This is a genomic window from Streptomyces sp. NPDC050619, from assembly GCF_040654815.1.
Lineage (GTDB): Bacteria > Actinomycetota > Actinomycetes > Streptomycetales > Streptomycetaceae > Streptomyces.
In genome coordinates this window covers 1-54,748 of the sequence record NZ_JBFAIR010000055.1, presented here as the reverse complement: position 1 = coordinate 54,748, position 54,748 = coordinate 1, and the positions used below count along the sequence as shown (strand labels likewise).

At 70.4% G+C, this 54,748-nt stretch carries 35 protein-coding genes and 2 pseudogenes; 26 read left to right on the top strand and 11 right to left on the bottom strand.

Features of this window, described 5'->3' with window-relative positions:
* The first annotated feature begins 268 nt into the window (after positions 1-268).
* From AB0I77_RS48845 to AB0I77_RS48815, 7 genes are all read left to right on the top strand, one after another.
* Entirely contained in the window at positions 269-1,327 is a 1,059-nt protein-coding gene (locus tag AB0I77_RS48845) for an iron ABC transporter permease (RefSeq protein ID WP_363289448.1), read from the top strand.
* Positions 1,324-2,406 (top strand): iron chelate uptake ABC transporter family permease subunit, encoded by a 1,083-nt coding sequence (locus AB0I77_RS48840; RefSeq protein ID WP_363289447.1) that lies wholly within the window; start codon positions 1,324-1,326, stop codon positions 2,404-2,406. The genes AB0I77_RS48845 and AB0I77_RS48840 overlap by 4 nt, the downstream gene beginning before the upstream one ends.
* A gap of 38 nt (positions 2,407-2,444) precedes the next feature.
* Positions 2,445-3,284, top strand: a complete 840-nt coding sequence (locus tag AB0I77_RS48835; RefSeq protein WP_363289446.1) for an ABC transporter ATP-binding protein — start codon at positions 2,445-2,447, stop codon at positions 3,282-3,284.
* Between the two features lie 111 nt (positions 3,285-3,395).
* Positions 3,396-4,448, top strand: a complete 1,053-nt coding sequence (locus tag AB0I77_RS48830) for an iron-siderophore ABC transporter substrate-binding protein (protein WP_363289445.1) — start codon at positions 3,396-3,398, stop codon at positions 4,446-4,448.
* 2 nt (positions 4,449-4,450) lie between these two features.
* Positions 4,451-6,238 carry an ABC transporter ATP-binding protein gene (locus tag AB0I77_RS48825; RefSeq protein ID WP_363289444.1) on the top strand — a complete coding sequence of 596 codons (1,788 nt, stop codon included), beginning with the start codon at positions 4,451-4,453 and terminating at the stop codon, positions 6,236-6,238.
* Between the two features lie 56 nt (positions 6,239-6,294).
* On the top strand, positions 6,295-17,286 hold the full coding sequence (locus AB0I77_RS48820) for an amino acid adenylation domain-containing protein (RefSeq protein WP_363289443.1): 10,992 nt from the start codon (positions 6,295-6,297) through the stop codon (positions 17,284-17,286).
* Positions 17,273-18,973 carry an ABC transporter ATP-binding protein gene (locus AB0I77_RS48815; protein ID WP_363289442.1) on the top strand — a complete coding sequence of 567 codons (1,701 nt, stop codon included), beginning with the start codon at positions 17,273-17,275 and terminating at the stop codon, positions 18,971-18,973. Before AB0I77_RS48820 ends, AB0I77_RS48815 begins: the two co-directional genes overlap by 14 nt.
* 80 nt (positions 18,974-19,053) lie before the next feature.
* Here the strand turns inward: AB0I77_RS48815 and AB0I77_RS48810 are convergent, their stop codons facing one another.
* Positions 19,054-20,151 (bottom strand): alpha/beta hydrolase-fold protein, encoded by a 1,098-nt coding sequence (locus AB0I77_RS48810; protein WP_363289441.1) that lies wholly within the window; start codon positions 20,149-20,151, stop codon positions 19,054-19,056.
* 89 nt (positions 20,152-20,240) lie between these two features.
* On the opposite strand from AB0I77_RS48810, the gene AB0I77_RS48805 reads away from it, so the two are divergent.
* Positions 20,241-20,453: an MbtH family protein gene (locus tag AB0I77_RS48805; protein ID WP_363289440.1), complete on the top strand. Its 213-nt coding sequence runs from the start codon at positions 20,241-20,243 to the stop codon at positions 20,451-20,453.
* A gap of 77 nt (positions 20,454-20,530) precedes the next feature.
* Here AB0I77_RS48805 and AB0I77_RS48800 read toward each other — a convergent pair whose 3' ends face one another.
* Positions 20,531-20,977, bottom strand: coding sequence for a DUF1772 domain-containing protein (locus AB0I77_RS48800; RefSeq protein WP_363289439.1), 447 nt, complete (start codon positions 20,975-20,977; stop codon positions 20,531-20,533).
* 91 nt (positions 20,978-21,068) lie between these two features.
* Between AB0I77_RS48800 and AB0I77_RS48795 the strand changes: the two genes are divergently transcribed.
* Both AB0I77_RS48795 and AB0I77_RS48790 read left to right on the top strand, forming a co-directional pair.
* Positions 21,069-21,647, top strand: a complete 579-nt coding sequence (locus AB0I77_RS48795; protein ID WP_363289438.1) for a TetR/AcrR family transcriptional regulator — start codon at positions 21,069-21,071, stop codon at positions 21,645-21,647.
* Positions 21,648-21,934: 287 nt separating this feature from the next.
* On the top strand, positions 21,935-23,224 hold the full coding sequence (locus tag AB0I77_RS48790) for a hypothetical protein (RefSeq protein ID WP_363289437.1): 1,290 nt from the start codon (positions 21,935-21,937) through the stop codon (positions 23,222-23,224).
* A gap of 33 nt (positions 23,225-23,257) precedes the next feature.
* Here AB0I77_RS48790 and AB0I77_RS48785 read toward each other — a convergent pair whose 3' ends face one another.
* Genes AB0I77_RS48785 through AB0I77_RS48775 form a run of 3 tightly spaced genes read right to left on the bottom strand, consistent with a single transcriptional unit; the run spans position 23,258 to position 26,120 of the window.
* Positions 23,258-23,959: an HAD family hydrolase gene (locus AB0I77_RS48785; protein WP_363289436.1), complete on the bottom strand. Its 702-nt coding sequence runs from the start codon at positions 23,957-23,959 to the stop codon at positions 23,258-23,260.
* On the bottom strand, positions 23,959-25,038 hold the full coding sequence (locus tag AB0I77_RS48780; RefSeq protein WP_363289435.1) for a polyprenyl synthetase family protein: 1,080 nt from the start codon (positions 25,036-25,038) through the stop codon (positions 23,959-23,961). Before AB0I77_RS48780 ends, AB0I77_RS48785 begins: the two co-directional genes overlap by 1 nt.
* The gene (locus AB0I77_RS48775) at positions 25,035-26,120 is read right to left on the bottom strand and encodes a polyprenyl synthetase family protein (RefSeq protein ID WP_363289434.1); all 1,086 of its coding nucleotides are present in this window, start codon (positions 26,118-26,120) and stop codon (positions 25,035-25,037) included. The genes AB0I77_RS48780 and AB0I77_RS48775 overlap by 4 nt, the downstream gene beginning before the upstream one ends.
* 228 nt (positions 26,121-26,348) lie before the next feature.
* Here AB0I77_RS48775 and AB0I77_RS48770 point away from each other — a divergent pair, with 228 nt between their 5' ends.
* Together AB0I77_RS48770 and AB0I77_RS48765 are read left to right on the top strand one after the other, a co-directional pair.
* A complete protein-coding gene (locus tag AB0I77_RS48770) occupies positions 26,349-27,185 on the top strand; it encodes a DUF2182 domain-containing protein (protein ID WP_363289433.1) in 837 nt (278 codons plus the stop codon).
* A 199-nt stretch (positions 27,186-27,384) separates the two neighbouring features.
* Positions 27,385-28,170 (top strand): sulfite exporter TauE/SafE family protein, encoded by a 786-nt coding sequence (locus tag AB0I77_RS48765; RefSeq protein WP_363289432.1) that lies wholly within the window; start codon positions 27,385-27,387, stop codon positions 28,168-28,170.
* 414 nt (positions 28,171-28,584) lie between these two features.
* On the opposite strand, the gene AB0I77_RS48760 is transcribed toward AB0I77_RS48765, so the two are convergent.
* The 4 genes and pseudogenes from AB0I77_RS48760 to AB0I77_RS48745 form a co-directional block, all read right to left on the bottom strand.
* Positions 28,585-31,230, bottom strand: coding sequence for a glycosyl hydrolase (locus tag AB0I77_RS48760; protein WP_363289431.1), 2,646 nt, complete (start codon positions 31,228-31,230; stop codon positions 28,585-28,587).
* A 525-nt stretch (positions 31,231-31,755) separates the two neighbouring features.
* Positions 31,756-31,879: pseudogene (locus tag AB0I77_RS48755) on the bottom strand (arsenic transporter); the annotation flags it as partial.
* A 62-nt stretch (positions 31,880-31,941) separates the two neighbouring features.
* Positions 31,942-32,745, bottom strand: coding sequence for a DUF2993 domain-containing protein (locus AB0I77_RS48750; RefSeq protein WP_363289449.1), 804 nt, complete (start codon positions 32,743-32,745; stop codon positions 31,942-31,944).
* A 38-nt stretch (positions 32,746-32,783) separates the two neighbouring features.
* A pseudogene (locus tag AB0I77_RS48745) lies at positions 32,784-32,967 on the bottom strand (peptidoglycan-binding protein); the annotation flags it as partial.
* A gap of 343 nt (positions 32,968-33,310) precedes the next feature.
* Between AB0I77_RS48745 and AB0I77_RS48740 the strand changes: the two are divergent.
* Entirely contained in the window at positions 33,311-34,969 is a 1,659-nt protein-coding gene (locus AB0I77_RS48740) for a penicillin-binding transpeptidase domain-containing protein (RefSeq protein ID WP_363289430.1), read from the top strand.
* A gap of 405 nt (positions 34,970-35,374) precedes the next feature.
* On the opposite strand, the gene AB0I77_RS48735 is transcribed toward AB0I77_RS48740, so the two are convergent.
* Together AB0I77_RS48735 and AB0I77_RS48730 are read right to left on the bottom strand one after the other, a co-directional pair.
* Complete coding sequence (locus AB0I77_RS48735) at positions 35,375-37,621, bottom strand: peroxidase family protein (protein ID WP_363289429.1); 2,247 nt, start codon at positions 37,619-37,621, stop codon at positions 35,375-35,377.
* A gap of 106 nt (positions 37,622-37,727) precedes the next feature.
* On the bottom strand, positions 37,728-37,991 hold the full coding sequence (locus tag AB0I77_RS48730) for a hypothetical protein (protein WP_363289428.1): 264 nt from the start codon (positions 37,989-37,991) through the stop codon (positions 37,728-37,730).
* Between the two features lie 155 nt (positions 37,992-38,146).
* Between AB0I77_RS48730 and AB0I77_RS48725 the strand changes: the two genes are divergently transcribed.
* The 13 genes from AB0I77_RS48725 to AB0I77_RS48665 all read left to right on the top strand — a co-directional run.
* Positions 38,147-38,842, top strand: coding sequence for an LmbU family transcriptional regulator (locus AB0I77_RS48725; RefSeq protein WP_363289427.1), 696 nt, complete (start codon positions 38,147-38,149; stop codon positions 38,840-38,842).
* A gap of 514 nt (positions 38,843-39,356) precedes the next feature.
* Entirely contained in the window at positions 39,357-40,367 is a 1,011-nt protein-coding gene (locus tag AB0I77_RS48720; RefSeq protein ID WP_363289426.1) for a ParB N-terminal domain-containing protein, read from the top strand.
* A 222-nt stretch (positions 40,368-40,589) separates the two neighbouring features.
* Positions 40,590-41,915 (top strand): PLP-dependent aminotransferase family protein, encoded by a 1,326-nt coding sequence (locus AB0I77_RS48715; RefSeq protein ID WP_363289425.1) that lies wholly within the window; start codon positions 40,590-40,592, stop codon positions 41,913-41,915.
* Positions 41,916-41,979: 64 nt separating this feature from the next.
* Positions 41,980-43,140: a 3,5-dihydroxyphenylacetyl-CoA synthase DpgA gene (gene dpgA, locus AB0I77_RS48710; protein WP_363289424.1), complete on the top strand. Its 1,161-nt coding sequence runs from the start codon at positions 41,980-41,982 to the stop codon at positions 43,138-43,140.
* A 14-nt stretch (positions 43,141-43,154) separates the two neighbouring features.
* Positions 43,155-43,820, top strand: coding sequence for an enoyl-CoA-hydratase DpgB (gene dpgB / locus AB0I77_RS48705; RefSeq protein WP_363289423.1), 666 nt, complete (start codon positions 43,155-43,157; stop codon positions 43,818-43,820).
* Positions 43,817-45,097: a (3,5-dihydroxyphenyl)acetyl-CoA 1,2-dioxygenase DpgC gene (dpgC, locus tag AB0I77_RS48700; protein ID WP_363289422.1), complete on the top strand. Its 1,281-nt coding sequence runs from the start codon at positions 43,817-43,819 to the stop codon at positions 45,095-45,097. The genes dpgB and dpgC overlap by 4 nt, the downstream gene beginning before the upstream one ends.
* The gene (dpgD, locus tag AB0I77_RS48695) at positions 45,094-45,897 is read left to right on the top strand and encodes an enoyl-CoA-hydratase DpgD (RefSeq protein WP_363289421.1); all 804 of its coding nucleotides are present in this window, start codon (positions 45,094-45,096) and stop codon (positions 45,895-45,897) included. Before dpgC ends, dpgD begins: the two co-directional genes overlap by 4 nt.
* A 25-nt stretch (positions 45,898-45,922) precedes the next feature.
* Entirely contained in the window at positions 45,923-46,726 is an 804-nt protein-coding gene (locus tag AB0I77_RS48690) for an alpha/beta hydrolase (protein ID WP_363289420.1), read from the top strand.
* Between the two features lie 60 nt (positions 46,727-46,786).
* Complete coding sequence (locus tag AB0I77_RS48685) at positions 46,787-47,440, top strand: response regulator transcription factor (RefSeq protein WP_363289419.1); 654 nt, start codon at positions 46,787-46,789, stop codon at positions 47,438-47,440.
* A 6-nt stretch (positions 47,441-47,446) separates the two neighbouring features.
* The gene (locus AB0I77_RS48680; RefSeq protein WP_363289418.1) at positions 47,447-48,727 is read left to right on the top strand and encodes an ATP-binding protein; all 1,281 of its coding nucleotides are present in this window, start codon (positions 47,447-47,449) and stop codon (positions 48,725-48,727) included.
* Between the two features lie 415 nt (positions 48,728-49,142).
* Entirely contained in the window at positions 49,143-49,388 is a 246-nt protein-coding gene (locus tag AB0I77_RS48675; protein WP_363289417.1) for an MbtH family protein, read from the top strand.
* A 78-nt stretch (positions 49,389-49,466) separates the two neighbouring features.
* Positions 49,467-51,590 carry an ABC transporter ATP-binding protein gene (locus AB0I77_RS48670; protein ID WP_363289416.1) on the top strand — a complete coding sequence of 708 codons (2,124 nt, stop codon included), beginning with the start codon at positions 49,467-49,469 and terminating at the stop codon, positions 51,588-51,590.
* A gap of 43 nt (positions 51,591-51,633) precedes the next feature.
* On the top strand, positions 51,634-54,748 hold a 3,115-nt coding region (locus tag AB0I77_RS48665), incomplete at its 3' end, for an amino acid adenylation domain-containing protein (RefSeq protein ID WP_363289415.1).

Below are 54,748 nucleotides of genomic sequence, written 5' to 3'. Positions count from 1 at the left end.
GTCCAGCTGCAAGGCGGAGGAGGGAGTCGACGCGATGGGGGTCCCCCCGCTCGAGCGAAGCCGAGAGTGGGGGAGTCGGCGAGTGACGACAACGCCGCAGATGGACGCACCAGACCCCGCGTCTGCGGCATGATCCGCCGGACAGCCCCTAGCCCGTCACCGGTCCAGCCCCCGATCACACCGCCCCGCCCCGCCTGGTCGCATCGCACCCGGCAGGCGGGGCACCACTGTGCAACCCCGTGAAATCAAAGGGATAACGTACGTCGACATGGCCACAACCGCAGTGGAGCGCCCCGCGCCCAGGGGCACAACTAAGGCCCGTCGGCGGCGGGTTGTGGGTTTGGGCATGCTTGTGGTGATCCTTGTGGTCACGGGGGCGGTGTCGTTGGCCGTCGGGGCGCGCGCGTTGAGTCCCGCCGAGGTGTGGCACGGCTTGTTCGCGGCGCCGGACTCCGATCAGCGGCTCACCGAGATCAGGCTCATCGTGCAGACCGTGCGGGTACCCCGGACGGTGCTCGCGATCGTGGCCGGCATCGCGCTGGGGGTCGGCGGGTCGTTGATCCAGGGGTACACACGCAACCCGATCGCGGACACGGGCTTGCTGGGGGTGAACGCCGGTGCCTCGTTCGCCGTGGTGTCGGTGATCGCCGTGTTCGGGTTCGCCAACCCGTTCCAGTACGTCTGGTTCGCCTTCTTGGGAGCGGCGGTCGCCGGTGTCGTCGTGTTCGGGCTCGCGAGCATCGGCCGCGGGGCGGGCAACCCGTTGACGCTCGCACTGGCCGGGCAGGGGATCACGGTGTTCCTCGCGGCGATGACCACGGCGGTCGCGCTGTCGGACCAGGAGTCGCTGAACGCGCTGCGGTTCTGGAACGCGGGCTCCGTGGCCGGCGTCGGATTCGACGTCATCTGGCCGGTGACCGCGTTCATCGCGGTCGGGCTGGTGCTGGCCCTGACCACGCTGCCCACCATCAACCTGCTCAACCTGGGTGACGACGTGGCGCGGGGACTGGGAGCGAACATCGCGCTGAGCCGGACCGTCGGCATCGCCGCCATCACCCTGCTCGCGGGCGCGGCGACGGCGGCCTGCGGCCCCATCGCGTTCCTCGGGCTCATGGTGGCCCACGTGGCCCGGTATCTGACCGGTCCCGACTATCGCTGGCTGGTGCCGTACGCGGGTCTGCTCGGCGCCATCGTTTTGCTGGTCTGCGACATCGTGGGGCGACTGGTGGTGCGGCCGGGCGAGTTGGACGCGGGTGTCGTCGTCGCCCTCCTCGGTGCCCCGTTCTTCGCGGTTCTGGTGTGGCGCGGAAAGTTCAAGAACGCATGAACGGGACAGATGTGAAGCCGGACGGGACAGACGTGAAGCCATCGGTGGCCCCGGGCGTGCGGCTCGGCCACATGTCGTTCGTATGGCGGCCCTGGATCGTGTCCGTCACGCTGCTGCTGGCGGCGGCGACCTTCCTCGTGTTCTGCGTGTCCATCAGCATCGGGGACTTCTCCATCGGCCTGCCCCAGGTCATCGCCACGATCTTCGGCGGCGGTGAGCGGGTCGACGAGTTCGTGATCATGGACCTGCGGATGCCGCGCGCCCTGGCCGGGCTCGTCGTGGGAATCGCGCTCGGGGTGTCCGGGGCGATCACGCAGTCCATCGCGCGCAATCCGCTGGCCAGCCCGGACATCCTGGGGATCACCGGGGGCGCCAGCGCGGTCTCGGTGTTCCTGGTGACGGTGTCGGGTGGCGCCTCCGCGGCGATCGTCGACGCTGTCGGCCTGTCCGCGGCGGCGCTCGCCGGCGGTCTCGGCACAGGTCTGCTGGTGTACTTCCTGGCGTGGCGGCGCGGGATCGACGGCTTCCGCCTCATCCTCATCGGCATCTCCGTGAGCGCCGTGATGGAGGCGATCACGACCTGGCTGCTGGTCACGGCCGACATCAGGGACGTGGCCCGGGCCCAGGCGTGGCTGGTCGGCTCGCTGGACAACCGGTCGTGGGACGAGGTCTGGGTGGCGTTCTGGGGCACGCTCGCCCTCCTGGTCGTCGTGGCGTGTGTCGCCTTCCAGTTCAAGCCGCTGCACTTCGGCGACGAGGTCGCCGCGGGCCTGGGCGTCCGGTACTCGATGGTGCGGGCCGTCCTGCTGCTGTGCGCGGTCCTGCTGGCCGCCGTGGCGGTGAGCGCGGCGGGCCCGGTCCCGTTCGTCGCGCTGGTGGCGCCGCAGGTGGCGATGCGACTGGCGAGGTGCCCGACGCCGCCGATGGTGGCCTCCGGCCTGGTGGGAGCGTTGCTGCTGATCGGCGCGGACCTGGTCGCGCGCACGGCACTGCCGATCGGTCTCCCGGTCGGCGTGGTCACCGCCGCGATCGGCGGCCCCTTCCTTGTCTATCTGTTGGTGCGGGCGAACCTCAGATAGCTGGTACAAAGTTAGGCAAGCCTAAACGAGGGGGCCTTGTGGTCGCTCAGTCCATCACCGGGATCGAGTCCGGGGTCGATAAGACCTCACGGCTGGCAGCCAGGGGTGTCACGGTCGGGTACGGCGCCCGGAACGTCATCGACGGCCTCGACGTGGCGATACCCCCAGGCGTGATCACCACGATCATCGGCCCCAACGGCTGCGGAAAGTCGACCCTGTTGCGGACCCTGTCCCGGCTGCTGAAGCCGGCTCGGGGGACGGTCGTCCTTGACGGCGACGACATCGTCAAGCTCCGGACCAGGGACGTGGCGAAGAAGCTCGGCCTGCTGCCCCAGGCGCCGGTCGCGCCCGAGGGGCTGACGGTGTCCGACCTGGTCGCCAGGGGCCGCCATCCGCACCAGAGCTGGCTGCGGCAGTGGTCCTCGGACGACGCCGCCGTCGTGGAGCGCGCGCTGGCCATGACCGGGGTGTCCGACCTGGCCGACCGTCCGGTCGACTCGCTGTCCGGCGGGCAACGTCAGCGCGTCTGGATCTCGATGACCCTGGCTCAGGGCACCGACCTGCTGCTCCTGGACGAGCCGACCACCTACCTGGACCTGGCGCACGCGATCGACGTGCTCGACCTGGTGGACGACCTGCACGAGTCGGGGTGCACCGTGGTGATGGTGCTGCACGATCTCAATCTGGCCACGCGCTACAGCGACAACCTCATCGTGATGAGGGAGGGGTCGATCCTGGCGCAGGGGCATCCGCGTGACGTGATCACCGCCGAGTTGCTCCACGAGGCGTTCGGACTGCGCGCGAAAGTGATCGACGACCCGGTGGGCGACCGGCCGCTCATCGTGCCGATCGGCCGTACGCACGTCCAACTTGGCTAGGTCGTCATAAAGTTGTGATGGTTAGGCTAGGCTAACCTCACTTACGCGCGATAAGGTTTGCCTGCCCTTGAGACGGGGGCGCAGGGACAGCGCGAAAGTAAGGGATGTCGGATGCTCCTCCATCGAATGACGCTCAAGAGATCTCGGCGGCGGTTGGCGGCGATCTTGTCCGCCGCGGCTCTCGGCGTCGGTCTCCTTGCGGGATGCGGTTCCGACGACTCGGCGGACGAGTCGAGCGACACGGCTCCGGCCGCCGCCGCGGGCGCGTTCCCGGTCACCGTGGAGCACGCCTTCGGCTCCACGGAGGTCACCAAGGCCCCCAAGCGGGTCGTCTCCGTCGGCTACACCGACGACCAGACCATCCTGGCCTTCGGCATCAAGCCGGTCGGCATGGTCGACCAGTACCCGAACCCGGCGGGCCAGAGCCCCGACGTCAACACCCAGTGGCCCTGGGTGAAGGACAAGTGGGGCGACACCAAGCCCGAGGTCATCATGAGCAACGGGGACTCCGGTCCCAACTACGAGAAGATCGCCGCCCTGCGGCCGGACCTGATCATCGCGGTCTACTCCGAGATCGACCAGGCCGCCTACGACAAGCTCTCCCAGATCGCCCCGACGGTGGGCCGTACCAAGGCCGAGAAGGAGCCGTTCAGCGCGCCCTGGCAGGACAACGCGCTGCACATCGCCAAGGCGCTCGGCAAGGCCGAGGAGGGCGAGAAGATGGTGCAGGGCATCCAGGACCAGATGGACGCGGCCAAGAAGGCGCACCCCGAGTTCGCGGACCAGACCGCCGTCGCGTTGTCCTGGTACGAGGACTCCGTGGCGCCGTTCACCTCCACCGACGTGCGCGGACGGCTGTTGACGGGCATCGGCTTCAAGTACCAGACCGAGATCGACAAGGTCGCGGACGGCAGCTTCTACACCAAGCTCTCCCCGGAGCGCGTCGACCTGGTCGACGTCGACCACATCTTCGTCATCAACGACAAGGCGGACACGGCGGCGTTGAAGAAGTTCAAGCTGTTCGCCAACCTGGACGCCGTGAAGAACGGCAAGGTGTCGTACCTGCTGGACAGCGAGGGCCCGGCGGTCGGCGCGGCCATCTCCCAGGGCACCCTGCTGTCGATGCCGTACGCGATCGACGAGCTCGTCAAGTCGGCCGGCTAGGTGTGAGCACCACCGACACACGCGTCGCCCCGTCGACTCTGCGCACGGCGACCGGACGCGAGGCCACCCGATGGGTCGCGGCACACAGCCGCGAGGTGCCATGGCTGACGGTCGCCACCGTGCTCACCACGGTGGCCGGGGCGGCGCTCCAGGTGCTCCCGGTGCTGCTGCTCGGCCGGGTGGTCGACGGGGTGGTCGAGGGTGAATCGCGCTCGGTCCTGGTCACGGTCGGGGCGTGGATGGTGGCCGCCGCACTGCTCGGCGCGGCGGCCACCGCGGTGTCGACCTACCTGATCGGGCGGCTGGGCGCGGATCTGCTCGCGCGGCTGCGGGAAGGCGCCGTCCGGGCAGTGCTGGGCATGCCCAGCGCACGGATCGAGCAGGTCGGCCGCGGAGATGTGCTGTCCAGGGTCGGTGACGACGTGGCCGTGCTCTCCAACGGCATCCGCACGGCCGTCCCCACGGTGTTCTCGGCGGGAGTGCTGGTCACCATCGCCACGGCCGGCATGTTCGGCCTCGACTGGCGGCTCGGCCTGGCGGGCGCCGGCGCGCTGCCGGCGTACGCGCTGGCCCTGCGCTGGTATCTGCCCCGGTCGGCCCCGCTCTACCGGAAGCAGCGGGCGGCCCAGGCCGACCGGGCGCAGGCGTTGATCAGCGGTCTCAACGGGATCGACACGGTCCGGGCGTACCGCCTCGAGGGAGCCTTCCGCGAGAAGGTCACCCATGAGTCCTGGCGGGTGCGCGACCTGGGCATCGAGGTGTTCCGGTTCTTCGGCCGGTTCGTCGGCAGGGAGAACCGCGCCGAGTTCATCGGGCTCGTCCTGATCATCGTGGTGGGGTACGCCCTGCTGGAGGCCGATGCCGCCAGCCTGGGCGAGGTGTCGGCGGCCCCGCTGATGTTCCACCGGCTGTTCACCCCGCTGGGCCTCATCATGTTCACCTTCGACGAGGCGCAGAAGTCGGGTGCGAGCCTGACCCGCCTGGTCGGGGTGCTGGGGGAGGACGCGGAGGACCGGCTGGTGGGAGACGAGGCCGTCGCGCCGGCGGACGTCGCGCCGTACGCGGTGACGGTGCGGGGGCTGACCTTCAGCTATCCCGGCACCGAGGAGCCGGTCCTGAGGGATGTCGACCTGACGATCCCGGCGGGCGGTTCGCTCGCGCTGGTCGGGGCGACGGGCGCCGGCAAGACGACCCTGGCCGCGCTGATCGCGGGCATCGGGACCCCGCAGTCCGGATCGGTGCGGGTCGGATCGACCGACCTCGCCGGTCTGGACGAGGCCGGGGCGCGGGCCTTGGTGAGCATCCTGACGCAGGAGACGCACGTGTTCTCCGGTGCGCTCGCCGACGACCTGCGGCTGGCCGCGCCGGAAGCGACCGAGCCCGAGCTGATGGACGCGCTGCGCACGGTCGGCGCCGACGCCTGGGTCGAGGCACTGCCCGAGGGCCTGAACACCCTGGTCGGCGAGGGCGGCGAGCGCCTGGACGTCACCAAGGTCGCCCAGATCGCCCTGGCCCGGCTGGTGCTCGGCCGGGCGCCGGTGGTCGTCCTCGACGAGTCGACCGCGGAGGCGGGCAGCGAGGGCGCCGCCGCGCTGGAGCGGGCCGTGCTGGCCGCGTGCGCGGGCCGGACCACGTTGTTCGTGGCGCACCGGCTGACCCAGGCGATGGCGGCGGACCGGATCGCCGTGCTGGACGCGGGACGCGTGGTGGAGCAGGGCACGCACGAGGAGTTGGTGGCTCTGGGCGGCCGGTACGCGCGGCTGTGGCGGGCGTGGCGAGAAGGTAGTTAGGTAACCCTAAGTTAGGCTGGGCTAACTTCGTACCTGGAAAGGGCGTTGAGTCTTCGATGTTGGATCCGAGCGCTCGTCTCGTACTGCTTTCTCCCGCGCGACTGGCCGACGTGCGCCGGCGAACCGGCGACTATTCCGACCGGACCATCACCGAAGCGTGTGCCATCGGGCTCTCGTACTGGGCGACGGGCCGGAGCCCCGAGGGCATCGACCTCACCCCCGGCACGCTGTTCGCTGATGTCCTCGGGTGGGTCGACAACGGCGGGGCCGGACCCGGCGATCGGGAGGTCGGCGCGGATGGCGGGGGTGGTGCGGCCGGTGGGGATGGTGCGGCCGGCTGGAGCATCGCCGTCCCGGAAGGCGTCGCGCCGGCCGACGCGCAGCTCGCGCTGGACGACCTGGCCGACTTCCCGGACCGGCCCCTCGGCACCATCGGCCCGTCCGGCGTGGCGGCCAGGCTCGAGGCCCTGGCCGAGTGGAACGACACCGACGCCGACCGCCTCCGCCCGACCATCGTGGAGATGTTCCGCGAACAGGCGCGGACCAGGCCGGACGCCGTCGCCGTCGTCGACGAGACCCGATCACTGACCTACCGTCAGGCAGCGGAGCTCTCCAGCCAGTTGGCCCACCACCTGATCGAACGCGGGCTCACCGCCGAACAGGTCGTCGGCATCTCCCTGGGCCGCTGTGCCGACATGGTGATCGGGCTGCTCGGCGTGCTCCAGGCGGGGTGCGCGTTCGTGCCGCTCGATCCGCAGTGGCCCGCCGCGCGCCGAGCCGTCGTGATCGACGACGCCCGGGTCGTGGTGCAGCTCAACGACTCGGGCGAGCACGACCCGGGTGAACCGGAAGCGGTGGCCGTCGACCTCGGCGACTGGCGGTTCGGTTCCTACCCGGCGCAGGGGACAGGGGTCACCGTCCCCGGCAACGCCCTGGCCTACGTCATCTTCACGTCGGGCTCGACCGGGCGGCCCAAGGGCGCGATGATCCGCCACGAGGCGATCAGCGAGCGCCTGCTGTGGCAGGTCGACGAGATCCTGGGCTTCGGCCACGACGACGCCTCGCTGTTCAAGGCGCCGCTGTCCTTCGACATCTCCATCAACGAGATCTTCCTGCCGCTGGTGTGCGGCGGCAGGCTGGTGGTCCTGCGGCCCGGCGGCGAACGCGACCCGCACCACCTGCTGAGCGTGATCGCCGAACACCGCGTCACCTTCACCTACCTGGTGTCGTCCATGCTGGACGTACTGCTGGACATCGCCGGCGACTCCGGGCAGTTGGACAGCCTGCGGCACGTGTGGTGCGGCGGCGAGGTGCTGACCCCGGAGCTGTACGAGCGGTTCCGCACCCGGCTCGACATCCCCATGTACCACGGCTACGGCCCGGCCGAGACGACGATCGGTGTCTCGCACGTCATCTACCGGGGCGCGGCGGAACGCCTGTCGACGTCGATCGGCAAGGCCAACCCCAACACCCAGCTGTACGTGCTGGACGACGAGTTGCGCCCGGTCCCGGTCGGAGTCGGCGGCGAGCTGTACGTGGGCGGGTTCCTCCTGGGGCGCGGGTACGTCAACGCGCCCGGCCTCACGGCGTCCCGATTCGTGGCGAACCCCTTCGCCGCGGACGGCTCCCGGCTGTACCGGACCGGTGACCTCGCCCGGTTCGCCCCGGACGGGTCGTTGGACTTCCTCGGCCGGGCCGACAACCAGATCAAGATCCGCGGTATGCGGCTGGAGATCGAGGACGTCGAGGTCGGTCTCGCCGAGCACCCCGGGGTACGGCACACCTGCGTCGTAGCGAAGAAGAACACGGCGGGCGGCACTTACCTGGTGGGGTACGTCATCCCGGCCGCCGGGAGCGAGGACCTGCGGGCGGACGAGGTCAAGGCGTGGGCGGCGGCGCACATGGTGGAGTACATGGTGCCCGCCCACCTCGTCGTGCTGAAGGAGTTCCCGCTCACCGCGAACGGCAAGCTCGACCGGAACGCCCTGCCGGAGCCCGCGATCGGGACGGGCTCGCTCATACCGCCCACCACCGAGAACGAGCGCGCGGTGTGCTCGGCGGTCGCCGCGGTGCTGCGGCTGGACGTGGACGAGGTCGGTGTCGACCAGGACTTCTTCCAGCTCGGCGGAGACAGCATTCTGGCGATCTCGCTGCTGAGCGCGCTGCGCGAGGCGGGTCTCTACGTCACGGCACGGCAGATCTTCGCCCACAGCACCGTGGGGGCGCTGGCGGCGGTGGCGAGCCGTGAGGACGTCTCCACCGTGGACCGCGGCGATGTCGCGACCGGGTCCGTCGTGGGATCGCCCATCGTGCAGTGGCTCGGCGAGACCACGGACGCCATCGACGGGTTCGTACAGTCGGTGGTGCTGAACACCCCGTCGGACCTGACCGCCGCCGCCCTCGACGAGATCCTCGCCGCCGTGGTCGGACGGCACGACATGCTGCGCGCCAAGCTGGTGCGCGGCGACCGGTGGAGCTTCGACATCCCGGAGGCGGGCCAGGCCGCAGCCGGATGGAAGGAGAGCGACCGGCCGCTCGACGAGTGCGTGGCGCTCGCCACCGACGGACTGGACCCGGCGGGCGGTGTGATGCTGCGTGCCGTCTGGCGCCGCGAGGCACGCCAACTCGTCCTGGTCGCCCATCACGTGGTGATCGACGGCGTGTCCTGGCGGGTTCTGATGGAGGACCTGGCCACCGCCTGGCGGCAGTTCTCCTCGGGCGTGCCCATCGAACTGCCCCCGGTGGGCACGTCGTTCCGGCGCTGGACGCAGTTGCTGGAGCGCGTGGCGTTCGACGCGGACAGCTCCTACTACTGGCGTCCCCTGCCGGGAGCGGACGGGCCGTTGGGCAGGCGTGCGCTGTCCGAAGCCGACACCGTCGCGCGGGAGCGGGTGCGCACCGTCTCGGTCGGCCCCGAGGTCACGGCCGCGCTGCTGGGGGAGATACCCGCGAAGTTCCACGCGGGTGTCAACGACGTCCTGCTGACCGCGCTCGCCGTCACCCTCGCCCGGTGGCGCCGCGACCTCGGGCAGGACCAGACGTTCGCGCACATCGAACTCGAAGGCCACGGCCGAGAAGGACAGTTCGTGGCGGGCACCGCCGGCTTCGAGCCGGAACTGTCGCGGACCGTGAGCTGGTTCACCACCCTGTTCCCGGTGACCGTGGACCCCGGCGCGGGGACCGACTTCACCGCGTCCGCCTACCTGGCCGCCGCGCTCAAGGCGGTCAAGGAAGACCTCGCCCGGGTGCCGGACAACGGCGTCTCCTACGGTGCTCTGCGCTACCTGACCCAGGTCGAGTTCGACGCGCCCGCACCGCAGGTGCTGTTCAACTACCTGGGCCGCTTCGACGCGGGCGCGTCCGGGGACTGGCAACTCGCTGGCGCGACCGGCCAGCTGGGGGAGAAGCGCGACCCGAGGATGCGCCTGCCGCGCGCCCTGGAGTTCAACGCGATCGCCGAACCGGCCTCGACCGGCGGCGAGTACGAGCTGGTCACCGCCATCTCCTGGCCCGACGGGATGTTCACCGACGAGGACATCACGACGCTCGGCGACTACTTCCGTGTGGCCCTGGCCGGGCTGGCCGCGCTCGACCAGGGCGGCCACTCGCCCAGCGACTTCGGCCTGGTGCCGCTCACGCAGGCCGATGTCGACGCCCTGGACGGCCCGGCCGTGCGGGACATCCTGCCGTTGACCCCGTTGCAGGAGGGCCTGTACTTCCACTCGGTCTTCGACGACGACTCGGCGGGCGCCTACGTCGAGCAGCAACTGCTCACGCTGGACGGCGAGGTGGACGCCGACCGGCTCGCCGCGGCGGCCACCCGCCTGCTCACCCTGTACCCGAACCTGGCCGCGCGGTTCGTGGCGCTGACCAACGGCCGTGTGGTCTCGGTCCTGGAGAGCGGCGTGCAGGCGCCCTTCACCACGCTGGACCGCCCCGGCATCACCGACGCCGAGATCCGCGAGTACGCCGAGCGGGACCGCCGCGCCGGGTTCGACCTGGCCACCGGCCCGCTGATGCGGTACACGCTCATCCGCGCGGGCTCCGGCCGAAACGTCCTGGTGCAGACCGTGCACCACATCATCGCCGACGGCTGGTCGGTGCCGCCGATGCTGCGCGCGCTGCTGGCCGAGTACCACGCGCCGGGGACCGTGTACGCGCTCGGCGGCTTCCCCGACTACGTGCGCTGGCTCGCCGGACGCGACGACGACGAGAGCGACCGCGTCTGGCGCGATCAGCTCGCCGAGCTGCCCGGCCCCTCGCTGGTCGCCGAGGGGCACACCCCGTCCGACCGGTTCGCCGACACCGCCGTAGAGCCGGGGGACGACATCGACACGGCCGCCCGCTCGGCCGGCGTGCCGCTGAGCGTGGCCGTGCACAGCGCCTGGGCGGTGACGCTGGGCGGCCTCCTCCAGGGCACGGACGTCGTGTTCGGTTCCACGGTGTCCGGGCGTGACGCGGACGTCCCCGGCATCGAGAACATGGTGGGTCTGTTCATCAACACGATTCCCGTACGCGCCCGTTGGGACGCCACGACCACTTCCCGCGACCTGCTCGCCGCCCTGCGGGAACACCAGAGCGCCGTGCTGCCGCACCAGCATGTCTCGCTGGCGCGGATCGGCCGCGAGGCCGGCGCGGGTTCCATGTTCGACACCCTGGTGGTGTTCGACGTGGCGACCGATGTGGACGGTCTGCGCGAGCCCGGCCATGAGCTGGTCATCACCGACATCGTGAACGAGGGCGCTCCGCACTACCCGTTGACGCTGGTGGTGGAGCGCGCGCTCGACGGTCGTCCCCGCTTCAACCTGATCTACGACGGCGAGCTCCTGCGGGAGGCGAGCGCCCAGGCGATCCTGCGCACGTTCAGCGAGACCCTCACCGGTCTGCTCTCCCGGCCGGACGCCCTGGTCGACGACCTGGCGCCGGAAGGTGAGCCCGCGCGGATCACCCCGACGACCCTGGGTGACCTGTTCGACGCCGCCGCGCACCGCGATCCTGCCGCCACCGCCGTCACCCAGTGCTCTCTCGACGGCGGTACCCGCTCACTGACGTACGGCGAACTGGCCGACGCGAAGAACGAGTTGGCGTCGGTCCTGCGCGCGGCCGGTGTCCGGCCGGGCAAGCGGGTCGCGGTCGCCGTCCCGCGCTCCGTCGAGCAGGTCGTCGCCCTCGTCGCGATCGTCACCGCGGGCGGCGCGTACGTGCCGCTGGACCTGGCGTACCCGGACGAACGGCTGGAGTACATCGTCGCCGACGCCGCCCCGCAGGTCGTACTCGTGGCCGCTGAGCAGCGGGACCGCTTCACGGAACTCCTGGCCCGGGCGGGCGTGCCGGCCCGCGTGCTCGTACAGGGGGACGAGCTGTCGCCGGCCACCACTGATGCCCCCGAGCCCGAGGTCGGCTGGCACGACCCCGCGTACGTGATCTACACGTCCGGATCGACGGGCCGGCCCAAGGGGGTCGTCGTCCCGCACTCCAGCGTGGTGGCGCTGCTCGCGAACACCCGGCCCGACATGGACTTCGGCCCCCACGACGTATGGGTCCAGTTCCACTCCTTCTCCTTCGACTTCGCCGTCTGGGAGCTGTGGGGCGCGCTGGCGCACGGCGGTGAGCTGCTGGTGCCGGAGTACGGGCTGACCCGCTCCCCCGTCGACTTCCACCGGCTGGTCCGCGAGCGCGGAGTGACCGTGCTCAACCAGACCCCGTCGGCGTTCTACCAGTTCATCGAGGCCGACCGGCATGCCGACGAGCCGGTCACCGCACTGCGCCGGATCATCTTCGGCGGCGAGGCGCTGGAACTCGGGCGGCTGCGGGGCTGGGTCGAGCGGCACGGCACCGCTTCGCCCGAGCTGATCAACATGTACGGCATCACCGAGACCACCGTCCATGTCACCCACCGGGTGCTGACCGACGAGGACTTCGAGCCCGGCGAAGACGTCAGCCCGATCGGCTCTCCGATACCCGGCCTGGCCACCTACCTGCTCGACGACCGGCTCCGGCCGGTGCCGCCGGGTCGGGTGGGCGCCATCTACGTCGCCGGCGACCAGGTGTCGCTCGGCTACCTGGGCAGGCCGGGGCTCACGGCGGGCCGGTTCGTGGCGAACCCGTTCGCCGGCGACGGCTCCCGCATGTACCACACGGGCGACCTGGCCCGCCGTACGCTCGACGGCGAGCTGGAGTTCGCGGGGCGTGCCGACGACCAGGTCCAACTCAAGGGTTTCCGGATCGAGTTGGGCGAGGTGGAGGCCGCGGTCAGAGAACTCGACGGTGTGGTCGATGTGGCCGTCACCGTTGCGGACAGCGGTGATCACCTGGTCGCGCACGTCGTGGGCCGGGTGCCTGGTGACTTCGCCGAGTCGCTGTCCGCGAAGCTGCCCGCGCACATGGTGCCGGGGCGGGTGCTGCCGGTTGACGCGCTGCCGTTGACGGTCAACGGCAAGCTGGACCGCAAGGCCCTGATCGAGCGGGCGGGGAACGGCGCGACCAGCCACGACGCACTCGCAGACGAAGACGCCCCCATGGACGCACTTCCTGCGCTCGTCGACATCTTCACCCAAACCCTGTCCGGCGCAGCCGTGGACGCCGACACCGACTTCTTCCGTGCCGGAGGCGACAGCATCGTCGCCATCACCGTGATCAACCGGGCCAGGGCGCTCGGCCTGCCGATCGCGCCACGGGACGTGTTCCTGTTCAGGACACCGCGCGCGCTCGCCGAACACCTCGGAACAAGCACACCGCAGGCCTCCACGTCCGCAGTCGCCCGCCGCGAGGACGGCCCGCTGACGCCGACGCCCATCATCCTGCGCCAGCGCGAACTGGGCGGATCACTCGCCCGGTTCGCCCAGGCCAGGTCGCTGCTGGCCCCCGAGGGCACCGGGTTCGCCGACGCCGAGCGCGCCGCGAACGCCGTCGTGGCCGCGCACCCGGCCCTCCGGCTGCGGCTGCGCGTCGAGCACGGGGTGTGGGCACTGCGCACCGAGCCCGCCGCCCGCGAGGTCACCGTCGTAAGGACGGACGCGACCGACGCGACGGCGGCAGCGAACGAAGCCGCCGGACGGCTCGATCCCGAGTCCGGGGACGTCGTCGCGTTCTCGTGGCTGGAGGCGAGCCGCACCCTCGTGGTCACCGTGCACCACCTCGCCGTCGACTCGGTGTCCTGGCTGGTCCTGCTGGCCGACCTGGCCGCCGCCCTGCGCGGAGCGGCGTTGGCACCGCCGACCACGTCCTACGCCGAGTACGCCGAAGCGCTGACGCTCCAGCCCGCCCATGCGCTCGACGACCTCGGGCACTGGCTCACCACGCTCCAGGCACCCCCGCTGCTGCCGGCGGTCGAGGGGCTGCGCGAGACCACGGTCGTACTCGCTCCCGAGGCGAGCGATCGCGTGACGCGTACCGCGCCCTCCGCACTCGGCGTCGGTCTCACCGAGTTGCTGTGCGGCGCGCTGCGCACCGCGCTGACGCAGATCCAGCCGTCGCCGACCGATCTCGCGATCGAACTCGAGCGGCACGGCAGGGTCCCGGTCCTGGAACACCACGACTACACGCGCACGGTCGGCTGGTTCACCTCCATCGCGCCCGTGCGGCTCACGGCGCACGCCGACCCCGTCACGGCGGCGCGTGAGGTCGCCGAACGCCAGCCGGACGAGCGCGGACACGTCGCCTACGGCCAACTCCGTTACCTCAACCCGCAGACGGCCCCGCTGCTGAACGCCCGCCCGCAGGTGCTGTTCAACTACCTCGGCAGGGGCAGCGAGTCCCAGGCGCTGCACATCACGGGCGGCGACCAGGGCAGCCGCAGCCCGTACGCCGTCGAGGTCAACGCGTGGACCGACGCGGCGACCGGAAGCCTGCACGCGGCCTTCACCCTCGCCGAGGGCATCCCCGACGAGATCACCGAGCACTGGCGCGGCGCACTGGAACGTATCGCCGACGTCTCCGCGACGGCCGAGCGCACGGCACCGGTCACCCCGCTCCAGCGGGGCCTGTTCTTCCAGGCCCAGATGGCGGGCTCGGCCGGACACTACGTCGCGCAGAGCTGGTTCACCTTCGACCGGCGCCTGGACACCGACGCGCTGGCCGAGGCGATGGCGTACGTGATCGCGCGGCACCCGGTCGTGGGCGCGGGCTTCACCACCGACGACGACGGAAACCCGGTTCAGGTTCTCAGCGCGGGGCGGCAAGTCGCCGTCCGTACGGTCGGGTTGGGGACCGAGACGGAGGTCGAAGGCCTGCGTGCCCGGGACCGCGACACCGGATTCGACCCGGGGCAGCCGCCGCTGATCCGGCTGACCGTGGTGCGCCTGCCCGGCGACCGCGACGGCCTGCTGCTGAGTTACCACCTGCTGCTGTGGGACGGCTGGTCCCGCGAGATCGTGCTGCGGGACCTGTTCGACGCCTATGAGGCCGTCGTCGCGGGCGAGCCTTGGCAAGCCGCCCCCGCCACGCCGAGCTTCGAGGACTACGCCCGGGCGCTCGACGCCAAGGACACCGCCGTATCGGAACGCTTCTGGGCGGAGCACCTGGCCGGCCTCCCCGGCCCGACCCTGCTCGCCGGACCGGCGCCGGCCCTTTCCGACGACCTGCCGCGCACGCTCGTACACACCCTCTCCGCCGAACAGTCGGACCTGCTGCGGGAAGCGGCCAGGGTGCACGGCGTCACGCTGAACTCGGTGCTGACCGGCGCTTTCGGCCTCCTCCTCGGCGCACACACGGGCCGCAGTGACGCCGTGTTCGGCGTGACCGTCTCCGGCCGGGAGGGCGAGGGCCTGGGCGACGTCGTCGGCGTACTGCTCAACACCGTGCCCATGTGGACGCGGGCACGGCCGGACGCCACGGTCCGGGAATACCTGACGGCCGTACAGACGGCCCGGGTCGAGGCGATGGAGCACGAGCACCTCGGGCTCGGCGAGATCCAGCGGGCCAGCGGTCACGACACCCTGTTCGACAACCTGTTCGTGCTCCAGAACTTCCTGGACATGGACGCGTTCGCCGAGATGAACACCAGGCACGGCATCACCTCGGTGAAGGCGGACGACTCCACGCACTATCCGTTCACCTGGGTCGTCACGCCCGGCGACCGGCTCACGGTCAAGCTGGAGCACCGCGACGACGACACCGCGAACGCCCGTCGTCTCCTCGACGACTACCTGCGCGTGCTCGAAGACCTGGCCCGGTCGACCGGGCCGGTCGGTGCGCTGCCGGGGTTGGGGGCGCGGCCCTCGCGGGAAGCGCGTACGGACGTCGGCACGGACACCGTCGTCGACCGGTTCGACCAGGCGGCGGACCGCGACCCGCGGCGCGTCGCGCTCGTCGCCCACGGCGAGACCATGACCTTCGCGGGGCTCCGGGACCGCAGCCGCGCGGTGGCGGGCGTCCTCGCCCGGCGCGGCATCGGCCCCGAGACGACCGTGGGCCTCGCGATCCCGCGCTCCCTCGACTCGATCGTGGCGCTGTTCGCCGTACTGCGCGTCGGCGCCGCGTACGTGCCGCTGGAGCTGGACCACCCGGACGAGCGGATCGCCGCGATCGTCGCGGACGCCCGCCCGGACGTGATCCTCACCGTGAGCGCGGTATCGCCCCGACTGACCGGCGATCTCATCGAGTTGGACCGCCCCCTGCCCGCTGCCGAGCCCTTCGTGACGTTCACGCCGGACGACCCGAACCGCCTGCGGCACCCCGCGTACACGATCTACACCTCCGGATCGACCGGGAAGCCCAAGGGCGTGGTGACCGAGTACGCCGGTCTCACCAACATGCTGATCAACCATCAGCGCCGGATCTTCGAGCCGGTGCTGGCGGAGCACGGACACCGGGTCTTCCGGATCGCGCACACCGTGTCGTTCGCGTTCGACATGTCGTGGGAGGAACTGCTGTGGCTCGCCGACGGCCACGAGGTGCACGTCTGCGACGAGGAACTGCGGCGTGACGCACCCCGGTTGGTCGAGTACTGCCTCGAGCACGGCATCGACGTCATCAACGTGACCCCGACCTACGCGCAACAGCTCGTCGCCGAGGGCCTGTTGGACAATCCGGCACGGCGGCCGGCACTGGTGCTGCTGGGCGGCGAGGCCGTCACCCCCACGCTGTGGCAGCGGCTCGCCGAGACCGAGGGGACGGTCGGCTACAACCTGTACGGGCCCACCGAGTACACCATCAACACCCTCGGCGTCGGCACCTTCGAGTGCCAGGACCCGGTGGTGGGCGTGGCCATCGACAACACGGATGTGTACGTGCTGGATCCGTGGCTGAGGCCACTGCCCGACGGGGTTCCGGGTGAGTTGTACGTGTCGGGCATCGGCATCGCGCGCGGCTATCTCGGGCAGCCCGCCCAGACCGCGCACCGCTTCGTCGCCTGCCCGTTCGGCGCACCCGGCGAGCGCATGTACCGCACCGGGGACCTGGTGATCCGGCGGCCCGACGGCAACCTGATGTACCTGGGCCGCACCGACCAGCAGGTCAAGATCCGGGGCCACCGGGTCGAACTCGGCGAAGTCGAGGCCGTGTTCGCGGCGCACCCGGCGGTGCGGTTCGTCGCCGCGGTCGCCCAGCCCGATCCGCAGGTCGATGGGGCGTACCGGCTGGCCGCCTATCTGGTGCTGGACGGGGAGGAGTTGGCCACGGTCGCTGCCGAAGTCGGCGCAGGGCTGCCGGACTTCCTGCGCCCGACGCACTATGCCGAGGTCGACAGCATCCCGCTGACGGTGAACGGGAAGGCTGACACGAAGGCGCTGCCGGAGGCCAAGCCGCTGGGCGCACTGACCACGGCGGGGGAGCGCGGCCCGCAGACCGAGACCGAGACCACGGTGTGCGAGTTCTTCGCCGAGGCACTGGACCTGGACGACGACGAGGTGAGCGCGGTGAGCGACTTCGTGTCCCTCGGAGGACACTCCATGCTGGCGGTGCGGCTGAACGGGCTGCTCCGCCGAGAGTACGGTCCAGTGATCACGATCCGTGACCTGTTCACCCTGCGAACCCCGGAAGCGATTGCCCGCCACCTCGATGACCAACGTGACGACCACCTCGATGACCACGCCGATGACAACTCCTGACACGCGGAGGCCCCGCCCGGGGTCCGACATCCTCCGGACGGCACTGCGCCGCAATGTCGGCGCGATGGTCTGGGGCACCGTCCTCATGGGCCTGTACCAGGCCGGCGAGACCGCGTTCCCCATCGCGCTCGGCCTGATCGTCGAATACACGCTGCAAGACCGCAGCCTCGGCTCGCTCGGCCTGGCGATCGCCGCGTTGGCCGTGATCATCACGACCGTGTCGCTGTCGTGGCGGTTCGGGATGCGCGTCCTTCAGAAGGCCAACACGACCGAGGCGCACCGCTGGCGGGTGCGGGTCGCGGCCTGCGGACTCCAGCCGGTGGCCAGGGACGTCGACCTCAAGTCCGGCGAGGTGCTGACCATCGCCACCGAGGACGCCGACCAGACCGCCGACATCATCGAGGTCGTACCGCTGCTGATCAGCTCGCTCGTCGCGGTGCTGGTCGCGGCGGTCGCGCTGGGCCTGGCCGACGTCCGGCTCGGCCTGCTGGTGATCGTGGGAACCGCCGCGATCCTGTCGATCCTGAGCGTGATGTCCAAGCGGATCGGCTCCAGCACCCAGGAACAGCAGGCCCGGGTGGCGCGGGCGGGCGCGAAGGTCGCCGACCTGATCATCGGCCTGCGCCCGCTGCACGGCTTCGGCGGCAACCACGCGGCGTTCCGGTCCTACCGGAAGGTCAGCACGGAGGCGAAGCACCAGGCGATCACCGTCGCCCGGGTGAACGGCGTGTACGCGGGCACCGCTCTGGCCCTCAACGCGGTCCTCGCCGCCGCCGTGACGCTGACGGCGGGCTGGCTGGCGTTCGAGGGCCAGGTGACCATCGGGGAGCTCGTCATGGCCGTAGGCCTGGCGCAGTTCATCATGGAACCGCTCAAGCTGTTCTCCGAGATGCCCAAGTACGTGATGATGGCGCGCGCGTCGGCCGAGCGGATGGCGCTGGTGCTGACCGCGCCGCCGGTGACGACACCGGGGCCGCAGCGCCCGGCCCCGGGCGGCGACCTCGAGATCGACTGCGTCCGGTACGAGTCCCTGCGCAAGCTGAAGTTCCAGGTGTCCGCCGGCGAGTTCGTGGCGATCGCCGCCTACCAGCCGCGCGCGGCGGCCGACTTCGCGTCGATCCTGGCCGTGAACGTGCCGCCCGGCGCGTACGAGGGTGTGGTGCGGGTCGGCGGGCAGGAGCTCGCGGACCTGTCGATCGAGGCGGTCCGCGAGCACCTGCTGGTGAACCCGTACGACGGGGAGATCTTCGCGGGCACCCTCCGCACGAACATCGACCCGTCCGGCACCAGCCGGATGATCCCCGAGGCCGTCGAAGCGTCCATGCTGACCGACGTCGTCGCCCTCCACCGGGACGGGCTCGACTACGCCGTCCGCGACCGGGGCGCGAACCTTTCCGGGGGCCAGCGCCAGCGACTGTCCCTGGCTCGCGCGCTGGCCGCCGACACCGACATCCTCGTCCTGCACAACCCGACCACAGCCGTCGACGCGGTCACCGAACAGCTCATCGCACGGAACATCGCGGAGCTACGCCGGGGCCGCACGACTGTCGTGATCACCAGTAGCCCGGCCCTCCTGGATGCCGCTGACCGGGTGCTGGTCCTGGACGAGGGCGTCATCACGGCAGAGGACACGCATAGGAACCTGCTGGCCACGGACGAGGCGTACTGCTCGGCGGTGGCCAGGTGAAGCGCCCTTAGGGGCGCGGGGAACGGCGCGACCAGCCCCCACCGGGCCCGCAGACAATCACCGTGCTCCCAGCAGAGCGCTCACGCGAGGGCCCAGGCCACATCCCTGAGCAGGGCGTGTCGCCACCCCACCCGGTCATGGCCGGAGGCCGACCGCGAAACCCGCACCGCCGCACCGGCCTGCTCGACCAGGCCCTCGACCGCCTCACAGTGGGGCAACATCTCCCTCTCGTGTTCCCCCACGTCGAACGCGACCCGCAGCCCGGACAGATCGGGCCGCTCCCGCAGGCGCGCGGCGACGGCACCGCCGACCGCCCCGCCCAACGGGTCGGCCAGACCCATCGCATCGGGCGTCCACCAGAACGACCCCGACTGGCAGGCCACCCGCGACACCAGCTCCGGGAACTCCAGCGCCGCGTACACCGCGCTCAGCCCACCCAGACTCTGCCCGGCGACCACCAGCCGGTCCAGGTCGGCGGCCACGCCGGATTCCCCCACCAGCGGCAGCAGTTCGTCCCGGACCGCCTCCCACAGCTCGGGCCTGCACGCGAACTCGGCCTCCCTGTCCTTGGCCGGCAGGAAGACGAGCGTGACCGGGGGCATCTCGCCGCTGGCGACCGCCGAGTCGAACGCGGCCATGGCCGGGTGCAGATACAGCCAGTCGTCCCCGTCGAGCAGCAGCACCACCGGTCCGCCGCCGCCCACCGGGTGGACCCGCACGGTGCGCCGCCCGCCGAGCCGTTCGCCGGCCCAACGGATCCGGGTGCGCGGCAGGGGCAGTACGACGTCGGTGCCGGCGCCGATGACGGGCCAGTGCGGCTGGGCCGGGGCGTCCGGGGTCGCGGCGATGGACCGGTCGCCGCCCGCACCGACCGGGTTGAACGGGTCGGCGTACGCCGCGTCGCCCGCGAGGAACTGGTAGGTCACCCGCAGCCGCGCGGGCATGCGCACCTCGGCGTACCAGCAGTCCGTGTCGCCCCACCGGCGCAGGGGCACCGGATCCGACCAGCTCTCGAAGCCGATGCTCGCCGCTTCGGGCCCGCGCCGCAGGAACAGGGTCACCCAACCGTCGCCGTCGGGTATCGACGCGGGTGTCCGTACGGTCGCCCAGAACTCCTCGGTGCCGGGTGCGCCGGGCAGCCCGTACGCGACGAAGGTGTCTTCCCCCACCAACTTCATGAACGTCTCCTTGTGGAGCGGAAAGCGAGAAGGCTAAGGTCGTTTTTAATTAGGCGAGCCTAACCTAATTCCCCAGGAGGCAACCGCACATGAGCACCAATCCCTTCGACGACACCGACGGCCGTTTCCTCGTCCTCGTGAACGACGAGGGCCAGCACTCGCTCTGGCCGTCCTTCGCCGAGGTGCCCGGGGGGTGGACGATCGTCTTCGCGGAGAACACCCGAGAGGCATGCCTGGACTTCATCGAGGCGCACTGGACCGATCTGCGGCCCCGATCCCTCGCGGAGTCCATGGACGCCTGACCCCGCGCAGGGCGATCGACAGCCCGCTGGATCAGGCCGCCCACCGGAAGACCGCCGGCCTTCACCTGTCCGTGGGTTCAGGTGAGGGCGGCCGCCAGGCAGGCGAAGGCGGCGATGATGACGGCGACGCGGACGTAGTGCCAGCGGTCCCAGCGCTTCATCTGCTCCTTCCAGTCGGCCGGCCGGCTGCCGGCGGTCCACGTCTTGACCCTGTTGTTGATCGGGACGAGCACCAGGACCGACATGAGCACGCTGACGATCAGCAGCGCGGCGGCGGTCACGACGAGGCCGGTGCCGTCGTCGTCCCATCCGGCGACGGCCCAGACCCCGACGAGGACGAGCGAGCCGATGTACCAGAACGGCATCACGGCGCCGCCCAGTCGGGCCCCGTGGACGCGGCCGCGCAGGCCGTTGTCGCCGGGGAGTGCGTTGAGGATCGGGTTGCTGAAGAAGGGGACGGAGAACTCCACCCCCACCATCACGCCGACGACCACGATGGTGACGACCTCAAGTGCATTGAGCATGATGCCCTCTCCAGGAATCTAGCGCTGCTAGCTGATGAGGCAACGCTAGCTCTACTGCCGCTCGATTGTCTAGCGGTGCTAGGATCGAATCATGTCGGTACAGGAACGCAAGGAGCGCGAACGGGCGGGCCGCGAGCGCCTCATCGTGGCCACGGCCCGCGAACTCGCCGAGCAGCAGGGCTGGGACGCGGTCACCACCCGGCGGCTCGCCGAACGCATCGAATACAGCCAGCCCGTCCTCTACAGCCACTTCCGCGGCAAGCGCGAGATCATCGGCGCCGTCGCTCTGCAGGGCGCTTCCGAGATGGCCGTGGCGATGCGGGCCGCGACCGCCGCCGCCGACGGCCCCCGCGCCCGGGTCACCGCGCTGGCCCGTGCCTACCTCGCCTTCGCCGAACGCCATCCGGCGGTCTACGACGCCCTGTTCCAGCTCGACGGCGGCCTGGCGTACGCGCAGGAGGACACCCCCGAACCGTTGAAGGACGCCTTCGCCGCGCTGCTGGAGTGCCTCAGCGAGGTCGCCGGGGACGGCGTCCACCCGGGGCTGTTCACCGAGACGTTCTGGGCGGCCCTGCACGGACTGGCCACCCTGACCCGGACGCGACGGCTCCCGCCGGAGGACACCGAGCGCAGGGTGGAACTGCTGGTGGACCGGCTCGCCATGCTCTGACACACCGCCCAGCGGGTGCATTCTCGTGGAGCCTCGCTCGGTGTCGTGGTGCGGGTATTCCAGGAAGGGACTCTGGCCGGTCCTCGCCGCGCAGTCTGTGCCCGGTGGTCGATGAGGAGAGGCCGCCGCAGCGCTCAAGAGGGACAGCGCGGAACCCGCGACCTGCTGGTGTCACCCGTCAGGGTGACGGACGGGTGTTGCCCGTCCGCCAGGTGCGACGGGGCCATTCGGGTGGGGCACAGTGAGGCCCGTTCACAGCACGGCACGATCAGAAAGGGCTGGCTGTCATGACGCTGGCACCGCTGCATCCCTTCGACCATGCCTTCCTGGCCACGATGCACAGCTACTCCGGTGCCAGATGGGACTGCGTGGCCCTCTTTCACCTCGACGGGCCCGCACCGAACCTGGAGGATCTCCGCGCACAGGTCGACGCCGGAATGCGGGAAATGCCCTTTCTCACCCAGCGCCTCCCCCTGCCCGGCACAAGCACGGCCCGGTACTCCGAGACCAGCCGGACGGCGCAGGTGGAGCAGATCGTCACCGGGTCCGCCTCGGAGATGAGCTCAGCGCTGGAGGCCGCCCTGGATGCCTCTCCGCTCCCGGACGGTGTCCCCTGGAGGCTGTGGTCGGTCAGTTCCCCTGGAAGCGATCACTGGATCGCGGGCTATCAGTGGCATCACGGCTACCAGGACGGCCTGGCCGGAACGCGGGCGGCCCTGAACCTGCTGGGACTTCGCGATCCAGGCCGGCCGGGCAAGCGGTCGCGGCGGATTTCCTGGCACACGTACGCGGTCGCAGCGCTCACTTTCGCCGGGAAATGTGCCGCGGACCTGATGCGGGCCCGCTTCTACGGACCGGCCGCGCGCGTGCGCCTGGCGGGCGAGGCCGGCCCCGCACACAGGGTGCGGGTCCCGCTGCGGCGCCTGGAGGCGATCGCCGCTGCGGGAGGCGGTACCGTCAACGACGTCCATGTGGCGGCCACCGGCTCGGCCCTGGCGGCCTGGGCCGCCCGCGAGGATGTCACGCTGGTGCAGATGCCGCTGCTCGTGCCCATGGACGTCCGGCGCCACGACGAAGAACAGGCCCACGGCAACCGGCTGTTCTACCTGCGCATGGCACTGCCCTGCCGAAAGGACGTCACTGCCGCGCAGCGGCTCGCGTTCGTCACCGAGGCATCCAACCGGGCCAAGCGGCGGCACTGGCGCCGCATCGCGCAGGACTTCATCCGCGTGGTACCGCGTCGGCTGGCGTGCAGGATGGTGCCGATGTTCGTGGCACCGGGATTCACCGCCGCGGTGGTCAGCAGCTTGGTCTGTCCCGGCCAGGAGGGCACGGTGACCCGTTTCACCGGGCGCGGGGCACTGGTGCCGGGACACTTGATGTTCGCCGTCATGGGCGTGCTGGGCGACCAGGTGGAGGTGAGCTTCCAGCTTGATCAAGCCCTGTCCGGCGCCGGACAGCTTCCGAAGCTGTGGTTGGCGGCAGTCGAGGAACTCGAACAGGCCGTGCTCACTGAGATTCCCGCGCCGGCAAGAGCGGCGGACAGCGGGCCGCAGGTGTCTTCCGCGGCGGGATAGCACCTGTGCGCGGACCGAGATCAGGGCCTCGCCTCACAGCCTCACCTTGCCGAGAACGTGACCGGGAAGGTCCGTGAGCGATTCGATGCTGAAGGTGGGCCTGTCGGCCGGCCGGCTGCCGCGGGGCGGGGACAGGCACCCCCAAGGGCCTCTGCGCAGGTGGGCGGTGAGCAGGCCTGCCTGATTGGCCGGACGGATGTCGTTGTCGACACGGTCCCCGACGTGCAGGATCTCCTGCCGCCGGCAGGGCGCGTACTGGACGATGCGCTCGAAGTACTCCGCGTCGGGTTTACGGACGCCCCAACTCGCGGACGTGGCGATGAGGTCACAGGGGAGACCCAGCTGCTGGAGGGTTGCCTCGCTGGCCAGACTCTGGTTGCCGACGATGGCCACCCACACGCCTGCCTGGCGCAGTGCCGTCAGCGCCGGGCGGACGTCGGGATACAGATCCTCTTCGCCGAAGGCCTCGAAGTCCGCCGAGGAGGCTCGCCTGCGTACCTCGACGGCCGGGTCGACATCCGGTCGAAGCATGCTCAGGGCGTCGTACTCGTCACCACCCCGGACGATCGCGGCACCGACGGCGGCCGAGAAGGTGTGGGCGGGAACGTCGAGCCACCTCGCCCAACGGCGGTATTCACACCATGTGTTGACGCACGTCTCACCGATGTCGAGGACGACCGCGCGGGCCCCCGACGAGGCCCCTGGCGCTGGTGGACGAGACCGGTCATGGGACATCAGGCGCCGCCGGGTGGCACGAAGCCGGACAAGCCGAGGTCGGCCACACGCATGAGAGCTGCCCGGGAAGCGGCCGGGAAACAGGCCCGGTCGACGGCAGTCAGTGCCTGCTGCCGCTTCTGCGCGATCATGCCGCGCACGGTTTCTGTCGCACCGGTCGCCTCGATCAGTGTGCGCGCCTCACTCACTCCCGCGTCGTCGAGATCAGCGGCCCCGACCAGCTCCCGAAGCCGGCCCTTCTGTGCTGCCGAGGCACGCTCTACGGCCAGGGCGAGCACCACCGTCTGCTTGCCCTCCCGCAGGTCGTCGCCGCCTGCTTCACGACCGCGTGGATACAGGTCCTCCAGGTCGTTATGGAGCTGGAAGGCCTCACCGAGGGGTTCGGCGTAGGCGGCAAGGGCCCGCAGTACAGCCGCGTCGGCACCGGCCAGGGCGGCACCGATCTGCAGCGGCCGTTTCACCGAGTACAGCGTGGTCTTGTAGTACGCCACCCGCAGAGCTGAGTCCGCGACCCGGAACCCGCCGTCGGGCTGGGCGACATCCAGGAGCTGCCCGACCAGCATCTCCGCGCGCATGCGGTCGATCAAGCCGCGAGGACACGTGAGCGAGCCCTCCGCAGGCGCGGGTTTCAGGGCACCGAAGAGCTCCGCGGACCACACCTGGCACAGATCACCCAGCAAGATCGCCGCGCTCTGGCCGTACCAGTCGCTGCGCGGCCCGGCGCTCCGGGCGGCCAGCACTCTGTGCACCGTCGGGGATCCGCGCCGGGTGTCCGACTTGTCGATCACATCGTCGTGCAGCAGGGCGAAGGCGTGGAACAGTTCCAGGCCCGCCGCCACGCGCAGCAACGCCGCCTCATCCGGTCCGCCACCTGCGGCGTGCCAGCCCACCCAGCAGTACAGCGGCCGCACCCGCTTCCCGCCTCGCAAGAAGTCCCGCAGGACCCCCAGCGGGACAGCGAGGTGCTCGCCGCAGGGGCCGGCCTCCTTCTGGACCAGGAACGACTGGAGCGCCTCATCCACTTGGGCGCGTGCGGCACGCAGATCGAGCTCCGCGGTGCCCGCTTCGGTAACCGTCACCGCTGGTCCATGCCTTCCTCTTCCCGTACGTCCCACTGGGCGACCCCCGGCAGGGCGAGGTCGGCCATGATCATCAGGCCCGACTTCGCCGCCCTGGGGAACGGTCCCCGGTCCGCAACGGACAGCGCCTGCTGCCGCCGTTCTGTGATCATGCGCCGCACGGCGTCCGGCGCACCGGTCGCCTCGATGAGCGCACGTGCCTCGCTCACTCCCGCGTCGTCGAGATCAGCGGCCCCGACCAGCTCCCGCAGCCTGCCCGCCTGCGCCGCCGAAGCACGTTCGACGGCCAGGGCAAGCACCACCGTCTGCTTCCCCTCCCGCAGATCCTCACCGCCGAGCCCGGGACACCCTTCCTCCTCACACACGTCTTCGAGGTCATCCAGCAGCTGGAAGGCCTCACCCAGAGGTTCGGCGTAGGCGGCGAGGGCATCCATTACCGGTCCATCGGCACCGGCCAGGGCGGCACCGATCTGCAACGGCCGTTTCACCGTGTACTGAGTCGTCTTGTACCGGATCACCTGCAACGCCTGCCGCACCGTACCCGGGCCCGGACCGGAACCGAGGTCGAGGAGTTGCCCGACCAGCATCTCCTCCCGCATCCGATCAAGGAGCACACGAGGAGAGACAGCCAAACCGCCGAACAGCTCGTCCGCCCATACCTCGCACAGATCTCCCAGCAACACCGCCGCGCTGCGGCCGTACCAGTCGCTGCGCGGCCCCGCAGCGCAAGCGGCCAAGATCCGGTGCACCGTCGGTGCACCACGCCGGGTCTCCGAGCCGTCGATCACGTCGTCGTGCAACAGCGCGAAGGCGTGGAACAGCTCGAGTCCCGCCGCGACCCGCAGCAGCACGCGACTCTCGGCACCACCGCCCGCGGCGTGCCAGCCCACACAGCAGAACAGAGGGCGTACGCGCTTGCCCCCACCCGCCAAAAACCCACGCAAGGCCCCCAGAGACTCACCGAGGTGCGCGCCGTGGTGAGCCTTCGCCTTCGCGTCGAGAAGCAACTCCAAGGTCTCGTCCACTCGCCCACGCAGAGCCGGAAAGTCGATCTCCCCCACCAGACATTCCGCAACCGTCACTATGACCACCACGTACCCGTATGCGTTCTCACACGCCGTCAAACGATCGACGTCCAGCTCGGTAGCGGGATGGAGCGGGGCCCCGAGGCGAGTGCGCCGGATTGCCGGCGTCGCCCGGACTGTGCCGCCGCACCCCGGCAGGGGCCCTTCGCTCGGCGTGGGTTCGGGCGAGGTCGCGCTGTATGCCGAGGAGTGGTCTGCTGGAGGTATCCGTAGGAGGGCACGCCGATGCACATCACTCGGACCTCCCTCTTCGCGCCCACGCGGTCGACCGCACCGACCGGAGCGGGTGGTGGGTTGCTGTCGAAGGGGGATCTCGCGGCCGCCTGGCTCCTCGTCTTCCTGATCGCGCTGCCCGCGTGGGCGCTCACCATCGGCCAGGCCCGGGACATGGGGGTCGAGCCCGGCACGATGGGGATGGCGCTGCCCCTGTTCCTGCTGCTGTGGGTGACGATGACGGCGGCCATGATGCTGCCGTCCATGGCGCCTGTGGCCATCACATGGGTGCGGGGGATCGGCCGCCAGTCCTCCGGCTGGATCCGGGCCGCGCGCACCGTCGAGTTCGTCGGCGGTTACCTGATGGTGTGGACCGCTTTCGGGGTGCTCGCCTACGCGGCCCTGGCCCTCACCGGCGACCTCGTGGCCGATCACCCGGCCGCCGGGCGCTGGATCGGCTTCACGGCGTTTCTCCTCGCCGGCCTGTACCAGCTCGGCTCCCTCAAGAACGTGTGCCTGCGGCACTGCCGCGCCCCCATGAGCCACCTGATGCACTACGCCGGCTTCCGGCCACCGGCCCGCGACCTGCGGGTGGGAGTGCATCACGGCGCCTACTGCGTTGGCTGCTGCGCTGGGCTGATGGTCGTTCTGATTCCGCTCGGAGTGATGAACGTGGCGGCCATGGCGGGGCTGGCCGTGGTGATCTTCGTGGAGAAGCTGTGGTCCCGCGGGCCGTCGCTCTCCCGCGTCGTGGGCCTTGCGTTCCTTGTCCTGGCCGTGCTTGCCCCGTTCCAGGACTGGCTGCTGCCGGGGCTACAGGATTCGATGCCGTCGATGGACGGCATGTGACTCACCTCGTCCGCGTCCGCCAGGCCGCTCGTGGCAGGTGAGGAAGCCCGCGCTGAGGATGCCGTCCCGGGCTGCGCTCGAGACCGGCACAGCGTCCTCGTTGGTGGGGCTCAACGCTCAACTCGTGGGGAAGGATTCCGACAGCTTTCGGTGGGCGGCGGCCGTACTGGGCGGGCGTTCGGACGTTCGGAGGGGTGCAGTGGCATGGTCGACGGGCTTGGCCGGGCTGGCCGTCGGCCTGTTGATCGCGGTGGTGACCGCGCCGGTGGGGGTCTCGGGTGCGGTATTCCTGTTGCCGGTGCAGTTGAGCGTGCTCGGTGTGCCCAGCCCGGCGGTCACCCCCACCAATCTGCTGTTCAACGTGGTGGCCGGCCCCGGCGCCCTGCTGCGGTATCGCCGCGAGGGCCTGCTGAACAGCCCGCTGGCCCGTCGGCTGGTGGCGGGCACCTTGCCCGGTGTGGTGATCGGTGCCGTCGTGCGGGTTTTCGCCGTTCCCGGGGCGACCGTCTTCCGACTCCTGGTTGCGGTTTTGCTGATGCCGCTGGGGCTGTGGCTCATGACCCGCACTGTCCGCGCTTCCCGTCGGCGCGGCCCCGCTGCGGATCTCAGCCCGCGCACCATCACGGGCCTGGCCCTGGTCGTCGGGATCGTCGGTGGGATCTATGGGATCGGCGGCGGTTCCATCCTCGGTCCGCTCCTGGTGGGCCGGGGCATGCCCGTCAGCCAGGTCGCCCCGGCTGCGCTCGCCTCGACGTTCGTCACCTCGCTTGCCGGTGCCGCTGCGTTCGCGCTGCTGTCGCTGGCCGGCTCCGGTGATATCGCCCCCTACTGGTACCTGGGCCTGGCCTGTGGCCTTGGTGGGCTGATCGGCGGCTACCTCGGTGCCCACCTCCAGCCCCGCATGCCCGAGACCGTGCTGCGGCTGCTGCTCGGCGCCCTGGCCGCCGCCCTTGGCATCCTCTACGCCGTGCAGGCACTGCGCTGAGCCGACCCACCCGAGCCCCTGGCCTTCGAGCGTTCCGTCCGGGTTGTGAACGGCGCCAGGCTGGTAGCCGTGCGAGCGGGCCGGGAGGTTCTGGGATGCCGTGGTGGACCGGGGTGTGGATGGTCGCCGGGGTGGTCGTCCTCGCGGCGTGCGGCGCGCCGACGGGTGGGGGATCAGCGGGAACGCCGTCGGGGAGCGGTAGTTCTGCGGGGTCGTCGACAGGTGCGCCGTCGCACACGCCCGCAGCGCGCTCACCATCGCTGATGGTGAGTGGACGGCCGTGCGGAGCTCCGCACCGGGCACCCGTGCCGGTGCGGCCGCGCGGCGCGCGTCGTCTTCACGCTGCACGTGAGTGTGGTCCCGAACCCCAAGGAGGGGTGACCCCGAAACCGGGGTCACCCCTGCATGCCGTTGTCAGCTGCCGTCACGCACCTTGATGGTGTAGATGCCGCGGCCGTGGGTGGCCGCGTACAGCGTGGTGCCGTCCGGGCTCAGCTTCAGCTGGAGTACGGCGACGGCCGGGAGGTCACCCACGCGCTGCCACGTCGTACGGCCCGGCGCCCGGTAGACGACGCCGAGGTCGGTGCCGACGGCGAGGCCGCCGTTCGGGGTGACGACCGCGGAGTCGGTGGGTACGTCGGGGAGGTTGGCTGAGATGTCCTTCCAGGTGGTGCCGCCGTCCTTGGACTCGAAGACGTGGCCCACGCCGGCGCCGGGGCCCTCGGTCCACTGCCGGGAGAAGCCGTTGACCGTGAGGTAGACGTGGTCGGCGTTCTTGGGGTCGATGGCGAAGCCGCTGAGGTAGCGGTTGGGTACAGTCCCGTCCACGGGCAGGGTGATGTCGTGCCAGCCGGTGCCGTCCGCGTTGCCGACGGAGATGCCGCGGGCGAAGCCCTGGTTGTTGCAGGGGCCGCACCAGGCCGCGTAGACCTTGCCGCCGGAGGCCGCGACGGCGGTCGCGGTGCGGCCTTCGCCGAGGTCGTACACGCTGGTCCACTCCGAGCTGTTGCGGATGGCGTAACCGTGGGTCTGCACCCACACGTGACGGCCACCCGCGATCCAGGTCGAGGGGTTCTTCGCGTCGGCCGCGAGCGGAGCGATGAAGCGGGCCTCGGCGGTGGCGTTGTCGGCAGGGGCGACGTTGTACGACGTGATCTTGCTGGAGTCGTCGACCCAGGAGCCGTCGTTGACCGCACAGTTCTGGGTCACCTGGATCGCGAGGTAGACGTACTCCTCGGCGATATTGCAGCCGTTGGCCGGGTCGGCGAGGGTGTCGCCGCCGTCACCGCCGAAGTCGGAGCCCATGACGGTGTCGTTGCTGCGCAGGATGGACTGGCCGTTGTCCTGCAAGCCGCCGGTGACACTGACTCCGCCGTAGGTGAGGTCCTTGCCGACGCCCACCGAGTAGTACTGGAGGGTGTCGATGGTGCCGTCGTTGAGGGAGATCCAGTCGGTGGCGTGTCCGGCGGAGTCCTGCGAGCCGCCCACCGGGCGCTTGTAGACGCCGCCGTCGTTGCCGACGTAGACGAAGCTCCTGCCGTGGTAGCGGCCGATCGCGACGCCGTGCTGGTCGGAGTGGGTGGTCTGGTGGCAGTCGCCCGTCTGCTTGGCGGGGTCGATGCTCCAGCAGGAGAAGCCGAAGTTCCAGTACGGGCCGACGGTCGACCAGGTGCTGCCGCCGTCCTTGGTCTCGTAGACCTCCTCCAGGCCCGCGTATACGTGCTCGGGGTCGGCCGGGTCGACGGTCAGGAACTGGTTGTACCAAGCCTGCACGCCGGGCATGAAGCCGCTGGAGGTCAGCGCCGAGCCGGACGCGGACAGGCCCTGGTAGTCGGCGATCTTCGTCCAGGGGCCGGTGGGGGAGCCGGACTTGGAGACGTAGAAGCCCTCCAGGCCGCTGTCCGGGTTGGTGTTCAGCTGCTCGGGGGACTGGTCGATGGCGTAATAGCGTGAGCCGTCGGCGGAGCGGGCGAAGGTGACGTTGCCGACGTCGTCCGCGTCGGCCGGCAGGTCGCCCAGGCCGCTGGTGATCCGCGTCCAGGCGCCGCCCGCGCCCTTGGTGTAGAAGCCGTTGTAGTCGTCACCGCTGCGCCAGCCGACGGCAAGGACCACCTTGGAGGGGTTCTTCGGGTCGATCGCGATGTCGTTGGTGATGTTCTTGTACGGGGCGTCGGGGTCGTCGGACTCCGAGGCGCCGGGCAGATAGGCGGGGTTGGGCGCGAACTCCAGCTTCCAGGCGCCCTTCAGCGTCTTCGTGGAGTGGCTCCATACGCCTGCGCTGGTCGCCGCCCACACTGTGCCGCCGCCGAAGCGCAGCTGGTGGATGGTGGTGGACTCCAGCTCGTCGCCGCCGACCCGGCTGCGGGAGGAGAAGGTGCCGTGGTGCGGGTCGGTCAGGACGTAGACGCCGCTGCCGAGGTAGGCGTCCGCGTTGGTCGTCGCCTCGCCGGTGCCCAGCCACAGCCGCCCGGCTCCGTCGAGCGCCAGCGCGCCGGTGGACTGCGAGGACAGCCCGTCGCTGATGGGCTGCCAGTGCCCGCCTCCGGTGCGCGAGCGCCACACCCCGCCGCCCGCACTGCCCGCGTACACGTACCCGTCGTCGTCGGCCGCCATCGCCGCCATCCGGCCGGTGACGTTGCCCGAGCCGCCACTGGAGTTGGAGGCGGCGTCGCGGTAGCGGGGATCGTCGGAGTTGTACGGCAGGTCGGTGACGTTCCGCCAACTGCCTCCGGTGCGGGGCAGACTGGTCAGGCTGTCCCAGGCGGCGCCGTACGCGCCGGGTGCCACGACGCCGGGTGAGGTGCGCGCCTCGGCGTACTGGTCCGCGCCCTCGGCGATCTCGTCGGCCTCGTTGCCGTCATCGCCGTCCTCATCCTTCAGCTTCGGGGTGACGGCGCCCACCGACTGCTCGCGCTCCGCGGCGAGTCGGGTGAGGGTACGGGCACCGAAGGGGCTGTTGTTCTTGCCGGGCGCGGCGCTTGCGGGTATCGCGACGAGTGCGGCGGAAGCGGTGATGGAGCAGATCGCCAGCCATCGTCTTCTACAGGTTGGTGCTGACACCAGGTTCTCCCAACAGGCGTTGTGACAGCCGTCGTTGGGACCTGATCACGAGTAGTGCAGAGCGTCCTCCGCTTGGCGAGTCCTTGACTGGAACCTGCCGAACTGCCTACCGGGAGGCGGCCGGCCCATGGTGTTGCCCCGGCTGAGCCGTCGCCGGTTGCCGGACGCGCCGATGGCGACCCTCAGAAGTTGTTGGTCCGTTGGAGGTCGCGACTGCTGCTCGGGGCCGGCGGACGACTCGTCAAGATCTCGCCCAGCGGGCGGGCCCACGCCGCGGCGGCGACCTCGTCGCCGGCCAGGTGTCCGGCATCGCCACCACCAAGGCGCCCGGCCTGGCCAAGGCGAACGCCCCCGGCAAGCCCCTCGCGGCCGCACGCCAGGGGCACCTGCTCACCACTTCGGCGCCGTCGGAGGAACCCAATGGCATCAATCTCGGCGACCACACAGGTGTCAACCGCCGAGGCCGTCTCTTCCGGACCCGACGACGTCGAACCCGACGTCAGCGGCCAGCCGGAGAAAGACGCCCTCGCAGAGTTTGGCCAGCACCAGCACCGCCGCCAGGAACCCGATCACAGGCCCCCAGCCGAGCGGCCTCGTCCCGGGCATGCTCCAGCGAGATCGCGCCGGTACCGATCACCACGGCGGCGGCCCGGCACCTCAGCAATATGCGGCTGGGACGTGGGCACCGCGTCGTCGCGCGCGATCGACGCCTCAACTTCCGTAGCGCGACGAGCCGAGCGTCACCTGGTGACCGATGAGGCTGATCTCGACGCCGTCCGCGGTGGCACGCGCCGCCGTGAAGCCGACGCCCGCCGGGAGACCGATCCGCCAGACGGTACTGGCCCTGTCGGCACCGGGGACAGTCAGGGAGAGCTCCGTTCCCTCAGCCAGGAGCGTCCCCGTGGCGTTCAACGCCGTCCCACCGGCCGTGCCCGAGACCTTGACGCGTGCCGCCTGGCCGCTCGATCCCGATGCCTGCGAGACCTGGAGCGGGCCGCCACTGCCCGCGAGCCGGGTCACCACGCCGGACAGTTCCTTGTACGAGAGTGTCAGGGTGCCGGTGGCCAGGTTCGCTTCGACGCTGCGCGCTGTCAGCGACATCACCTTCACATCGCGCAGATCCAGGTGGAGACGGTCGATGTGCAGATAGCCGCCCCGCGTATTGGTCGTGGTGTCGATGTAGAACCCGCCTGCGGTCAGGGTCACGTGACCGAAATCGCGGCCTGCCGCCTGAGTAAGGAACGGAAAGCCACGGTCCGATGGGCCATGCCGGCGTGTCCAGGTGAGACAGGAACCTGTCAGCGGGAACGGTGTGCCGATCGGCGACGGAGGGCGAGGACGATGCCGCCGCCGGCCATGACCAGCGCGGTGGCGGTGCCGGTGCCTTCGCCGGTCTCGGCCAGGTTGGTGCCACTGCCTGCGGGCGATGCGGCGCTGCTCGCATTCCGCGCCGGGTCCGGCCCTGCGGTCGAGGCTGTGGAGCGAGAGCAGGCCGATCGCGCTGCCCGCCTTCATACCGAGCGACGGCGCCTTGGCCACCGCGTCCTTCGCGTCCAGCCGACCGCGCTGACCGATCTCACCCATGAGACACGGTCATGTTGGGCTGGGAGCAGCCGCGGTTCCTGCCACCGACGTAGACCGCGGCGGCGCCGCGATACCGGCACCCGCGACGACGGCGACACCTGCCGTCCTCCAGGCGGCGTAGCGACGCTTCGTGGACAGCCGATGGCTGGACATCCCCACCCCAATTCGCGATCACGGCATACGGCACCCGGACGGCGCACCGGCCGAAGACGATGTGTGCTCCGACACGGCAAGAACCGACGCACTGACGCCGCCAACCGTCCCCGCCCCGCCCCGCATGGTGCGGCACGGTTCTTCCGGCATCCCGGGCGTCCGGAGCGGACCGCACAGTAATCGGCATCGACCCCGTGATCGGGAAACCGCGTCCCTTGATCACCACAAGATTCCCTCAAGGAACGGCAAATCATCGAAAGAGACAGCTGCTTTGACCAGGCTTTGAGTAATTGGAGATCAGTTCGTAGCCAGTGGAATATGGAGCGTACATACGATCAGGTACGTGAACAGAGCTGGGAGAATCGGCCTTGCCGGTACCTGCGCCGCCTTGGTCGTCGTCGGCGGAATCGGCGCCTACAACATCGTGCATGTCCTGACCTCCGGTCCCACGGGTGACGCCCGGACCAAGGCAGCGCGCACCTTCGACCCGTCGGCCGTGTCGAGTACGCCGCCGACGGACGCCGAAGCCCTCAAACAGACCCGCGCGTTCCTGGACAGCTGGTCCAAGCAGCACCTCGGCGACGCGGCAGGCGACACCGACCTCCCGGACACGGCCGCACAGGCACTGCGGGCATACGCGGACGGTCTGCACCTCAAAACGCTGTCGTTCACACACATTCGCTCAGCGGGGCCCTCGACGGTCACGCCCGGCGCCACCAAGGTCACCTTCGACGTCACCGCCCAGGTCGCGGACGGCACCTGGAGCTACCCCAGCGCGGTGGCGGTACGCAAGAGCGGAAACGACGTGTTGGCGGCCCACTGGAACAACTCGGTGCTCTACCCGGGCCTGGGCGACGACCAGTCGCTGACCGCGGGCAAGCTGCCGGCCGACACCACAACGGTGAAGGTGCTCGCCGGCGACGGAACGACAGACCTGTCCACCTTCCCGTCCCTGCGGGACATCACGGCGACGATCCGCAAGAACGCCAAGCCCACCGGCGGAAACCCCGGCACGGGCGTGGCCGTGGTCGACGGCACCGGCGCGGGCGTCAAGGCGCTGAAGGTCTTCTCCAAGGGCCGGGCTGCCGTCGTCAAGACCACGATCGACGCCCGTCTTCAGTCGGTGGCCGAAACCGCGGTGAAGGACGCCCATCTACGGGACAAGCCCGCCGGGACGGTGGCGCTCGACTGGAAAACCGGCCACATCCTCGCGATCGCCCACACGGGAGCGGACGGCGACATCGCCATCAACGGCATCAAGTCGCCCGGCTCCACCATGAAGATCGTCACGTCGGCGGCCCTGTTCGACCAGGCGGGCCTCGCGCCGGGCAGTCCGGCCCCGTGCACGGACTCGGTGACGGCCAACAGCCAGAGCTTCCACAACGACCCGGGTGTGAGGGCCAACCCGACCGCCACGATCGCGCAGGCGTTCACCGTGTCGTGCAACACCTCCTTCATCAAGGACGGATTCCACTACCTCGTGAACAACGGCGACGCCTCCGCCCTGCACGACGAGGCGGTGAACGTCTTCGGCATGGGCAGCTGGTCGATCGGCGGCGGGGTCGCCACCACGGACGCGAGCATTCCACCGGATGTCCAGGGCGGTGACCAGGCGGCCCAGTTCATCGGTCAGGGAAAGGTGACCGCCACGCCGCTGTTCATGGCGTCCGTGGCGGCGACCGTACGCAACGTCGGGTTCAAGCAGCCGGTCATCCTGCCGGGACAGCACCAGGACACCGCGCCGCGGCAGATCTCCAGTCGTACGGCCGGCTCCCTGCAGTCGATGATGCGCAGCGTGGCCACCAGCGGCACCGCGGCGCCGCGCCTGGGCGGTCTTGCGGGCGTGGGCGCCAAGACGGGCACCGCGGAGGAAGGGGACGACACGAACGGGTGGCTGACCGCGTACAACTCCCGCATCGCCGTCGCGGCGTTGGTCGAGGGCGGCAGTTCCGGTGTGGACTCCGCCGGATACGTCGTCCGGCAGCTGCTGACCGGGAGTTGATCCGCTGCCAGCGACGACAGTCTTGGGAGCGCCCCGCGACGACTGGTTGTTCAGAGGCGAACCTGACCGCCTCCAGCCGGTGCGGCATCGGGTGGAAGATGCTGCACCAATGATGTGGTCATGCCTGGCCGCTCCTCGGTCGCCCAGGCGCCGTATGATCCTCCGCCGGCGGTCGGCGTTGGCCGGCCGTGCCGGAATATCGGCGCCTCGCACGCGGGCACTGCCACCGCCCGCAGCTCGGGATCGACCCACAGGACCCGCGACCTCGCGTGCACTGACCTCGCCGGACGTGATGAGCCCGGCGAGGTCAGTGGCGTCGTGGTCGCCGACTGCGCCGTCGGCGGTGAAGGCGTGGACTGTGGTGGTGACGTCATGGAGCGCAAGGTCGCGCGGCGCCGGGCGCGGCTATCCTGTGGCGCACGCGGTGGTGTTGAGGTTGAAGCCGGGCGGGCTGCTGTTGGCTCCGGGCAGGGTGCCGGTGAAGGAGACCCGGCGGGTCTGGCCGGGGGCCAGGGCGCCGTCCGAGCCGGGGCTCCGCACGGTGACGTCGGTGCCGTTCTGGACGGCGTCGGCGCCCGTCGCCTGCTTGATCCGCTGGCCGTCGGCGTAGCGGAACCTCAGGGACCAGGCAGCGAGCGAGGTCCGACCGGTGTTCTTGATCTTCATGGTGCCGGAGAACTCCCCGCCGGCCTTCGGCTCCGCCGCGTAGCTCACCCGGCAGGCGCCGGCCGGCACCTCGCCGCGGGGGAAGAAGACCGTGCCGGGCAGCTCGGCGCGCTTGATGTCGGTGTTGGCCGCGATGAGGTCGCCCAGATTGTGGCGGAAGTCGATGCCGTACTTCTTGGAGATCGCCTCGAGGGTGCCGGCCTGATTGCCGTAGAAGAACCGGTCGCCGTCGCGCAGCCGCCGGAACTCCCGCGCCCACATGGACTGTTGCAGCTCGCCGAACTCCGAGCCCTTCAGGTGCGGTTCCGACTGCATGCCCACGTAGGCGTCCACCCGGTCGACCGAGCCGTAGATCGCCCTGAGTCGGGCGGCGAGCGTGGTCCGCTTGGTGTAGCTGACGGTGGAGAAGTCGCGCGGGTCGTTGCGGTGGCCGACCTTGCTGCCGAAGAGGTTGGTGATGTTGGTGAAGTCGGTGCTGTCCGGGTCGTTGATCTCGTTGCCGGGGGTGAGTTCCGGGTCCTTCGGGAAGGCGTCGGTGGCCTCGCCGGTGATGTCGGTGAACGACCGGGCGGGCGGGAGGCCGTAGGCCCGGCGCATGTCGTTGTACGACGGCATGCCGTGGTCGCGGCTGCGGGCCAGGTCGGTCGCGCCCAGGTCGAAGACGCACTTCGGGTCGGCGCTCTCCGGCCCGCACAGCACGCTGCGCAACAGGTGGTCGACCGTCTCGTCGTTGCGGTACTGCGCCCGCTCCCCGATGGTCTGCAGCGTCGGGCCAAGACCCAGGCCCTTGACCAGCGATGGGTTGTCGCGGGTGTGCACCATGTCGACCTCGACGACCACCTTGCCGTCGTTGGTGAGGAAGGCGGGCAGGCCCGCGGCCCGGAACGCCTCCAACTGCGCCGTCGTATAGCGGTCGGCGGGCTGGGTGACGGAGAAGCCGCCGTGGATCATGCTGTGCGCCCGGTAGCCGGTGGCGGCGAACTCGTTGGACAGCGTGGTGTTCACCTTCGGGTCGTAGCCCCGGTAGCGCGGCAGATTGATCCCCATGGCGGGCAGGAACTCCCGGTAGGTGATGTACTGGATCTCGCTGATCACCACCCGCCGGGCGATCTGGAACCGCTCCTCCTCGCTGAGCGACGCGGGCAGCGCGTCCACGATCCTGTTGTGCTCTCGGGCGAACAGCGTCTGGACCGCGGTCACCGCGATGTTGTTGTTCACCCGCACATCCCCGGCGACCGTCGCGCTGTCCGGATCGGCGTGCAGCCGGCCGTCGATGTCCGTGGCCGGAGCAGTCGAGGCGTCGCCGCGCGCGTCCCGGCGGGGCAGATAGCCGTCAGGCAGCAGCAGTTTCGCCCCGTTGTTGGCAACGTCACCGTCCGCCGGACCCTGCCAAAGCCAGTCCAGCCGGGTGTTCTTGGTGCCGTAAACAGCGGAGGCGTCGAGGTAGGAGCTCTGCATGTTGACGTGCTGGCGCGCGTTGGTCACGCCGGTGCCGGCGGCCGGCCTGGACCGTACGAACGGCAGATAGTGCTTGCCGGATATCAGCTCCAGCGGATCACTGCCGTCGCCCTCCATGTTCTCCCGCTCGCCCTGCGGGTCACTGGCCTGCTCGCCCAGCCGCAGCGCGAAGGTGTGGTCGAGGAACTGCGCCCAGGCCCAGCCCCACTGGCTGACCTGGCGGTCGGAGAAGATGTTCACCGCGGGTACGTCGCCTGCTCCCAGGACCTCTTCGTCGCCGAAGATCCGGTTGCTGACGTAGCGGGGGTCGGGCCCGGCGACGGGGGCACTGCGCCCGTCGGCGTAATTCGGGGCGGTGACACGCGCATACGGGTCGCCGGCCCGGCCCCAGTCCGGGTGGGCCCGGTTGTTGCCGCTGCCGTCCAGCGACTGGATCTGCGGGCGCACGCCGTCCTTGGCGTCCGCCGCGCCGGATGGCACGGTCAGCGTTACCACCAGCCCGGCCACCACCCACCACGCGCGTCTCATCTGTCGTCCCCTCCGTGAATGGCGATCGAATGCCTCGCCAAGAATGCACGGAGCGCCGTCCAACTGACAGAACCGACTGTTTGGACACGGCCAAGGCGGGCCCGCGTCAGCGGGCGTCGGGGACGAGCAGGTTGATGACGGTGAGGTGCTCGCCGCAGTTGGGGCACTCGTGGAGGGCGCCGCCCAGGCCGGCGCCGGGCTCGGCCGCGTACTGGACCTCCGCCGGCTCCGGTGCCTCGGCGGCCCGCAGCCGCTGCGCCCGCCACCACCGGGCCCGGCAGCCGGGGCCGCAGAACCTGCGGGTGGGGTTCCGGCTGGTCCAGGCGAACGCTACGCCGCATTCGGCGCAGGGCCGGGTGGCGGTGGCCATGAGGGCCTCCTGTATCTGCTCGCGGGGCTGAGGGCTGTGCGACCAGTAGACAAGGGAATGGGTAACTCCGCTGTAACAGGGCCACATGACAGGAAGGGGGGCGTTCCGCCTCTCGTTCGTCTGGTCCTCCTGTTACCTCGCTGAGACCACCCGAGGTGGAGGATGAGCGATTGATCAAGGGGGCGGATGAGTTGCGCACATCGGCAGGGGGAGCGGCGCGCGGGATCGAGCAGGCGGCACAGTCGCCGGTCGAGGGCCAGGAGCGGGCCGCAGCGGACGCCCGGGTGGCGACCCGGCGCACCGCGCTGACGCTGGCCCCCGGGCTTCCGCTGGCGCAGTGGCGCCATATCGGCCGGCAGATATTCGTGGTCACGGATTCGTCGGCATGGTGGCTGGGCGACTGGCTGATATACGGCAGGAAAGAGTATCCCGACCGCTACCGCAAGGCGGTGGCCGACACCGGCCTCGACTACCAGACCCTGCGCAACTACGCCTGGGTCGCCGGTAAGTTCGAGCCTGCCCAGCGGCATGCGCAGCTCAGTTTCCAGCATCACGCCGAGGTGGCCGGATGTCCTTCGGGGGAGCGGGAGTCATGGCTGACCCGGGCCGAGCAGGGCGGCTGGTCGAGGAATGAGTTGCGCCGCCGGATCCGGACCCGGCGTGCTTCCGGCGGAGGGTCACTCGACCCGCAGGTGCGGCTCGATCTGCCGTCCGATCGCCGGGGACGTTGGGAAAGGGCAGCCGCGGCGGCGGGGCTCGACCTGCTGGAGTGGATTGTCCGCATGCTGGACGAGGCGGCCGACGATCCCGGGGAATCCGCGGCCCTGCTCGATGCCTCTCTCGGAGCCTGAAACTCCGTTTTCCCCGCAGGGCGTTCGCCACGTTGTCCCGCCGGCGGGACAAACGGATTCGCGCATTCTCTCCCCTGTTTCACGGTAATTTCCCGCCTGCTCTGCGGGTACGGGTTGCCAGGCCGTGCGGATTCCGCCGGCGGTCGGCGGAGCCCGGCCGTACACACCCGTCGGACCTGCCTTATTCCCTTGCGTGCGGTGTCGGGGAAAATGATCTCGGCCCCGGCTGAGGCACCTGGTCGGTACCTCTGAAGGGGCGTACGACATCCGCATTCCTGGTGGCAGAGTCGGCGGACGGTGTTAGAGTCGCTAGCCCTAACAGGGCTGTGATTTTTTATGCGGCCCGTGCGGTGACATTGCGGGGGAGAAAGAATGCAATGGACTCAGCTGTGGGGAAGATCCACACGGAAGCGACCTTGGTGTCGCCCGGTCCACACTCCTTAGGGGTATCCCTGACGCCATGCGCCGGTGAGTGCGAGCTGGTTCGCGGGAATTGCCTCGAGAGGAGCTTGTGGTGCAGCCTGGCCAGGTCCAGTTTGAACAAGAGATGGTAGTCGAAGCCGACATAAGTTCATTGTTCGTCGCCGCTTCGCCGCGTAGTGCAGGCGAGGATCAGGATCATATACAGGCCTTGGTGGAAGTTCGGGTTCCGCTTCCTCCCGTGCTGGTGCACCGGCCGACCATGCGGGTGATTGACGGGGTGCACCGTTTACGGGCGGCGCAGCTTCGCGGTGATGAAAAGATCTCCGTCACGTACTTCGACGGAAGCGAATCCGACGCCTTCGTGCTCGCGGTGGAATCGAACGTCGCGCATGGCCTGCCGCTGTCGATGGCGGACCGGAAGCGGGCGGCGGGCCGGATCATCACGACGCACCCGCAGTGGTCGGACCGGATGATCGCCACGTCCACGGGTCTGTCGCCCGGCACGGTGTCCGAGATCCGTCGGCGGACGGCCGGGGACACCCTCATCGAGGGCAGCAGGATCGGTCAGGACGGGCGGGTCCGGCCGGTCAACATCGCCGCCGGGCGCGAACTGGCCGGCAAGCTCATCCAGGAGAATCCCGGGCTGTCGCTGCGGCAGATCGCGCGTGCGGCCCGGATATCTCCGGAGACCGCCAGGGACGTCAGAAACCGGCTGCACCGCGGCGAGGACTTGCTGCCGAAGCCGCGCGTGCGGGCGCATCCGCGACCCGAGGCCGCGGCCCCGGCAACGCCCACCGAGCGGGAGAGGATCGAGCCGCCCGCCGTGACGAGCGATGGCGAGGCGATCAGCAGGTCGCGGATCGCGGCGCGGGTGGCGGCTGTGGACCGGCTGAAATCCGACCCCGCCCTGCGGTTCAGCGAGACCGGGCGTACGTTGCTGAGGCTGTTCATCTTCACCCTCACCGGCGCGGAGTGGCAGGCGATCATCGACGGCGTGCCTCCGCATTGCAAAGGGATGGTGACCAGCCTCGCCCGCGAGTGCGCGGGCGTCTGGGAGGAGATCGCCGCGCGCATGGATCACCAGGCCGTAGCGCAGAGATAGTTCATCGCGGCTGCCCGACCGGGGCCGTCCAAGTGGCGAATTCAGCCGGTTGGACGGGCTCGGTCCAGCCGCGATTTCGTGCTTTCCGCCGCATTGTAATTTCCGCTGCTCAGGAGTTCACCGCCTCCGGTTGGACGCCGTTGTCGAATCCTGGTGGCCGTGTGATGCTGAAGCCGGAAATTCACCTTCATTGAATTGCCAGGCGGCCTTTTGGGGGAATCCATGGTAACGCGGCAGCTTGCGCCGACGGATTTACGCAGGCAGGACCTGCACGACTCCCTCGCCGACCCGGTGCTCGACACAATGAACTTCCTCAACGAGATCACCTTCCGCTATCCGGACGCGATCTCCTTTGCCCCCGGCCGCCCATACGACGGCTTCTTCGACACCGAGCAGGTCTTCACCTACATCCGCGGCTACCTCGACCACCTTGCCGCGCAGGGGAGTTCGCCGCAGGAGATCAGGACCGCGCTCTACCAGTACGGCCCGACCGCGGGCACCATCCGCGAGATCATCGCTGGTTCGCTGCGGGCCGACGAGGACATCGACGTCCCGGCCGAGTCGCTGGTGGTCACCGTCGGCGCACAGGAGGCGATGCTTCTGGTGCTGCGGGCGCTGATGGCCGGCCCCGACGACGTGCTGCTGGTCTCCAGCCCCTGTTACGTGGGGATCACCGGCGCGGCCCGGCTGCTGGACATCGCCGTCCGCCCGGTCGAGGAACGCGAGGACGGGCTGCACCCCGACGACGTCGAGACGGCGATCGAGGAGCAACTGGCCCGCGGCCGCCGCCCACGCGCCCTCTACGTGCTGCCCGACCACGCCAACCCGGCGGGCACCACGATGAGCGAGCCGGCCCGCCGGGACCTCCTTCGCGTGGCCGGGCGGCACGGCCTCCTGATCGTGGAGGACAGCCCGTACCGGATGGTGAGCCCCGGCCCGCGGCTGCCGACGCTGAAGTCCCTCGACACCAACCGCTCGGTGGTGCACCTGGGCTCCTTCTCCAAGACGGTCTTCCCCGGCGCTCGCGTCGGCTTCGTCGTCGCCGACCAGCGGGTCGACGACGGCGCCGGCGGTACGTCCTTGCTCGCCGCCGAACTCGCCAAGATCAAGAGCATGGTGACGGTGAACACCCCGTCGCTCAGCCAGGCCGCCGTAGCCGGCGCGCTGCTTGCCGCCGACGGCCGGCTCTCGGACCTGAACGCCAAAGCCGCCGACTACTACGGCGACGCCATGGCAGCCATGCTCCGGCATCTCGACGAGGCCCTGCCCGCCGACCGCCGTGCGGAGCTCGGGGTGCGGTGGAACGAGCCGGCCGGCGGGTTCTTCCTCAGCATGCGGGTCCCCTTCGCGGCGGACGAGTCCGCGCTGACGCGCTCCGCGCGTGAATTCGGCGTCATCTGGACGCCGATGCGGAACTTCCATCCCCACGGAGGCGGCCACCACGGCATCCGCCTGTCCATCAGCTATCTGACGCCCGCGGAAATGAAAGAAGGCACCGCGCGGCTCGCCTGCTTCATAGCGGCGGAGAACTCCGGAAGAGAAAGGTGAGGCAAGTGACCAGCTATTCAGGACTGCTGCGCAGTAAGCCGCGTAGGTGGGGGTGGACGTTCCGGTGACCGCCATCATGGAAAGCCCGCATTCTTCCCAGGAATCCGCACCGGCCGTGCCGCAGCCCGGCCTGACCGCGAGGCGGGAGCTCCTGCACCCGCGGATCGTCGGCGTCGGTACGGCGGTGTCGCCCACCTCGTACACCCAGCAGGAGGTGCTCGACGCCTTCGCGATAACCGATCCCCAGGTCCGTTCCGTCTTCCTCAACAGCGCGATCGAGCGCCGCCACCTCACGCTCCCCGCCGTGGACGAAACCGGTGCCCGGATCGCGGAGCCGCAGGGCGACCTGCTCGCCAAGCACAAGCAACTGGCCATCGAGATGGGCGCGGACGCGCTGCGCGCCTGCCTGAAGCGGGCCGGCGCCGACCTGGCCGACCTGCGCCACCTGTGCTGCGTGACCTCCACCGGCTTCCTCACCCCCGGGCTCAGCGCGCTGCTCATCCGGGAGCTGGGCATCGACCGGCACTGCAGCCGCTCCGACATCGTCGGCATGGGCTGCAACGCCGGGCTCAACGCCCTGGGCGTCGTCACCGGCTGGGCCGCGGCCCACCCCGGCGAACTCGCCGTCGTGCTGTGCACGGAGGCCTGCTCGGCGGCGTACGCGATGGACTCGACGATGCGCACGGCCGTCGTGAACAGCCTGTTCGGCGACGGCGCCGGCGCGGTCGCGCTGCTCGCGGGCGAACGGACCGGCGAACAGGCGGGCGCGGCAGGCGCCGAGGAAGGCCCGCGGCTGCTGAAGTTCGCCAGCTGCATCATCCCCGAGGCCGTCGACGCCATGCGCTACGACTGGGACCGGGACCTCGCCCGGTTCAGCTTCTTCCTCGACCAGCAGATCCCGTACGTCGTCGGCGCCCACGCCGAGATCGTCGTGGACCGGTTGCTGGCGGGAACGGGCCTGCGGCGCAGCGACATCGCCCACTGGCTGGTGCACTCGGGCGGCAAGAAGGTGATCGACGCGGTCGGCGTGAACCTCGGCCTGACCAGGTACGACGTGCGGCACACCATCGGCGTGCTGCGCGACTACGGGAACGTGTCCAGTGGCTCCTTCCTCTTCTCCTACGAACGGCTGCTGGACGAAGGCGTCATCGAACCAGGGGATTACGGCGTGCTGATGACCATGGGGCCAGGCTCCACCCTCGAGACGGCACTGGTCCAGTGGTGAGGCGGGAGAGCGCCGTGAACGAGGCGCTGACGCTGACCGTCGACGGCACCGAGCCACTGTCGGCCGCCGCCGTCGCGGCCGTGCAGGAGGCCTGCGACCGAGCCGAGGCACAGGGCGGCTCCGGCGGCATCCTCACCATCCACGTCTCCGGGGCCCCCGGCGGCGACTGGACCAGCGGACTCGACGTGATGCTGGTCAGCAAGTGGGAGCGGGCGCTGCGCCGGCTGGAACGGCTCCCCGTCGCCACCGTCGCGGTCGCCGACGGCGACTGCGGAGGGACGGCGCTCGACGCGTTCCTGGCCGCGGACGTTCGCGCGGCAACGAACGGCACCCGGCTGCTGATCTCCGGGGACGCCACCGCCACCTGGCCCGGCATGGCGGGCTACCGGCTCGTCGCGCTGGCCGGCATGGCGAGAATCCGCCGTGCCGTGCTCTTCGGCCTGCCGATCGAGGCTCCCGAGGCGCTGCGGCTGGGCATCGTCGACGAGATCGTCGTCGAGCCCGCCGCCGCCACGGCGGCCGTCGCCGGCCTTGCCAGCGGGCTGGCCGGCAAGGAGCTGGCGATCCGGCGGCAGTTGCTCTTCGACGCCGCGACGACGAGCTTCGAGGACGCGCTCGGCCCGCACCTCGCCGCCTGCGACCGGGCGCTGCGCGGCACGGCCCGGCAGGAGGCGTCGTGACGGCACCCGGACAGCCGGACGTCTGGCCGAGCCTGCGGGAGGCGGCGGCCCGCGTGGAGGACCTGATCGCGGCGCACCCCGACCCCGGTGCGCGCACGCCGGCGCAGCGCGCGGAGCTCGCCGCCGCCAAGGACGCGGCCCGCGCGCTGCGGGTGCGCTACCTCGACACGCACGCCGACGCCGTGTACGAGCGACTCGCCGACGGGCTGCGCGTCGACGAGCTGGTGGCAGCCGCCGCGGACGCCTACCCCGGCCTGGTGCCGACGGAGAAGCAGCTCGCCGCCGACCGCGGCCACCGCCAGGCGGACAAGGAAGGCTGGGAGATAGACCAGGGCATCTTCCTGCGGGCGGTGCTGCGTTCACCGCTCGCGGGCCCGCGGCTGCTGGACGCGATGCTGCGGCCGACGCCGCGCGCCCTTCGGCTGCTGCCGGAGTTCCGCCGCACCGGGGTGCTGCGCACCCGCTCGGTCCTGCTGGAACGGCGGGACGGCGCCGCGCACCTGACGATGTGCCGGGACGACTGCCTGAACGCCGAGGACGGCGAGCAGGTCGACGACATGGAGACTGCCGTAGACCTCGCGCTCCTCGACGAAGAGGTGCACGTCGGCGTGGTGCGGGGCGGGGAGATGAGCCATCCCCGCTACCGAGGCAAGCGGGTGTTCAGCGCCGGTATCAACCTCAAGAGCCTGCACGCCGGCGGCATCTCGCTGACCGGCTTCCTGCTCCGCCGCGAACTCGGCTACCTCCGCAAGCTGGTCACCGGCCTGCTGACCGACCACGCCGGGGCCTGGCATTCCCGTACGGTCGAAAAGCCCTGGATAGCGGCCGTCGACACCTTCGCCATCGGCGGCGGCATGCAGCTGCTGCTCGCCTGCGACCTGGTGCTCGCCGCGGCGGACGCCTATCTCACGCTTCCGGCCGCCCGCGAGGGCATCGTGCCGGGAGCCGCCAACTTCCGCCTCGGCCGGCACACCGGCCCGCGGATCTCCCGCCAGGTCATCCTGTCGGGGCGGCGGATCCGGGCGACCGAACCGGACGCCCGGCTGCTGATCGACGAGGTCGTGGAGCCGGACGAGCTCGACGCGGCCGTGGCCCGCGGTGTGGCGCGGCTGCAGAGCCCGGCCGTCGTCGTCAACCGGAGAATGCTGAACGCCGCCGAGGAGCCGCCGGAGGAATTCCGCCGGTACATGGCCGAATTCGCGCTGCAGCAGGCGCTGCGCCTGTACGGCGAGGACGTCATCGACAAGGTCGGCCGGTTCGCGGGGCGCGCCGGATGAGCGACGCCGGCCCCCGGGTGCGGTGCGTCACGCGCGACCACGTCGCCTACGTCACGCTCGACCGCCCGGACGTGCTCAACGCGATGGACCTGCGCATGCACGATGAGCTCGGCGCGGTCTGGGACTACGTCGAGTCCGACGACGAGGTACGCGTCGCCGTACTCACCGGGGCCGGCGACCGCGCCTTCAGCGTCGGACAGGACCTCAAGGAGCGCGCCCGGCTGGGCGCTCAGGGCGTGCCGCCGACCACCTTCGGCAGCCGCGGCCAGAGCGGCTGGCCGCGGCTCACCGACCGCTTCACGCTGTCCAAGCCGGTGCTCGCGCGCGTCCAGGGCTACGCCCTTGGCGGCGGGTTCGAACTCGCTCTGGCCTGCGACCTGATCATCGCCTCCGAGCAGGCCGTGTTCGGCCTGCCCGAGGCGCGGCTCGGCCTGATCCCCGGAGCGGGCGGCGCGTTCCGGCTGATCCGGCAGCTGCCGCAGAAGGTCGCGCTCGGACACCTGCTGACCGGCCGCAGCCTCGACGCCGCCGAGGCCCTGCGGTACGGCCTGGTCAACGAGGTCGTACCGCAGGGCCGGCTGGACGACTGCGTCGCGGAGTGGACGGGGGACCTGGTGCGTTGCGCCCCGCTCTCGGTAAGGGCGATCAAGCAGGCCGCCCTGGCGTCGGTCGACATGCCGCTCCCGGACGCGTTCACCGCCACCTACAGCTGGGAGGAGCGCCGCAGACGCAGCCGGGATGTGGCGGAAGGGGTCAAGGCCTTCACGGAGAAGCGCGATCCCGTCTGGACCGGTAAGTGAGCGGAGAGTAAAGGGGGATGGCCCGATGCCGGTGGTGCCCGTCAACGGGATCAAGCTCAGCTACGACGACCACGGCTCCGGAGAGCCGGTGGTGATGGTCACCGGAACCGCCGCGCCCGGGCGGATCTGGCGCACCCACCAGGTCCCCGCTCTGAAGGCGGCCGGCTACCGGGTCGTCACCGTCGACAATCGGGGCATCCCGCCGACCGACGCCGGACCGCAGCCGTTCACCCTCGACGACATGGCGGCGGATGTCGCCGGCCTCATCGAGCACCTGGGCGCGGGCCCGTGCCGGGTCGTCGGCTTCTCCCTGGGCGGCATCATCGTGGCCGAACTGCTGCTGGCCCGACCCGAGCTCGTCCGGCAGGCCGTGCTGATCGCCTCCTGCGGCCGGGCGGACGCGCTGATCGCCGCCATGGCGGCCGCCGACCTGGCACTGGCCGACAGCGCCGGCCGCCTGCCGCCGGCGTACGTGGCCTATGCACAGGCGATCCAGAACCTGTCGCCGGAAACCCTCAACGACGAGGAGCGCCTCCAGGACTGGCTGGGCGTCTTCGAGCTGTCCGGGGCCGCCCCCGGGTCGGTCCGCGGCCAGCTGGGCCTGCAGCTGATCGGCAACCGGCTGCCCGCCTACCGCCGGATCCGTGTGCCCTGCCACATCATCGGCTTCGCCGACGACCTCGTCGCCCGCCCGCACCTCGTCCGTGAGGTCGCGGCGGCGATCCCCGGCGCCGGGTACACCGAAATCCCCGGCTGCGGCCACTTCGGCTGCCTGGAAAAGCCCGACGCGGTGAACGAGGCGATGACCGGATTCTTCATATCAAGCTGACGTATCCGAGCGATAGCCTTCCGGTCGCATACGGACGGACCGCGCTAGGGGTGGTGGGCGATGAGAGTGCTGGTGGTCGAGGACCACGCCGTGCTGGCGGAATCGGTGGCGCGGGTATTGCGCCGCGAAGGAATGGCCGTCGATGTCGTATACGACGGCGAACGTGCTCTGGAGAGCACCGCCGTCGTCGACTACGACGTCGTCGTGCTCGATCGGGACCTCCCCGGAATCCACGGCGACGACGTCTGCGGCACGCTCGCCGAACAGCCGCGGCAGCCCCGCGTACTGATGCTCACCGCCTCCGGCACGATGGCCGAGCGGGTGGAAGGGCTGAATCTGGGCGCGGACGACTATCTGCCCAAGCCCTTCGCCTATCCGGAGCTCATCGCCCGGATCCGCGCCATCTCCCGGCGCCCGCCGCAGGCGCTCGCGCCCGTCCTCGTCCACGGCGACCTACGGCTCGACCCAGCCAAGCGGCTCGCCACCCGCGGCGGCGAGCGGCTGCCGCTCAACCCCAAGGAGCTGGCGGTCCTCGAGTACCTCTTGGCCGTCGAGGGCCGGGCGGTGCCGACCGAGGAGTTGTTGGAGCGGGTGTGGGACGAAGCGACGGACCCGTTCACCAACACCGTCAAGACGACGATCAACCGGCTGCGCGCCAAGCTGGGTTCCCCGCCCATGATCGAGACGGTACCCCGTGGCGGGTACCGGATCTGAGGTGTCATGCGCTCGTTCCCGCTGACCGCGACCCACCTTTCCCGCGCCCGGGCCGCCGCGCTGCTGCGGCCCCGGCGGGTACGGATGCGCCTCACCCTGCTGTACGGAGCGCTGTTCGTCCTGTCCGGCGCCGTCCTGCTCACCATCACCTATCTGCTCGTGGCCGGCTCCACCGGCGGCCCCGTCCTGGTCAGCGGCTTCCAGGAGTCGTCGGAGTCGGGTGAGCCGCCGCGCCACAGCCGGTTCATCGGCGACGGCCGACCGGCGTCCGTCGACCAGCTCACGGAAGGGCTGCGCCAGCAGGCCGCCCGTACCCACGAGGAAATGATGAGCCGGCTGCTGTTCGAGTCGGCGATCGCCCTCGGGATCACGGCGGTGATCGCGATCTGGCTCGGCTGGGTGGTCGCCGGCCGGGTGCTGCGCCCGCTGCGCTCCATGACCACCGCCATCCAGCAGATCACAGCGCGCAATGTGCACGAGCGGCTGGCCGTCGACGGCCCGCGCGACGAGCTGAAGGACCTCGCCGACACGGTGGACGGCCTGCTCGGCCGGCTGGAGACGGCCATGGACTCCCATAAACGCTTCGTCGCCAACGCCGCGCACGAACTGCGCACCCCGCTCACGCTGGAGCACGCGCTGCTCGAGGAGTCCCTCATCGACGGCGCCTCGACGGTGGAGTCCTTCCGCAGCAACTTCGAGCGGCTGCTGGCGATCAGCAAGCAGCAGGGCCGGCTGCTGGAGTCGCTGCTGTTCCTGGCCACCAGCGAGCGCGGTCTCGAGCAGCCGGAGCCGCTGGAGCTGGCGCACCTCGCCGACGAAATCGTACGTACCTTCCGCCCGGCCGCCGAACGGCGCGGCCTGCGGCTCGTCGCCGACATCGAGCCCGTCGCCCTGCACGGCGACCCGGTGCTGGTGGAACGGCTGCTGGCCAACCTCCTCGACAACGCCATCGACTACAACCGCCCCGACGGGCAGGTGGAGATCACCATCGGCACCCGCATCGGCCGGGCCTTCGTCCGGGTCGCCAACACCGGTCCGCAGATCCCCGCGGACCAGGTCGACCGGCTGTTCAACCCATTCCAGCGGATGCGCCGCAACGCCGACGACGGCCACCACGGCCTCGGCCTGTCCATCGTCCGCTCCATCGTCACCGCACACGACGCCGAACTCACCGCGCAGGCCCGCCCGGACGGTGGCCTGGTCGTGCAGGTGGTCTTTCCCGCACAGCGCGAACTCAGCGGTGCTGCGACAACGTACGCATTCAGAAGGAATGCGGCTGATCGGTGACGGTGTGTGAGGTGTGCTGGCCGGGTGGCCTGCATGATGGGGGCGTCCAGAGGTTGCCGGTGAAGGCGCGGTGGATGGCCTCGAAGGCGCTGTGGTCGCGGCAGACGGCCAGGGCGCGCGCACCGGCAGCGATGGGCCCGGTGCCCGGTCACTGTCACTGTGGACAGCGGGAGGTCCCGGACCCGGCGGCGCTCGAAGCCGATGCTGTCGTTCTTGTCCGCCGCCGGAACATGATCCTCGGCAGTGTCGGGTTTCTCTGTCATGGACAGACCCGATCCACCGGCAATTCCAAATAGCGCGTCCAAGTGCCGAGAATACGCGGTTGGACGGGGCTGCCAAATTACGCTGCTTGTCGTCTTCCAGGGCCCTGATTATCGTTGACCACGCCCAGGCGAACCCACTGACGGGAGTGGTCATGGCTAATCCCTTCGACGACGAGAACGGCTTTTTTCTGGTGCTGGTGAACGACGAAAACCAGCATTCTCTCTGGCCCGCATTCGCCGAGGTGCCGGACGGCTGGAAGGTCGTTTTCGGCGAGGGAACGCGAGCGGCCTGCATGTCGTACATCGAGGAGAACTGGACGGACATGCGCCCCAGGAGCCTCGCCGAGGCGATGGACGCGGCCGACGGCGAGAAGGCCACGGCCGAATCCGTCAACTGACCGAAGAACGACCGACGGCGAGACAACGGGACAGAGGTGGTAGCTGTGGCCATGATGGGTGGCCCAGGACCGGTGATCGTGCGAGGGGACGGACCCGATCCGTCCATCGGGAAACAAGAGGTCAGGCCCGGCACCACTAAACGAATATTCCCGTACGCCAGGCGACACCGCCGCATAATAGCGGGCCTGCTGGCGGCGACGACGCTGAACGCCGGCATCGCGGTTGCCATTCCGCTGATGTTCAAATACCTCATCGACAACGGAATCCTCAAGAACGACACCTCGGCGGTCGTATGGATAGCCGTGGCCGTCGCCGGAATGTCCCTCGTGGCCGGCCTGCTGGGATTCGTGGAGGCCTGGCTGTCCGCCCGGGTCAGCGAGGGGCTCATCTACGACCTGCGGACCGAGGTCTTCGACCACGTACAGCGGCAGCCACTGGCCTTCTTCACCCGGGCCCAGACCGGAGCGCTGGTCAGCCGGCTCAACACCGACGTGATGGGAGCACAAGCGGCACTCACCTCGCTGCTCTCCACCGTCGTCTCCGCCGCGCTCACCCTCACCTTCGTCCTGATCACGATGATCTATCTGTCGTGGCTCATCACGCTGATCGCCCTGCTGCTGGCGCCGTTCTTCGTGCTGCCCGGCCGGGTCATCGGCCGCCGGATGCAGCGGCTCATGCGGCGGCACATGCAGATCAACGCCGAAATGGGCTCGATGATGCATGAGCGGTTCAACGTCACCGGCGCCCTCCTCGCCAAGCTCTACGGCCGTCCCGCCCGGGAGTCGGCCGAGTTCTCCGGACTGGCGGACAGAAGCCGCGACGTAGGTGTGCAGACCTCCGTCCACATGAAGCTGCTCTTCCTCTCCACCATGCTGGTCAGCTCGCTGGCCACAGCCGCGGTGTACGGGGTCGGCGGCCACTTGGTCATCGACCGCACCATCCAGATGGGCACCCTGGTGGCCCTGGCCACCCTGCTCACCCGGCTGATGCAGCCGATCGGTCAGCTCTCCAACGCCCAGGCGGACGTCATGAATACGCTGGTCAGCTTTGACCGGCTGTTCGAGGTCCTGGACCTGAAGCCGCTGATCGCGGAAAAGCCGGACGCGGTGGCGCTGCCGGCGGCGAGCGGGGCCGGAGACGGTGCCGGCGGCAAGCAGCCGCCCGCGGTGTCGATCGAGTTCGACAACGTGTCGTTCCGCTACCCCAAGGCGGCCGACGTCTCGCTCGCCTCCCTCGAATCGATCGCGTTACCGATGCCGGAGCGCGCCGGCGACGCCTGGACCCTGCGCGACCTCACCTTCACCGCACCGGCCGGCAAGCTCACCGCGCTGGTCGGCCGCTCCGGAGCCGGCAAGACGACCATCACGCACTTGGTGCCGCGCCTGTACGACCCGGGCACCGGCACGGTGCGCATCGGCGGACACGATCTGCGCGACCTGACTCTGGCGTCGGTGCTGGACACCGTCGGCATGGTCACCCAGGACGCGCACCTCTTCCACACCACCATCCGCCAGAACCTCAACTACGCCCGCCCGGACGCCACCGAGCAGGACCTGATCGACGCATGCAAGGCCGCGCAGATCTGGGAGCTGATCGAATCGCTCCCGGACGGCTTCGACACCGTGGTGGGCGACCGCGGCTACCGGCTCTCCGGAGGCGAGAAGCAGCGCATCGCCATGGCCAGGCTGCTGTTGAAGGCGCCGCCTGTCGTGGTCCTCGACGAGGCCACCGCGCACCTCGACTCGGAGTCCGAGGCAGCAGTGCAACAGGCCCTCAAGACCGCGTTGAAGGGGCGCACCTCGCTGGTCATCGCCCACCGGCTGGCAACGATCCGCGACGCCGACCAGATCTTGGTGATCGACGAGGGCCGGGTCCAGGAGTCGGGCACCCACGAGGAACTGCTCGAACAGGGCGGCCTGTACGCCGAGCTGTACAGGACGCAGTTCGCCGGTCAGTCGAAGAACGGATCGCCTGCGCCGCGACCGGAGCCGGTGCATGCGGGCGGGCCTGGGCCGGGTGGTCCTGGTGGTCCTGGTGGCCGTGGTCCGGTGCGGATCGGGATGGGACCCGAGCCCGGGATGGGGCCAGGCCCCGGGCTGGGCCCCGGGCCGGGCATGGGACCAGGCCCCGGCGGACCCGGACCCGGAGGCGGCCCCTTCTTCCACCAGGGCCCGCCGCCACCGCCGCCGGAGCACCGCTGACTCCGCACGTCCAGTGATCGACGACCCAGTGGAGACCTCTGGCATGTCTGACTCTCGCCGCTCGAATGTCACCAACACCGTTCCGGAACTGATCCGGGCCCACGCGCTTCAGTCGCCGGAGGCATGCGCGGTGCGGTGCGGCTCCGAGACCCTCTCGTACGGGGAGCTGGATGACCGGTCGAACCGGCTGGCCCGCTACCTGCGTGGGCTTGGGGTGGGACGGGAGTCGCGGGTGGGTCTGCGGTTGCCGCGGGGTGTCGGCATGGTGGTGTCGATGCTGGCGGTGTGGAAGGCCGGAGGCGCTTACGTGCCGCTGGACCCGGAATACCCGGCCGACCGCCTGGAGTTCATGGCGGCGGACAGCGAGGCGTCGCCGGTGATCGACGCCGCGTGGCTGGCCGGCGCACGGACGGCGATCCCCGCGGAGTCCGCACAGCCGCTCCACGTGACGCTCGATCCGGATCAGTTGGCGTACGTGATCTACACCTCGGGGTCGACCGGCCGCCCGAAGGGTGTGGCCGTTCCGCATCGGGGTGTGGCCGATCTGGTCGAGGCGATGGGACCGGTACTCGGTGCCGGTCCCGGTGAGGTGACGCTGCAGTTCGCATCGTTCAGCTTCGACGCCTCCGTGCTGGACGTAGCCGTCACCCTGGCGACCGGCGGCACTCTCGCTATCGCTGCCGGCGAGGAGCGTACCGATCCGCAGGCACTGGCGGAGATGATCGATACGGCCGGGGTGACGGTGGCCAGCGTGGTGCCCTCCCTGCTGTCCGTGCTCGACCCGCAGACGGTCCCGGGGGTACGCAACTGGGTGCTGGGCGCCGAGCGGCTGACCGCGAGCCTGGCCGCCAAGTGGCGGGCCCAGGCGGGGCTCTGGAACACCTACGGCCCCACCGAGTCCACGGTGATCGCCACCGCCGTGGAGCTGCCCGCCGGCCTCACCCCGGACGACCAGCCCCCGTCCATGGGCCGCGCCCTGCCCAACGCCCAGGTCTTCGTACTGGACGACCTCCTGCGCCCGGTGCCGATCGGCGCCACCGGCGAGGTGTATCTCGCCGGACCGGGTCTGGCCCGCGGCTACCTGGGCCGCCGGGAGCTGACCGCGGAGCGCTTCGTCGCCAGCCCGTACGCCGACGGCGGGCGTATGTATCGCACCGGCGACCTGGCGAAGTGGAGTGGGGGCGAGCTGCTGCACTTCCAGGGGCGCGCGGACGAGCAGGTGAAGATCCGCGGCTTCCGTATCGAACTGGGCGAGATCGAATCCGTCCTCACCGCGCATCCTGCTGTTGCGCAGGCCGTGGTGGTCGTACGGGAGGACCGTCTCGCCGCGTATGTGGTCGCTGCCGGCGAGCTCGCTTCCGCCGCCGTTCGCGAGCTCGCCGCAGCGCGTCTCCCGGAGCACATGGTCCCAGCCACGGTGACAGTGCTGGACGCGCTGCCGCTCACCCCCAACGGCAAGGTGGACAAAGCGGCGCTGCCGGCCCCGACCGTACGCGAAAAGGTCCGGGCCCCCGTGACGACCGCTGAACTGTTGCTGTGCGATCTCTTCGCCGAGGTGCTGGGCGTGGAGGAGGTCGGTGCCGACGACGACTTCTTCGCACTGGGTGGAGATTCGATCCTGTCGATGATGGTCGTATCCGGAGCCCGCCGGGCCCGCCTCGCGGTCACGACCAGGCAGGTCTTCGAGGAGCGGACCGCCGCCCGTATCGCCGCGGTCGCGCTGCCCCTGGGCGACGCTCCTAGACCCGTCGACACAGCTGCCGGTACGGGTGAGGTGCCGCTCACTCCCGTCATGCTCGAATTGCTTCAGCGGGTGCGGCCGGAAGACCTGCCGGAGGTCTTCCAGTCAGCCCTGGTCGCGACCCCGCGGGGAATGGACACGGCCACCTTGACGGCCGCGGTGCAGGTGCTGGTGGGTCATCACGACTTACTGCGGGCGCGGTTGGTGCCGGGTGCGCGGGCGCGGCTTGTGGTGCCGGAGGCGGCTGCGGGGCGGGTGTGGGTGCGTCGGGTTGATGCGGCTGTTGCGGACGTCGATGCGGAGGCGCGTGCGGCGGTGGGTCGGTTGGATCCGCTGGCTGGTGTGATGGTGCAGGCGGTGTGGTTCGACGCCGGGTTGGACGCGCCGGGTCGGCTGTTGCTCGTGGTTCATCACCTGGTGGTGGACGGGGTGTCGTGGCGGGTGTTGCTGCCGGATCTGGGCGAGGCGTGTGTGGCGTTGGCGGTGGGTCGGGAGCCGGTGCTGGCGCCGGTGGCGACGTCGTTTCGGCATTGGGCGCGGGAGTTGGTGGTGCGGGCTGGGAGTGCGGAGCGGGTGGCGGAGCTGGATGCCTGGACCGCGATTCTGGCGGGTTGCGATCCGCTGCTGACGGCGCTGCCGTTGGATCCGGTGCGGGATGTCGAGTCGTCGGTGCGGCGGGTGTCGGTGCGGGTGCCGGTGTCGGTGACGTCGGCGTTGTTGACCGGGGTGCCGGCTGCGTTCGGTGCCAGGGTTGACGAGGTGCTGCTGGCGGCGTTGGCGGCGGCGATAGGGGAGCGGGGCGATCAGGGCCGGACTTCGTTCCTGGTAGATGTCGAGAGCCACGGCCGGCAGCCGTTCGACAGCGATGGACTGGATCTGTCGCGGACGGTGGGCTGGTTCACCGGAATCCACCCCGTCCGGCTGGATGCGGGCGGGTCGGTGGCGGTCGGGGAGGTCGTCAAGCGGGTCAAGGAGCAGGTGCGCTCCGTGCCTGGGGACGGTCTCGGTTACGGCATGCTCCGGTATCTGAACGCGGATACGGCGGCGGAGCTGGCGGCGTTGCCGACCGCGCAGGTCGGCTTCAACTACCTGGGCCGCTTCAGCAGCCGCTCGGGCGACTGGCAGCTGCTCGGCGACGGCCTGGGAGAGGGCTTCGCGAGCCGGGCGTCGGTGATGCACGCCCTTGAGGCCGAAGGCGTCGTTCATGATCTGGCCGAGGGGCCGGAGCTGACGTTGGTGTTGGCGTGGCCGGAGCGTCTGTTGGGCGTGGAGGCGGCGCGGGCGCTGGTTGACGGCTGGGCAGAGATGCTGGCCGGGCTTGAGGCTCATGTGGCCGCGGGTGGTGGTGGTTTTACGCCGTCGGATTTTCCGTTGGTGGCGTTGGGGCAGTCGCAGGTGGAGGAGTTGGAGGCGGCGG

Coding starts and splice junctions, on each gene's coding strand:
- AB0I77_RS48795 (WP_363289438.1), top strand. CDS start 21,069: ATGTCGGTACAGGAACGCAAGGAGCGCGAACGGGCGGGCCGCGAGCGC.
- AB0I77_RS48680 (WP_363289418.1), top strand. CDS start 47,447: ATGCGCTCGTTCCCGCTGACCGCGACCCACCTTTCCCGCGCCCGGGCC.
- AB0I77_RS48790 (WP_363289437.1), top strand. CDS start 21,935: ATGACGCTGGCACCGCTGCATCCCTTCGACCATGCCTTCCTGGCCACG.
- AB0I77_RS48840 (WP_363289447.1), top strand. CDS start 1,324: ATGAACGGGACAGATGTGAAGCCGGACGGGACAGACGTGAAGCCATCG.
- AB0I77_RS48805 (WP_363289440.1), top strand. CDS start 20,241: ATGAGCACCAATCCCTTCGACGACACCGACGGCCGTTTCCTCGTCCTC.
- AB0I77_RS48820 (WP_363289443.1), top strand. CDS start 6,295: ATGTTGGATCCGAGCGCTCGTCTCGTACTGCTTTCTCCCGCGCGACTG.
- AB0I77_RS48685 (WP_363289419.1), top strand. CDS start 46,787: ATGAGAGTGCTGGTGGTCGAGGACCACGCCGTGCTGGCGGAATCGGTG.
- AB0I77_RS48770 (WP_363289433.1), top strand. CDS start 26,349: ATGCACATCACTCGGACCTCCCTCTTCGCGCCCACGCGGTCGACCGCA.
- AB0I77_RS48735 (WP_363289429.1), bottom strand. CDS start 37,621: ATGAGACGCGCGTGGTGGGTGGTGGCCGGGCTGGTGGTAACGCTGACC.
- dpgD (WP_363289421.1), top strand. CDS start 45,094: ATGAGCGACGCCGGCCCCCGGGTGCGGTGCGTCACGCGCGACCACGTC.
- AB0I77_RS48785 (WP_363289436.1), bottom strand. CDS start 23,959: ATGTCCCATGACCGGTCTCGTCCACCAGCGCCAGGGGCCTCGTCGGGG.
- AB0I77_RS48810 (WP_363289441.1), bottom strand. CDS start 20,151: ATGAAGTTGGTGGGGGAAGACACCTTCGTCGCGTACGGGCTGCCCGGC.
- AB0I77_RS48830 (WP_363289445.1), top strand. CDS start 3,396: ATGCTCCTCCATCGAATGACGCTCAAGAGATCTCGGCGGCGGTTGGCG.
- AB0I77_RS48675 (WP_363289417.1), top strand. CDS start 49,143: ATGGCTAATCCCTTCGACGACGAGAACGGCTTTTTTCTGGTGCTGGTG.
- AB0I77_RS48815 (WP_363289442.1), top strand. CDS start 17,273: ATGACAACTCCTGACACGCGGAGGCCCCGCCCGGGGTCCGACATCCTC.
- AB0I77_RS48750 (WP_363289449.1), bottom strand. CDS start 32,745: ATGAAGGCGGGCAGCGCGATCGGCCTGCTCTCGCTCCACAGCCTCGAC.
- AB0I77_RS48845 (WP_363289448.1), top strand. CDS start 269: ATGGCCACAACCGCAGTGGAGCGCCCCGCGCCCAGGGGCACAACTAAG.
- AB0I77_RS48730 (WP_363289428.1), bottom strand. CDS start 37,991: ATGGCCACCGCCACCCGGCCCTGCGCCGAATGCGGCGTAGCGTTCGCC.
- AB0I77_RS48715 (WP_363289425.1), top strand. CDS start 40,590: ATGGTAACGCGGCAGCTTGCGCCGACGGATTTACGCAGGCAGGACCTG.
- AB0I77_RS48800 (WP_363289439.1), bottom strand. CDS start 20,977: ATGCTCAATGCACTTGAGGTCGTCACCATCGTGGTCGTCGGCGTGATG.
- AB0I77_RS48690 (WP_363289420.1), top strand. CDS start 45,923: ATGCCGGTGGTGCCCGTCAACGGGATCAAGCTCAGCTACGACGACCAC.